This window comes from Streptomyces sp. SID12501 (assembly GCF_010550245.1).
Lineage (GTDB): Bacteria > Actinomycetota > Actinomycetes > Streptomycetales > Streptomycetaceae > Streptomyces.
This window is the reverse complement of record NZ_JAAGLU010000040.1, coordinates 56,464-103,390: the sequence shown is the minus strand read 5'-3', so window position 1 is coordinate 103,390 and position 46,927 is coordinate 56,464. Positions and strand designations below refer to the sequence as shown.

The following is a 46,927-nucleotide window of genomic DNA, read 5'->3' as shown; positions in this document are numbered from 1 at the left end:
GTGCTCGACCTCGCGCACACCTTGGAGGACCTTCTCCCGGGTGAGCAGGTTGATCCGGCCCAGCTCGTCGTCCTCGCCCCAGTCGCCCCAGGTCGAGCCCGGCGGACGCTGCTTCCAACGCTTCGTCGTCATGGTCACTCCGCTTCCTGGCGCCAGTCCTCGTCGACGGCCTGCCACCTGCATGCTACGTATTCTGTACCGACCGGTCAATGAAATCTTCGGGCGCGCTCGGCCGGCCCACCACGGAGAAGCGCGACGGTACGAACGTGCGGCGCGGCGGATGGTGTAGCGGGCTACACCAGGCATTCGGGAGAAGGGTCCCTCGTGGCGGCGCTCGAGCGACGGGATCGTGGTCGGCAGAGATCACGACCCATCCGCCCCCGCCGAAGGAATGTCCGTGAAGACGCTGCTCGCCGCCGTGAAGTCGTTCATCACCAATCTGCTGCTGTGGTCGTTCTTCCTGGGCGGCCTCACCGCGAGCACCGCGTCCGGCGCCTTCCTCGACGGCACGGAGAAGGACGTGGCCACCTACGCCGGCATCGCCGTCTCACTGCTGGCGGGCTCACGCATCGCCAGGAAGCCGAAGATCAAGGCCTTCCTGTCGAAGCCCTCCACGCTCTGGTTCCTGTTCCTGTTCAACGGCGGTGTGGCCGCGTTCTGCTACTTCACGATGGACGGCGTGAAGGGGATCGCGACCGCCGTCGGTATGGGCCTGGTCTCCCTGGGCGCGGCGGGCGGCCTCGTCTCGAGCCGCAAGGAGCGGACGGCTCCCGCACTCGTGGAGCAGCAGCCCTGGGCCTGACCGCCCGAGCACCGAAATCCTCATCAACCCATGAAGTGAAGGGACCCTTTCCATGCCCTCGATCCGCCGTCGTGGCCGTCGTACCGCCACCATCGCCACCGCCGTCGCCGCCGTCACCCTGACCGCCGGACTCCTGACCGGCTGCGAGGACCTCGACAACTCCCTCGGCTGCCTGAGCAACGCCGACTCGATCTCGGACAGCATCAAGGCGATCCACGAGGCCGGCTGGGACGCGGTGAAGGACCCGTCGAAGACCGACGACTCCATCGACACCATCGACAAGAACCTCGACAAGATCAACAAAGAGACGGACGACAAGAAGGTCGACAAGGCGGTCGACGATCTGGACAAGGCGATAGACGACTACAACAAGTCGATCCTGAACGGCGACACGAGCCCGGACTCCAGCAAGATCGACGCAGCCGCCGACCGTCTGAAGGACGTCTGCACGTCGTGACGGCCGTCACGGTGCCACGGCCGTGAGGAAACACGAACGGGGCCCTGCCGTACACCGGCAGGGCCCCGTTCACTCAGTAACGCTTACCGATCCTCAGCCCTCGCCGGGCGTCAGCCGCAACGAGATGCTGTTGATGCAGTACCGCTGGTCGGTCGGGGTCGCATAGCCCTCCCCCTCGAACACGTGCCCGAGGTGCGATCCGCACCGGGCGCACCGCACCTCGGTCCGCACCATGCCGAGCGTGCGGTCCGAGATCAGCTCCACCGCGTCGGTGTCCTTCGGGTCGAAGAAGGACGGCCAGCCGCAGTGCGACTCGAACTTCGTGTCCGAGGTGAAGAGTTCGGCGTCACAGGCCCGGCAGGAGTAGACGCCCTTCGTCCTGGTGCCCGTGTACTCACCCACGAAGGCGGGTTCCGTGCCGGCCTGACGCAGGACCGTGTACTCGGCCGGCGTCAGCTCCGCGCGCCACTGCTCGTCCGGCTTTTCGACGTCGTACGACATGAAGCTCAGCCCCTTACTGCGAAAAGTCACCGCGAAAGTCACCGTGAAGGCACTGCGGAACCGCGAACGTCACCGTGCCAGACGGTCCAGGATCCGCGGGCCCAGGTCCGTGACATCACCCGCGCCCATGGTGAGAACGAGATCACCGGGCTTCGCCATTCCCGCGACGGTCCCGGGCACCTCTTCCTTGTCGGACACGGCCGTCACATCGGCGCCCGCGGCCCGCGCGGCGTCGATGATCAGCGCGCTGGTGACGCCGGGGACCGGGTCCTCGCGGGCCGGGTAGATGTCGAGGACGACCGACGCGTCCGCGAGCGCCAGCGACTCGCCCATCTCCCTGCCCAGCTCCTGGGTACGGGAGAAGAGGTGCGGCTGGAAGACCACCAGGATGCGCGCATCGCCGACCGCCGCCCGCATCGCCTCCAGGTCCGCCGTCATCTCGGTCGGGTGGTGCGCGTACGAGTCGATGACCTGGACGCCCGCCGCCTCGCCCTTCAGCTGGAGCCGCCGCTTCACCCCCGTGTACGCCGCCAGGGCGGGGGCCAGCTCGTCGGCGGGCACGCCCAGCGCGACGCCCGCGGCCAGCGCGGCCACCGCGTTGTGCGCGTAGTGCCGGCCGGGAACCGACACCGTGAAGGTGAGCTCCTCGCCGCCCAGCAGGACGGTGACCTCGCTCTTCAGCCCCTGCGGTACGACGGACAGCACCCGCACGTCCGCGTCCGCCGACTCCCCGTACGTCACCACTCGCACGGAGTCCGGCAGGCGCCGCGTCAGCTCGCGGGCGCCTTCCTGGTCGGCGGAGACCACCAGCGTCCCGCCGGGCACGATCCGGCCGACGAACGTCTCGAAGGACTCGTAGATCTCGTCCATGGAGGCGTAGTTGGCGTGGTGGTCGAGTTCGACGTTGAGGACGATCGCGACCTCGGGCGCGTACTTGTGGAAGCTGCGGTCCGATTCGTCCGCCTCGGCCACGAAGATCTCGCCGCCGCCGTGCAGGGCGTTCGAGCCGGGCGCGTCCAGGTCGCCGCCGATCGCGTACGAGGGGTTCAGCCCGAGCTCGCTCAGCGACACCGCCAGCATCGACGTCGTGGTCGTCTTGCCGTGCGTGCCCGCGACCGCGATCGGCCGCAGGCCGTCCATCAGCCGGGCGAGCGCGTCCGAACGGTGGACCACCGGAATCCCCAGCTCCGCCGCCCGGGCCAGCTCCGGGTTGTCCGCGCGGATCGCGGAGGAGACCACGACGCAGGTGGCGTCGTCGGCGAGATGTCCGGCCGCGTGCCCGATGTGCACGGTCGCGCCCAACGCCCGCAGTGCCGCGGCGGTCTCGGACTCCTTGGCATCGCTGCCGGCCACCACCGCCCCGCGCTGCGCCAGGATCTTCGCGATCCCCGACATCCCGGCGCCGCCAATGCCGATGAAGTGCGGTCGGTCCATGGCGCTAGGAAGGCCGGGTGCCATGTGCTGTTCTCCCCAAGATCCGGTACAGAAGACGAGCCCCCAGCCTATTCCCTGCGAAGGGGGCACCTTATGGCCGACGCTCAGCTCATCGGCCTAGGGGCGCGGGGAACTGCGCGACCAGCCACAGCGGACCCGCAGCCGCCAGCCCAGCCCCTACGGCGTCACGCCTTGCTGTGCGAGAACAGCTTCAGAACCGGCACCCCCACCTTGTGCCGGGCCCGAGAAGCCCAGTCCCGGTGGAAGAACTCCTCCACGTAGTGGGGATCGGTCAGCACGATGACCTCGTCCGCCTCGATCTCGTCCACCAGCCCCCGCAACGCATCGAGCGGATGGTCCTCGACGATCCGCCCCTCCGCCTCATGCCCAGCCACCTGCAGCGCCGCCAGCGACACCTCGAGCGCCCGCTCCCCCAGCGCCGCCGCGTCCTCCCCCTCCGGGGTGTCCCGCTCGTGCGCCGCCTCGTCGAGCTCGCCCAGGGCGATGTCGTCGATGGCCCGCAACAGCCGGTCGGCCTGGTCGCCCCGGGGCTGGAGCAGCACGTGGAAGGCCACGTCCTCGTCGCCGTGCAAGGTGGTGACGAACTCCACGTCGGCGGACGTCAGGGCCTTCTCGATCATCAGTACGCTTGTGAACACGACAGGCGCCCTTCTCCTCCGTGGGCCGTTCGTAGGCCCCTGCTGAAACCATCCTGCCCCGTGATCGCACGGGGACTGCGAAATTTAGTGTGCCCAGCGAAAGACAAACGGAACGACAGGTTCCGGATCGTGTCGGGACGAGCGGGACCCCGAGTGTCAGGAGCGGTGATAGCGGCTGAACAGGAAGCCGGCCTCCTCCAGCAAGGACACCAGTTCGAAGTGACGGGGAACCGGCACCGAGGGCCCGCCCGAGATCCGCTGGGCGTCCCCCACAGCGAGCATCGGGGAGATCGTCAGACACAGCTCGTCGAGAACGTCGGCCGCCACCAGTTGCCCCAGCAGCCGCGGCCCGCCCTCGGCCAGCAGCCGGGTGTGCCCGAGGCCGGCGAGGGCCTGTACGGCGCGTGCCGGGTCCACGCCCATGCCGTCACCGGCGACGACGACCTGGGCGCCCGCCTTCTCCGCTGCCGCGACCCGGTCGGGGGCCGCGGCGGCGCCCGTGAGGATCAAGGTGGGGACCAGGGGCGAGGTGAACAGCGGGAGCGAGTAGTCCAGCTCCAGGCTCGCGCTGACGATCGCGACCGCCGCCGCCTTCGTCTGTCCGGCCGCCTGCCGGGCCGCGGCGAACTCCGCACGCGCGCGTACCGGGCGGTACCCCTCCTGGCGTACCGTTTCCGCACCGACGAGGACCACGTCCGCCAGTTGCCTCAGGGTGCCGAAGATGCGCATGTCGGAGGCGGACGAGATGGGCTGGGAACGTCCGTCGTGCTGGGCGGCGCCGTCGAGCGTGGACACCATGTTGGCGCGCAGCCAGGTTTCCCGGCGCCCGTTCGCCCGCTCGGGGTAGGCGTAGGCGGCGGCCAGCTCCTCCAGGCTCCACTCACGGTCGCCCGCCCCGGCACCGGGCGGACCACCGGCATCCACGGCCCCTCCCGGAGCCTCGGCCACTGTCTCTTCGGTCACAGGGAACAGGCGTCGCATGCCTGGCAGTCTGGCACGGCCCTTAGCATGGTGAACCGTGCCTACCATCCCCGCCTCGCCCGGATTCGGTCCGATAGCCGACACGGCCCCGCTGTCCCTGTGCGTCCGTGAGCCGCACGTCCCCGCGGACCGGCTGGTCGCCGAGATGGTGCCGCCGCCCCGGTTCGACTCGGTGCGCTTCGACACGTACATCCCGGACCCGAACCAGCCCAGCCAGACCGAGGCCGTGCGCGTCCTCGACGGCTTCGCGGGCGGGCTCGGCGGGGCGCACGCCGTGGGAGGCGGCCGACGGGGCTTCTTCGGGTTCGGGAAGGTCAGGGCGTCCAAGGTGCCGGCCGGTCCCCGTGGCGTCTACCTCGACGGCGGTTACGGCGTCGGCAAGACCCACCTCCTCGCCTCCCTCTGGCACGCCACCCCGGCCGAGCCCGCGCTCAAGGCGTTCGGCACCTTCGTGGAGCTGACGAACCTGGTCGGCGCCCTCGGCTTCCAGAAGACCGTCCAGACCCTGTCCGGCCACCGGCTGCTCTGCATCGACGAGTTCGAGCTGGACGACCCGGGCGACACCGTCCTCGTCTCGACCCTGCTCGGCAAGCTCGTCGACGCGGGCGTCGCGCTCGCCGCCACCTCGAACACCCTGCCGGGCAAGCTCGGTGAGGGCCGGTTCGCGTCGGCCGACTTCCTGCGCGAGATCCAGGGTCTGTCCGCCCACTTCCGCGCGCTGCGCATCGACGGCGAGGACTACCGCCACCGGGGGCTTCCCCAGGCCCCGGCGCCGTACTCCGAGGAGCAGGTGACCAAGGCGGCGTACGCCACCGAGGGCACGTCGCTCGACGGCTTCCCGCAGCTCCTCGACCACCTCGCCCGTGTGCACCCCAGCCGGTACGGCGCCCTCACCGACGGCCTGAAGGCCGTGTGCCTCACCGATGTGCGGCCGGTTCCGGACCAGTCGACGGCGCTGCGGCTCGTCGTGCTCGCCGACCGGCTGTACGACCGCGAGGTGCCGGTGCTCGCCTCCGGCCTGCCCTTCGACCAGTTGTTCAGCGAGGAGATGCTGAACGGCGGCTACCGCAAGAAGTACTTCCGCGCGATCTCCCGCCTGACCGCGCTGGCCCGCGACGCCAGGGGCCTCGTGGAACCCTCCTGAGGTCCTGCCCCGCGGACCATGTGAACCACCGCGGGTCAACGATCAGTTCGCGTCATCCCACCCGCGCTTTTCAGGCTCTCTTCAGCCTGAAACGCTAAGTTAACCCAGCAAACAACTTCGCAGGGTTAACGTGCCTCTTGACCCGCCGTTGACCAATCATTGACGCGTACAAGAGATCGCGAACTGCCTGGAGGGGGCGCATGTTCCGAGGTGCAACGTCCCGGACCGTGTTTTCTCTCCTCGCCGCCGCTCTACTGGCCCTCCAACTCTTCGCTCCCACCGCGTCCTTCGCATCCGCGCACACAGCCCGTCATGCCGAGGCCAAGACCGAGCCCAGAAACAAACCCAGGGCGGCGGACCAGCGCGACGAGTACGTCACCTGTGGTGACGGCGGCCGTCATCACGACCCGAGCCTGCCTCTGCGCACCCGGGACCGGCATCGCCTCGCCGATTCGGGTCCCCAGGTGCCCGAGCGACCGCTCCTCACGGTGGACCCCACGGCTCCGCACGAACCGGAAACACGCGTCACGGCCCGCCGTCAGGCGCCCAGATCACTGACCGCGCACACCCCAGCCGCGCTCCAGGTGTTCCGCTGCTGACAGCAGGGACGTCCCCCCACGTTCTGTCATCACGTCCGACTGTCATGTACGTCCGACGCGCCGTCGAGGCGCGCCAGGAGGAGTCACCACATGCAGCCCCTCATCGAGAACGCCCGCACCTTCGGCTCGCGCCCGGAGGAGTTCGCCAAGCTCGCCGAAGGCCAGTCCCCCCAGGTCCTGTTCATCACCTGCTCCGATTCCAGGGTCGTCCCGGCCCTGATCACGGGTGCCAGGCCGGGTGAGCTCTTCGAGCTGCGCACCGCGGGCAACATCGTCCCCCCGTACGCCTCCGCCCGCCCCACCGGTGAGGCCGCCACCATCGAGTACGCCGTGGAGGTCCTCGGCGTCGGCGACATCGTCGTCTGCGGCCACTCGCACTGCGGTGCCGTCGGCGCCCTGGTGCGCGGCGACGACCTCACCGCCGTACCCGCCGTACGCGACTGGCTCGCGCACGCCGCCGACGCCCCCTCGGCCACAGCCACGAACCCGTCCGACACCGGTGACCCGACGGTCGCCTCCGCCGTCCAGAACCACGTCCTGGCACAGCTGCTGCGGCTGCGCTCCTATCCGTGCGTGGAGCAACGCCTGGCGGAGGGCCGACTGCGGTTGCGCGGCTGGTACTACGAGGTGCACACCGGGTCCGTACGCGAACACCGCGCCGCCACCGACGCGTTCGAAGCGCTGTGAGGGCCGCCATGTCCATACGTACCAAGGTCCCCCATCTGCGGCAGGACTTCGCCGCCTCGCTCGTCGTCTTCCTGGTCGCCCTGCCGCTGTGCGTGGGCGTCGCGGTCGCCTCCGGTGTGCCTGCCGAACTCGGCCTGATCACGGGCATCGTGGGCGGCATCGTCACCGGATTTCTGCCGGGCAGCAGCCTCCAGGTGTCGGGGCCCGCCGCCGGCCTCACCGTCCTGGTCTTCGAAGCCGTACGGGAACACGGGCTGCCCGCGCTCGGGGTGATCGTGCTCGCCGCCGGTCTGCTCCAACTCGCCATGGGCGCCCTGAAGCTGGGGCGCTGGTTCCGGGCCATATCGGTGTCCGTCGTCGAGGGCATGCTGGCCGGAATCGGGCTCGTGATCATCGCCGGTCAGCTGTACGCGGCGGCCGGGCTGAAGGCGCCGGCCGCCGGGCTCGACAAGATCACCGGGCTGCCCGAGGCCGCCGCGAAGGCCGTGGGGAGCACCGACGCGATGGCCTCGCTGGCGGTCGGCGCGGGCACGGTCGCCGTGATCGTGCTGTGGCAGCGGCTGCCCAGGAAGGTGCGGGCGGTGCCGGGCGCGCTCGCCGCGGTGGTCCTGGCGACCGTCGTCACCCTCGTTTTCAGTCTGCCGGTGGCGACCGTCGAGGTGAAGGGCCTGCTGGACGCCGTCCAGCTGCCCGGGCTCGGCTCCTTCGGCGAACTGGCGAGCCTGAGCGTGATCGGTACGGTCGTGGCGTTCACGCTGATCGCGTCCGCCGAGAGCCTGTTCAGCGCCGCCGCCGTGGACCGGCTGCACGACGGGCCGCGAACCCGGTACGACAAGGAGCTGATGGCGCAGGGCGCCGGTAACACCGTGTGCGGGCTGCTGGGCGCGCTGCCGATGACCGCGGTGATCGTGCGCAGCTCGGCGAACGTCCAGGCGGGGGCGCGGACGAAGGCGTCCCGGGTGCTGCACGGCGTATGGCTGCTGCTGTTCGCGGCGCTGTTGCCCGGCGCGCTGGCGCTCATCCCGCTGCCCGCGCTGGCGGGCATCCTCGTCCACGCCGGCTGGAAGCTCATTCCGGTGCGCGGGGTCGTCTCGCTCTGGCGCGAGCACCGGGGCGAGGCGCTGATCCTGGTGGTCACGGCCCTGGCGATCGTGTCCGTGAACATGTTCGAGGGAGTGCTGATCGGTCTCGCCCTGTCGGTGGGCAAGACCGCCTGGGAGGCCTCGCACATCAAGCTGGAGGTCGTCGACAAGGGCGCCGGGCCCGTCCAGGCGTATCTGTCGGGCAACGCGACCTTCCTGCGGCTGCCGAAGATCCTCGACAGTTTGGAGGCGCTGCCCCAGGACCGGCCGATAGAGCTGGACCTGTCGGGCCTGCACCATCTGGACCACGCCTGCCGCACGGCCCTGGAGAGCTGGGCGGAGCGGCACAGCGCGGACGGGACGGAACCCGTGAAGATGATGACGACCGCGCCGTAACCTCCGCGGCTCTCGCCTTGCGAGGCCGCCCGGTCCGGGGCTCGACCCGAGCCCCGGACCGGGCATATCGTTTGTTAAGGGTGCCGATCGGCACGTACGGGACGGCTGCGAGAGGTCGTCGTCATGCTTCAGGAACTACTGACCGCGGGCATCGCCACCGGGGCCGCCGGGCTCGTCTACGTCGGGGCGGCGGCACGGGTCGTCAAGCAGTACGAACGCGGGGTCGTCTTCCGGCTCGGCCGCCTCGCCGGAGACGCACGGCTGCCGGGTTTCACGCTGATCGTCCCGTTCGTGGACCGGCTGTGCAAGGTCAACATGCAGATCGTCACGCTGCCGATCCCGGCCCAGGAGGGCATCACCCGGGACAACGTGACCGTGCGCGTGGACGCGGTCGTCTACTTCAAGGTGGTCGACGCGGCGAACGCGATCATCCAGGTCGAGGACTACCGGTTCGCGGTCTCGCAGATGGCGCAGACCTCGCTGCGCTCGATCATCGGCAAGAGCGACCTGGACGACCTCCTGTCCAACCGGGAGCAGCTCAACCAGGGGCTGGAGCTGATGATCGACAGCCCGGCGATCGGCTGGGGTGTGCAGATCGACCGGGTCGAGATCAAGGACGTCTCCCTGCCGGACACGATGAAGCGCTCGATGGCCCGCCAGGCCGAGGCCGACCGTGAACGCCGGGCCCGCATCATCAACGCGGACGCCGAACTGCAGGCCTCGAAGAAGCTCGCGGAGGCCGCCGCGGTGATGTCCGAGCAGCCCGCCGCACTCCAACTCCGCCTGCTCCAGACGGTGGTGGCGGTCGCGGCGGAGAAGAACTCCACGCTCGTCCTGCCCTTCCCGGTGGAGCTGCTCCGCTTCCTGGAACGGGCGCAGGTTCAGCAGCCGCCGCCAGGCGGGTCACCCGGATGAGGCGCGCTCCGCGCATGGTTCCCGAGGCCCGTACGGCGTGATACACACGGCAAGGTCACAGTCCTGTCCGCCAACAGGAAGGTTGCCCCCATGTCCGCATTCGGCACGCCCGAACTCGACGGCCCCTCAGCAGACGCTCACCCCAGGGCAGTTGACGACACCTCCGCATCCCGACGCCAGGTCCTCGCGCGCACCGGCGCCCTGGGGGCCGGTATCGCCTTCACCGGAGCCCTCTCCGAACTCTTCGCCGGTACCGCCGCCGCCCAGGAGCCGGGTCACTCCGGCTACGGCCCTCTGATCCCCGACCCGAAGGGCCTGCTCGACCTGCCGAAAGGTTTCCGCTACCGGGTCCTGTCCCGTGAGGGCGACCCCCTCCCCTCCGGCGAGGGCCCTGTCCCCTCCAACCACGACGGTATGGCGGCCTTCGCGGGCCGACACGGCCGCGTCCACCTGGTCCGCAACCACGAGAACCGGGTCACCGCCAAAATCCCGGTCCCGACGGTCAGGGGCCTCACCTATGACCCGATGGGCAAGGGCGGCTGTACGTCGCTCACCCTCGACCGGGACGGCGACGTCCTCACGGAACGGGTCACCATCGCCGGTACTGCCGTCAACTGCGCGGGCGGGCCCACGCCTTGGGGCACCTGGCTGACCTGCGAGGAGACCGAGGACAAGGCCGGCACCAACGGCTACACCAAGGACCACGGCTTCATCTTCGAGGTCGACGGGGCCGACCCGCACCGCACCGGCGCCGTCCCGCTCACCGCGATGGGCCGCTTCCAGCACGAGGCGATCGCCGTCGACCCGAAGAACGGCATCGTCTACGAGACCGAGGACGCCTTCCTCAAACCCTTCGGCCTCTTCTACCGCTTCCTGCCCAAGAGGCCGCTGGGCGGAGTGGGTTCACTGCGCGCGGGCGGGCGGCTCCAGGCGATGCGCGTGCCGGGCGTACCCGACCTCTCCTCGATCCAGGAACCGGGTGCCACCTTCGACGGCGTCGAGTGGGTGGACGTACCGGACCCGCTGGCCGCTCAAACCCCCGTCCGGCTCCAGGACTTCGGGCCGAAGGGCATCACGCACGCGCAGAAGCTGGAGGGCTGCTACTGGGGTGGGCGGAGCGTGTACTTCGTGTCGTCGTTCGCCCACGCGAGCGACGGCTCGGCGGCGACCCACTTCGGCCAGATCTGGCGCTACGACCCCACCGCGCGCCGCCTCACCCTGGTCATCGTGTTCGGCCCGGACACGGACGTCCAGCTGCCCGGCGAGTCACCGGACAACATCTGTCTCGCCCCGAGCGGCGGCCTGATGGTGTGCGAGGACGGGAACGGCGCCCAGCACGTGTACGGCGTGACGCGCCGGGGCGAGGTGTACGCGATGGCCCGAAACGCACAGGACATCGGCACCCCGGAAACCCCCGAGTGGGGCGAGTTCGCGGGCGTCACCTTCTCTCCGGACGGCCGGACGATGTACGTCAACTGCTACACACCCGGGACGACATTCGCGGTACGGGGCCCGTGGAAGCGGTAACGGGCGCCCCCTGAACCAGGACATGGCGGGCAGGCTCTAACCTGTCCGCCATGAACGCATCGGGGGACCTGGTCGACGGGCGGTTCGAGCTGCTGGAGCGGCTCGGCAGTGGCGGAATGGGCACAGTGTGGCGGGCCCGCGACTCCGTGCTGCACCGTGAGGTCGCGCTGAAGGCGGTACGGCCCGACGCGGCGGCGACCGATGCCGTACGGGAGCGGGTGATGCGCGAGGCGCGGGCGCTCGCCCGGCTCAGCCACCCGCATGTGGTCACCGTCCATCAGATCATCGACGCCGACCCGCATCCCTGGATCGTCATGGAGCTGGTGCCCGGCGTCTCGCTCGACAAGCGCCTGGAATCGGGCCCGCTGACGCCGGTGGAGGCGGCGCGGATCGGCAGCCAGGTGCTGGACGCGCTGCGCGCGGCGCACGCGGCGGGCGTCCAGCACCGGGACGTGAAACCGGCGAACATCCTCCTGCGGCCGGACGGGAGCGCGGTCCTCACCGACTTCGGGATCGCGGCGCTCCAGGGCGCGACGGCTCTGACGATGACCGGCGAACTCGTCGGATCCCCCGAGTACATCGCCCCGGAACGCATCCGCGGCCCCTCCGACGACCCCGCCTCCGACCTGTGGTCCCTGGGGGTCGTGCTGTACGTGTGCGTGGAGGGCGTGAGCCCCCTGCGCCGCGAGACCTCGCTCGCGACGCTGGCCGCGGTCCTGGAGTCGGAGGTCCCGCCGCCGTCCCGCTCCGGCCCGCTGACCCCCGTACTCGACGCTCTGCTCGAACGGGACCCGGCGGCACGTCCCGACACGGGCCGGCTGGCGGCGATGCTGGAGCAGGTGGTGGCGGGCGGGACAGCGAGGTCCGTTCAGCGGACGCTGACGGCCCTCCAACCCATGGGTCACGGTGCGGAGTCCGGGGGGACACCACCGAACTCCGCACCCATGGCGGCGCACGCGGAGCGGCGCAAGCCGGGACAGGGGGCCCTGCCCTCGCCGTACCGCCGTAAGCGGGTCGCCGTGTCCGCCGTACTCGCGGTCTGCGTCGCGGTCGCGGCCGTCTTCCTCACGCTGCGCCTCCTCGACGGGAACGACTCGGACGGCGACTCGGGCCCGTCGGCCGGTACGAGAACCTCGCCCGGCCCATCGGCCGCCTCGCCCACCGCGGCCGGCCGCTGGATCGCCCAGCTCCACTCCGAGCCGGTCGGTTCCGGGACCGCCGCCCGGGACGCACGGCTCGCCAGGATCAGGGACTCGGTGCCGGAGGCGGTGTTCGTGCGCAGCGACAAGTACGCGTCCCTGCGCCCGGGTTACTGGGTGATCTACGCCCCCGGCCCGTTCGCGGACGGCCATGCCGCGCTGGCCTTCTGCGGCGAACGCGGCCTGACGACACCGGACACCTGCCTGGGCCGCTACCTGAGCGACGACGCCGCCGACTTCGCGGACCAGTGCCGCCCACCCGCCGCCAACCCCACCGGGCGCTGCACACGAAGCTAGGGCCTGTCCGGCGGGGTCACGGCCAGGTGGGTGACATCCACGCGGCTCGCCCTCGCGGCGACCCACCGAGCGACCCGGGCATTTCTACCTTCGCACGATGATCAGTTTCGTACGACGAGTCGCCACCGGCTGTGTCCTGGGCGCCGCGCTCACCACCCTCGCCGCCTGCGGCAGCGCCCCGGTCCCGCAACGGACCGAGCGGCAGCCTCCCGCGCTCCCGTCCGCCGCCCCCTCCCGGCCGCCCACCCTCGCCCCCGGGCCCGCCGGCCTGACCCCCGTCTTCCGGAACGGCCCGCGCACCCCGGACAAGGCCGTCGCCCTCACCTTCGACGCCGACATGACCGCCGGGCAGGGCGACCGGGCGGCGCGAGGTGAACGGTTCGACAATCCCCGGCTGATCGCCTCGCTGCGGACGCTGAAGGTGCCGGCGACCGTGTTCATGACGGGCCGGTGGGCCGAGGAGTACCCGTCCCAGGCCCGCTCCATCGGACGGGACCCCCTCTTCGAGGTCGCCAACCACTCGTACAGCCACTACGCCTTCACCGAGGACTGCTACGGGCTGCCGACCATCGCCGGCTCGGCCTCCGGCTCCGCTGCCGGGGAACGGATGCGCGCCGACGTCGAGCGGGCCTTCACCGCCTTCCGGGCCGCCGGGGTGCCCCGCGCCATGCCCTACTTCCGCTTCCCCGGCGGGTGTTACGACCGGCGGGCGCTGCGCGCCCTGAGCACGGCCGGAGTCACCGCCGTGCAGTGGGACGTGGTCAGCGGGGACGCCTTCGCGACGGACGCCGATGCCGTGGCGCGGGAGGTGCTGGACGGCGTCCGGCCCGGGTCGGTCGTCGTCATGCACTGCACGCGCAGCGCCGCCCCGGCGACCGAGCGGGCCCTCCGCGCGATCGTGCCCGCGCTGCGCGGGCGCGGCTTCCGGTTCGTGAAGGTGTCCGAGCTGATCGGGGCCACGGGTGGACGACGGTGACCGGCTTACGCTGACGCCATGAGCGACGAGCACAAGAACACGCACACGCACACGCACACGCACGAGAGTGCAGCCGGTGGACCGCCGTACGCGGAGTGCGTGCTGTGCCGGGAGCCGACCGAGTACCCGGCGTCGCAGAAGGGCATCACGCTCTGCCCCGTCTGCGAATGGCAGGAGGCTCAGCGCAACGCCTGCTCAGGGTGAGCGGCGTGAGGTGAGCGCGCAGGCCGCGGCGGTCGCCGCCGCCGTGAGCAGGGCTGCCGCGGCCAGTGGCAGCAGCGGCACCGGGATCATGCCCGATCGCGAGCCGGTCACCAGGGACGTGATCGCCGACTTGGCCGGGGAGCCGGTCACCACCATCGCCAGCAGCGCGCCGAGCATCATCGCGGGCACCGCCCGGCCGGGCGAGCGCAGCAGCGGCCAGGTCGTGAGCGCACCGACGGCCGTGCCGAGCAGGGCACACACCAGGGCGGCGAGCAGCCCGGCGGCACCGGCCGGGAGCGGCTCCACCCGGACCTGGTGGTCGGCGCTCGCCGGGTCGCTGATCAGGGTCACCACGACGGTCGCGGCCGTACCGAGCGCCGCCGCGGCGGCCAGTGCCACCAGCAGACAGGCGAGGTGTGCCCGTCCGGGGCCGACGGCCGCGGCCACGGCGGCGCGGGCGGCGGGCGGCTCGTTGCCCGCGCAGATCCGCACCAGCCAGGCGGCCACCGGCAGGACGGCCGCCGCGGCATACCCGAGCGAGTCGAGCACCGGCTGCCCGCCCTGCACCCCGACGCCCAGGAACACCGCGTACAGGATGAACGGCGGCAGCCAGCGCTGCGAACGCATGAGCAGGGCTGCCTGGTAGCGCAGGAGGGCGTTCATCGGCGGCTCTCGTCGGTGGCGAGCGGTGCGGGTACGGCGGTGCCGCCGGGCGTTCCGGTCGTGACGGGGTTTCCGGCCGTTTCCGGTTCCACGCTCACCACGTGCCAGGGCGGGCGGGCCGTGAGCAGGGCGCGCAGGACGACGTCCGAGTGGGTCCCGGGGACGGTGAGCCGGTGGCCGCCCGGCGTCGCGGTCTCCGCGCTCGACGTCGTCCACCTCAGCGCCTCGGCCGGGGGCCGCGCGCCCGGCGGACCCTGGGCCTCGACGACCAGGTGCGGGCCGACGGATTCCGGCGAACCGGCTTGTACCGTAAGGAGGTTGAGGGCGCCGTCGATCACGGTGTACGTCGCGTCGGACGCCCCCGCCAGGCGGCCCGGGTCATGATCGACGAACACCACCGAGGCGCCGGACGCGGTGAGTTCGGCGCCGACCCGCTCCAACTCGCCCCGGGCCTCGGTGTCGAGGCCCGTCCACGCCTCGTCGAGGACGAGCAGCTCCGGGTCGGCGAGCAGTGCCTGCGCGACCGCGACCTTCTGGCTGCTGCCCTTCGACAGCTCCGCCATGGGCGTCCGGGCGTACGCGGCGGCGCCGAGCCGCTCCAGCCACTCGTCGGCGGCGCGGGCGGCGGCCGTACGGGACAGTCCGTGCACGGCGCCGAGATGCGTGAGGTAGCCGTGCGCGGTGAAGGGGAGCGCCGCCGGGAAGCGCTCGGGCACGTACGCGGTGCGCGGGCGGCCGGTGAGGGTGCCCTCCGTGGGGGCGTCGATGCCGGCGAGCACGCGCAGGAGGGTGGACTTGCCGGTGCCGTTGGCGCCCTCGATGCGGGTGAGGGTGCCGGGCGCCAAGGCCAGGTCCACGCCCCGCAGGACCCAGGGGCCGCGCAGTCCGTAGCGGCGGCCCACACCGTCCAGTCGAAGCTCACGTCGCACGCCGCCCCCGCCCTCTCCCCCGGAAGAACCGATCTTCCGCCTGGCAGACTGAAGGACGTGACCAATGACCCGGCCGTTCCCGGCGACAGCCCTTTCCGCTCCGAACGATCACCTCGTGACGAGGCCCCCCAGTTCGTCCTCCCCCTCGTCGCCCGGATCGAGAAGGCCGAGCCGCCCGCTCGTACGGACGCGTTGGAGACCGCCGCCCGCGCCGTTCTTGTGATCCTCGGGGACGAGCGGTCGGCCGGGGACGGGGAATGGGCCGAGGTCATGCGGGACTGGCAGGACGCCCGGATCCGCAAGGTCGTGCGGCGGGCCCGGGGTGCCGAGTGGCGCCGGGCCGAGGCGCTGCCCGGCATCACGGTCACCGGCAAGTCGGCCGAGGTACGGGTCTTCCCGCCCGTTCCGCTGGACGGCTGGCCCAAGGACCTGGCCCGGCTCCAGGTGTCCGGCACCGACCTGGAGGACCCGGAGCCGCCGCTCGGCCCCGACCCGGCGGTGCCCGTCCTCTGGCTCAACCCCGAGCTGGACATGTCGGCGGGCAAGGCGATGGCCCAGACGGGACACGGTGCCCAGCTGGCGTGGTGGGAGCTGTCGGACGAGGCTCGCGCGCTCTGGCGGGACGCGGGCTTCCCGCTCACCGTCCGCACGGCGGAGCCGGACAACTGGCGCGAACTGACCTCCGGCGGACTCCCATTGGTCCGGGATGCCGGTTTCACGGAGATCGCGCCCGGTTCGGCGACGGTGGTCGCGGACCATCGCCCCCTGGGTCGCACAGGATTCAAACATCTTCGTTGAACATCCCCGGGATGCCGCCCGTACTTTCTGTCGCTGGCCAAGCAACACCTGTCCAACGACCAGTTGGTTCCCCCCGGAGGCTCCTTTGCCGCGCTTCAACCACTCGGCCCTCGTCATCGCGGCCCTGACGACGACCATCGCCGCGCTCTCGTTTCCGGTGTGGTCCTACGCCGACCGCTCAGGCACCGGCGTGTCGAACACGGCCGCCGGCACGGTGAACACCCAGTGGGGGCCGCTGACCGCCTCCGACCGCAGCCTGATCGTGCGCGTCCGGCTGGCCGGGCTGTGGGAAGCGCCCGCCGGGGAGAAGGCGATGGCGAAGTCCAGCAGCGCCACCGTCAAGGCGGCGGCGGACCACCTGCTGGTGGGCCACAGCGACCTGGACGAGCGGGTGCGGAAGGTCGCCGCCCAGCTCAACGTCGAGCTGCCCAACCAGCCGAACGAGGCTCAGCAGGGCTTCCTGGCCCAGATGGACGCCGCCCAGGGCAAGGAGTTCGACCGGGTCTGGTCGAGCCTCCTGCGGAAGGCACACGGGACGATCTTCCCGGACGTCGCGACGATCCGTAACCAGACCCAGAACTCGCTGGTGCGTCAACTGGCGACGGACACCAACCAGACCGTGCTCGACCACATCACGATGCTGGAGAAGACCGGCGCGGTCGACTTCGACGCCATCGCCAACGGCACGATCTGACTCGTGTACACGTGACGGCGGCCCGGGCCCGCTCGGTGTCCTGACCGCCTCTCACGTACGTCCCTCACCAGCCACGTATCAGTCCCCAACGACCAGTTGGGTTCCCCCGGGAGGCTCCCTTGCCCCGCATGAACGGCTCGTTCCTCGTCGGCCTCGCCATCGCAGGCACCATCGGCGCGGTCGCGTACCCCGTGTTCTACTCGTACCCGCATCGCAACGACGCCACGACGGCCGCCGCGATCACCGGAGACACGGTGAACACCCAGTGGGGGCCGCTGACCCCCTTGGACCGCGAACTCATCGTGCGCGTCCGGCTGGCCGGACTGTGGGAAATGCCCGCGGGACAGCAGGCGATGACGAAGTCCAGCAATCCCGCCGTCAGGGAGGCGGCCCAGCACCTGATCACGGGCCACGCCGACCTCGACAAGCGGGCACGGAGCATCTCCCAGCAGCTCGGTGTCCCGATCCCCAACCAGCCGAACGCACAGCAGCAGGGCTTCCTGGACCAGATGACGGCGGCCTCGCCCGCGGACTACGACAAGGTCTGGGCGAACCTCCTGCGACAGGCACACGGCAACATCCTCCCGGTCGTCGCGACGGTGCGGAACCTCAGCCGCAACACGCTCGTGCGTCAGCTGGCCTCGGACACCAACCAGACGGTGCTCGACCACATCACGATCCTGGAGAAGACCGGCCAGATCGACTTCCAGAAGATCGCCGAGAAGGCCGCCGGGCCCAGCGCCAGTCCGACCGGTCCGCCGCCGCCGTCCCCCGGAGTGGTGCCGCCCATCGCGCCCGCGGTGGAGCCGAGCAACTCCCAGGTGTCCTCGAAGCCGTCGCCGGGGGCACCCGGCACGATCAACACCAACCGGCCGGAGGCCCCGGACCCCAACAAGATCGCCCAGGGCCAGTAGTCGGACGGGAACGGGCGGGCGCAAGCTCAAATGTTGCTCTGAAAGTCGCCCGGGAGAGGTTCGACCCCGGGAACCCGGGCCATCACTCCGTGGACCGAGAAGGTCGGAGAAGGGGACGGACCATGAAGCGACCGGAGCGAGTGGAGCGGCTGGGTACGGGCATCGGGTGGCGGCCGGAGATCGCGGACGCCGTGGAGGCCATGCCGGGAATCGACTGGGTCGAGGCCGTGGCCGAAAACCTCTGCCCGGGGCATCTTCCCGAGTCGCTGCTGCGGCTGCGCGAGCGCGGCGTGACCGTCGTTCCGCATGGTGTCTCCCTGGGCCTCGGCGGCGCGGACCGGCCCGCCGAGGACCGGCTCACCGCGCTCGCCGAGCGGGCCGAGGCGCTGGGCTCACCCCTGGTCACCGAGCACATCGCGTTCGTCCGGGCCGGCGGTCCGCTGACCGCGTCCCCGCTGCTGGAGGCCGGGCACCTGCTGCCCGTGCCCCGCACCCGGGACGCGCTCGACGTGCTGTGCGAGAACGTCCGCATCGCGCAGGCGGCACTGCCGGTGCCGCTCGCCGTCGAGAACATCGCCGCGCTCCTCGCCTGGCCCGGCGAGGAGCTCACGGAGGGCCAGTTCCTGTACGAACTGGCCGACCGGACCGGCGTACGCCTCCTCATCGATGTCGCCAACCTGTACACGAACCACGTCAACCGGGGCGAGGACCCGGCGAAGGCCCTGGCCGAGCTGCCCGTCGAGGCCATCGCGTACGTCCATGTCGCGGGCGGCTTCGAACGGGACGGCGTCTGGCACGACAGTCACGCCCACCCGGTCCCGCCCCAGGTCCTCGGCATCCTCACGGACCTCGCCTCCCGGGTCACCCCGCCCGGCGTCCTGCTGGAGCGGGACGACAACTTCCCCGAGGCGGGCGAGCTGGAGCGGGAGCTGGACGCGATCCGCGGGGCACTGAAGGCGGCTGTGCCCTCGGAGTCGGCCACCGCGAAGGCGACGACAGCCGCACCCATGACCGAGGCCGACCAGGCACCACCCGACTCCGCCCCCGCCCGCCAGCGCCTCGCCCTCGCACAGGCCGCGCTGCTCTCCGCGCTCGTCGCGGGGACGCCCGCGCCGGAGGGGTTCGACCGGGTACGGCTCGGGGTGCAGTCGCGGGCTCTCGGGGCGAAGCGGGCCGATGTCGTGGCGAAGGTCGCGCCGGAGCTGCCGGAGATCCTCGGCACCGCATACCGGCCCGCCTTCCTCGCGTACGCGCACGGGCACCCGATGTCCGACGGTTACCGGCACGACGCGCTGGACTTCGCCGCGCACCTGCTGCTCGGCGGGCAGCCCGGGGAGGCGGAGAGCCGGCGGCGGCTGCGCGAATGGTGGCTGGACCGCTCGGGTCCGGCCCCGCGCTCCCAGCGCCCCACGGCCCGGCTGGCCCGCGCCACCCGACGGGTACTCCTGCGCCGCTGACGCACGGGGGCTCCGAGCGACGAACGTCACTCCCCCCGCGTACGCCGTCCCACCTGCCGCCGCCGGGCGGGCACCTCCACCTCAACCCGCGCAAACTGTGCGGGGGTTAACAGTGCCGCCCATTACACGACACTTCGCCGTCCGGTTTGTTGGCACTTCACATGGTATACACCGGACTCGCGCTCCCTCATCCGGCGTCCGCGCCCTCCACCAGGGCCGTCTCCTCTCGTACCGCAGCCGGCGTAGGGCCCGCAGTACGATGCGAACTCCGTGCCCGAAGCGCATTAGCGTGCGGTGCCGCAAGCAGGAGGCACCATGCGATTCATCCACCGTCCCGGTCTCGGCGGCACCGGGCTCATCGTCGCCGGTCTGGCGACGACCCTCGTGGCACTGGTCTTCCCGGTCTGGTCGTACACCGACCGTTCCGGGACCGGTGTGGACGTGCTCAACGCGCAGACCGTGTCGACACGGTTCGGCCCGCTGTCGGCGCTCGACCGCGAGTTCCTCACCAAGGTCCGGCTGGCGGGGCTGTGGGAACTGCCCGCCGGCCAGCAGGCCCAGGAACGCGGCACCACCGAGGCCGTACGGATCGCCGGCCGGCATCTGATCGAGGGGCACACGTTCCTCGACGGGCGGGTCCGGGACGTGGCCTCGCGGCTCGGGTTCGAACTGCCCAACCAGCCGAGCGAGCAGCAGCGCGGGTGGCTCAGCACCATGGACGCGGCCCACGGCGAGGACTTCGACCGTGAGTTCGCCAACCTGCTGCGGATGGCGCACGGCAAGGTGTTCTCCGTCGTCGCGCAGGTCCGCGCGAGCACCCGAAACTCCCTGGTCCGTGCCCTCGCCGACGACGCGAACAGGACCGTCCTCGACCACATCCAGGTCCTGGAGGCCACGGGGTACGTCGACTTCGACGCCCTCGCCCAGGGCATGGCCGCCGCGAGCACCCCGCCACTCACCAACTCCCCGGCCCCGCCCGGCCCGACGACCGCCCCCGTGTCCGCCGTGCCGGTGACACCCTCGCCGGCCGCGACCTATCCGCTGCCGCCTCCGGCGACCAGCCCGCCGCCGAGGCCGGCGGAGCCCACCCGGACACCCTGAACAGGCCCGGATTCCGCCACCGCGCATACGTCGCGTACCGGCCATACCTCGTCCATATCCTGAAAGCCCATGGCGTTCCGGGCACCCTTCGCATAGAACAACGGCATGTTCTGGTCCTTCCTCCTGCTGCTGGCCTGGATCGCCGCCGGTACGGCGTGCCTCCGGCTGTGTCTGGCCGCCGTGCACGCGGCTGCCGTCGATCCGGACGCGGGCCCCGGCGGACGCGGGCATGACCTGACGCTGTACGAGGCCGCGTTCCTGTCCGGCGGACCGGCGCGGGTCGCCGATCTCACGCTGGTGTCGATGGCCCGCCAACGGCGGCTGCTGCTCGCCCACACCGGCTGGGCGACCGTCGTGGACCCGAGCGGGCGCGACGAGATGGAACGGTCGGTGATAGGCGCCATCGGGCCGGAGGGTCAGTCGCGCATCGCTCCGGTACGGACGGCCGCGGCCGGCACGGAGGCCGTACGGAGGCTCGCGGACCGGCTCGTCGCGGCGGGCCTGGCCGTGCCCGAGGGCACCAGGCGCGGGATCGCGTTCGCGGTCCGTCAGGCGCGGGCAGCCGCGCTGGCCGTCGTCGTGCTGGGCGCGGTGGCCCTGCTGATGCCGGGGCGGGGTGCCGTGCCGCGCGACCTGGTCGCCCTCTGGTTCGCGCTCCCCCTCGTCCTCACCCTGAGCTGCCTCGCCATCGCGCGGATCGAGGTCCACCCGTACTCGCGCTGGGCGTCACCGGCCGGACAACGGCTGCTCACCACCCTGACCCGCCGGACCAGGACCGCCGACATCCACAGCTCCGGCGACGAACGCACGTACCTCACCTCCGTCGCCGTACTCGGGGTCCGCGCGGTCGACGAGCCCGATCTGCGCGCCGCCTTCGCGCACCGGGAGCCGTAGGGCCGGTCCGGCGGATCATGGCGGACACCCCGGCGCCCCGGGGGTGTGCGGGGGCGCATAGGAGTGCTCGCGGCGACACCGGGCGGGCGGTGCTTGCCTTCGCCGACCGGCGCCCGAAACATCCCTTCTGTTGCCACCGAAGGGATACGCGATGCGAGCTGCCGCCCTCTACTCTGCTGCCGGGTCCTTGCTGCTGACCACTCTGGCCGCCGCCCCGGCGGACAGCGCCCCGGGCCGGTCCGGCCTACCGGGAGGTCCCGGCTCGGCCGAGTTCCGGGGTTCCGTGCTGGCCGCCGCGCGCGCCGGGGCGGCCGGTATCCGCTTCGGGAAGTGCGCGGAGGCGGAGGAACTGCCGGACAGTGTGCGCTGCGGCACCGTCACCGTGCCGCTCGACTACGCGCACCCCGACGGCAAGCAGATCAAGCTCACCGTCAGCCGCACGGAGGCGACCGGCAAGGACCCGCGCGACCCCGAGCACAAGGTGGAGCGCCAGGGCGCCCTCGTCTACAACCCGGGCGGCCCCGGCGCGTCCGGCATGTTCTTCCCGATGATCGGCGTCATCCCGGAGTGGAAGCGCATCGCAGGGGCGTACGACCTGGTCGGATACGCCCCGCGCGGGGTGGCCCGGTCGGCGCCGCTGTCCTGCAAGGACCCGAAGCACTTCTTCAAGGGACCCACACCGGCACCGCTGCATCCCTCGGAGTCGTACAAGAGGGAGCGGATCGCCGAGGCGAAGGCGTACGCGCGCGGGTGCGCCGAACGCTCGGGCGACGCGCTGCGCCACTACCACTCCCTCAACAACGCCCGTGACCTGGACGTTCTGCGCGCCGCGCTCGGCGAGGACCGGCTGACGTTCATGGGCGCCTCGTACGGCACGTACTTCGGGGCGCTGTACGCGACGCTGTTCCCCTCGCACGTACGGCGGATGGTGTTCGACTCGGTGGTGAACCCGGACCCGGCCGGGATCTGGTACCGCAGCAACCTCGACCAGTCGGCCGCGTTCGAGAACCGCTGGGCGGACTTCCGGGCGTGGGTGGCCCGGCACGACGACGTGTACGGGCTCGGCGCCACGCCGGAGGCGGTGCGGCGGAGTTACGACAGGGCGGCGGCCCGGCTCGCCGCCGAGCCGGCCGACGGGAAGGTGGGACCGGGACAGTTGCAGGGCGCGTTCCTGCAGGCCGGGTACTACGACGACTACTGGCCGCACCGCGCCCACGCCCTGGCCGCCTACCTCAAGGGTGATCCGCAGCCGCTGATCGACCAGGCGGCGCCGGTGACGGAGGCGGCCGTCGAGGCGGAGAACGGCAACGCGGTCTACACGGCCGTCGAGTGCAACGACGCGCCCTGGCCGACGAGTTGGCGGGTCTGGGACCGGGACAACACTCGGCTCGCGCGCACGGCGCCCTTCGAGACCTGGGACAACGCGTGGATGAACCTGCCGTGCGCCTACTGGCCGGCGCCCCGGCAGACGCCCCTCGACGTGCGGACCGGGCCGGGCGAGCTGCCACCGGTGCTGATCCTGGCGGCCGAGCGGGACGCGGCGACACCGTACGCGGGCGCGCTCGAACTGCGGCGCCGACTGCCCGGCTCGGCCCTGGTGACCGAGCGGGGCGCGGGCACGCACGGCATCGCGGGCGGCCCGAACCGGTGCGTCAACGCCCACCTGGACGCGTATCTGCTGACGGGCCGCCTGCCGGGGCGGAGCGCGGACTGCGCCCCGCACGCCGAACCGCGACCCGCGGCCCCGGGCGGCCGTTCCGGCAAGGGAAAGGCAGCCTGAAGCATCCGGGAGCCGCCGTGAGGAGACCGCCGATCAGCTCGCCGGTCTCCTCACGGCAGCCCGTGCCGCATCTCCCGGGGGACGAACCCCGGCACCCCGGCCGCCCGGAGAGCACCGCCTCCGGTCAGGCGAGCCCTTCGATCAGTTCGGCAACCGCCTTGCGGCGCCCGGTGTAGAACGGGACCTCTTCGCGGACGTGCATACGGGCCTCGGAGGCGCGGAGGTGGCGCATGAGGTCGACGATGCGGTACAGCTCGTCGGCCTCGAAGGCCAGCAGCCACTCGTAGTCGCCGAGGGAGAACGAGGCGACCGTGTTGGCGCGCACGTCCGGGTAGCCGCGGGCCATCTTGCCGTGGTCGGCGAGCATCCGGCGACGGTCCTCGTCGGGCAGCAGGTACCAGTCGTACGAGCGCACGAACGGGTAGACGCTGATGTAGTTCCGGGGCGTCTCGTCGGCCAGGAAGGCGGGGATGTGCGAGCGGTTGAACTCGGCGGGACGGTGCAGCGCCATGTTCGACCACACCGGTTCCAGGGCGCGGCCCAGCCTGGTGCGGCGGAAGAGGTTGTACGCCTCCTGGAGCTGGTCGGCGGTCTCGGCGTGCCACCAGATCATCAGGTCGGCGTCGGCGCGCAGCCCCGAGACGTCGTACGTGCCGCGGACGGTCACGTCCTTCGCGGCGAGCTGGTCGAAGAGCTCCTGGACCTCGTCGGCGTAGCCCGTGCGGTCCTCGGGCAGGACGTCCTTCAGCTTGAAGACGGACCACAGGGTGTAGCGGATGGCCTCGTTGAGGTCCTTGGCCAGCTTGCCCTTGTTCGGGATGCGGGCCGCGTCGGTGGTGGGGGCGTCGTCACTCATGCGCCTATTCTCCCGCTCCGCCGGGCGCGCTTCGCACCGGGTCGGCATCGAGCGGCTCCGGCGGCTGAACGGGCCGAAGCGGTCCGAGCGCGTCGACGGCCGCGTACGCGCTCGCGATGCAGGCCGGGATGCCGACCCCGTCGTACGCCGCGCCGCACACGGCGAGACCCGGGAGCTTGGCGATGTGTTCGCGGATGCGGTCCACGCGCGCGTGGTGGCCGACGGGGTACTGGGGCAGGCCGTCGTCCCAGCGGGTGACGCGGGTCTCGACGGGGGCCGCCGTGAGTCCGGTCGCCTCCTTGAGGTCGTGGCGTGAGACCTCGACCAGGTCGGCGTCGGGGCGCTGGAGGATCTCCGTCTCCGCGTACCGCCCCACGGAGGTCCGCAGGACGAGCAGGTCCGGGTTCTCGTCGGCGATCCAGCCCCACTTCTGGGAGGCGAACGTCGACGCCTTGATGGTGCGTCCGTCGACGGGCGGCACCAGGAAGCCGCTGCCCTCGGGGAGGCTGCCGTCGGCGCAGCGGTAGGCCAGGGTGATCAGGGCCATCGAGGCGTACTCCACGCCCGCGAGTTCGGCGGCGGCGGCCGGTGCCTCGGCGCGGAGCAGACCGGCAGCCACCGGGGTCGGTACGGCGACGACGACCCCGTCGGCGTCGAGCACCCGCTCCCCGGCGACGACCCGCCACGCCGCCGGCGTCCTGGCCGTCCGGCGAAGCTCGGTCACGGGTGCCCCTGTGACGATCTCGCCGCCCCTCGCGCGCACCGACTCCGCGACGGCGAGCGGCAGTTGGCCCACGCCTCCCTGGATGCCCATGAAGACCGGACCGCCCTGCTGGGGAGCAGCGGCCATCCGGGCCTGGATGCCGCGCACGCCCTCCGTCAGGGACGCGTGCTTCTTCGCCACCTCGAAGAGCTGGGGTACGGCCGAGCGCATCGAGATGCGGTACGCGTCGCCCGCGTACACCCCGCCCAGCAGCGGCTCGACCAGCCGGTCGACGACCTCGCGGCCGAGGCGCGCGGCGACGAACTCCCCCACCGCCACGTCGTCCCCGACCTCCGTGCGCGGCAGGTCGGCGTCGCGCCCGATACGGGCCAGTCCCTCGTCCGACAGGACACCGGCCAGGACCGAGGCGCTGCCGGGAACGCCCATGACGTGCCCCTTGGGAAAGGGGCGCAGGGCGCCCCGGGTCCAGATCGAGGCCGTCGAGGTGGCGGGCGGCCGGAGCAGGTCGCCGAGGCCCACCTCACGTGCCAGCGCGACGGCTTCGGGCCTCCGCGCAAGCATCGACTCGGCGCCGAGATCGACCCGCGCGCCCGCGATCTCGCCGGGCAACAGCTTGCCGCCGACGCGTTCCGACGCCTCCAGGACCGTGACTCTCACACCCCGGTCCAGCAGCCGGTGGGCGGCGGCCAGACCCGCGATCCCGCCCCCGATGACGACGACATGCCCGGCACCCGCACGGGCCTCCACTGCGCTCATGCCACCAGCCTCTCAGACCCCACTGACACTCCCGTCGGCGCACGCCTCGCCCCCGGTGTCCTGCACGAGTCCCGACCGTGACCTCATCGGGACCGTAACCGGCCAACGTCCCGGCCCCTTCAGGCGTCGAAGGAGCGTCAGTCGTGCACCACGACATCGCAAGACATTCCAAACAGTACAAAAATTCCAAAACGTTCCGACGACAGCCCTCGGGGGGATCCGCAAGATGAACACCCTGCGCACAACCCATGCACGACACCATGTACGTCCTGTTCAGGCCCTGGCGGGCATCCTCCTCGCCGCGGCCCTCGCGCTCACCGGCTGCGGCGCCGGCGCCAACGACATCGGCACGACCAGCGACTCGGGAGGCTCCGCGAAGAAGGCCGACTCGGGCGCCCTGGAGGACCAGGCCGGGTCCTACAGCAAGCCGGGCGCCCAGGCCAGTGCGGCGCCCCAGACGGCGGTCGGCCCGCACATCATCCGCACCGTGTCCGTCTCCGTGCAGGTCAAGGACGTGTCGAAGGCCTTGGCCAAGGTCCGCACCGCCACGGCGAACGCGGGCGGTTTCGTCGGCAGCGAGACGACGACCCTGGACGAGGAGGAGGGCGGCGAGAACACCGACGTCGTCCTGCGGGTGCCCGTCGCCGAGTACGAACAGGTCCTCAAGGCCCTGGAGGGCACCGGCAAGCTCCTGCACCGGGAGGCGGAGGCGAAGGACGTCACCGAGCAGGTCGTCGACGTGGAGAGCCGCATCACCACGCAGCGCGCCAGTGTGAACCGCATCCGCGAGCTGATGGACAAGGCCACCAAGCTCTCCGACGTGGTCACGCTGGAGGGCGAGTTGAGTCGCCGTCAGGCCGACCTGGAGTCACTGCTCGCCCGCCAGGCCTCCCTCAAGGACCGCACCTCCCTGGCCACGATCAACCTCTCCCTGTCCGAGACCCCGCCCAAGGAGTCCGACGAGAACGACGACCCGGGCGTCCTGGACGCCCTCTCCGGCGGCTGGAGCGCGTTCGTGTCGATGCTGCGCTGGATCGTGGTGGCCCTCGCCGCGGTACTGCCGTTCGCGGCTGTGGCGGCCCTGCTGGTGTTCGCGTGGCTGCGCCTCACCCGCAACCGCCGACTGCGCCCCGCACCGGCGACAGCCACGGGCCCCGCACCGGCGGCCTCCCTGCCGACGGCTCCCCCGGCACAGCCGAACGGCCCGGACCAGGACTGAAACGAAGGGTCCCCGTAGCGTGTTCGCATGAGCATGAGTGATGGCGATGCCGATGGCCGTACGAGCGACACGAAGCGTGGGACCGAGCGTCTGGTGGTGATCGGCGGCGACGCGGCGGGCATGTCCGCCGCGTCGCAGGCACGCCGGCTCAGGAAACCCGGCGAACTGGAGATCGTGGCGTTCGAACGCGGCAACTTCACCTCCTACTCGGCGTGCGGCATCCCCTACTGGGTGAGCGGCGACGTCCCGGACCGGGACATGCTGATCGCCCGCTCGGCCGAGGAGCACCGGGCCCGCGACATCGACCTGCGCATGCGTACCGAGGTCGTGGAGATCGACGTTCCGGGCGGCCGGGTACGCGCCCGTGACCTGGAAACGGGCGCCGAGTCATGGACGTCGTACGACAAACTGGTGATCGCCACGGGCGCCCGTCCGATCCGCCCCTCACTGCCGGGTGTCGACGCCCCCGGGGTACACGGCGTACAGACCCTGGACGACGGCCAGGCACTCCTGGACTCCCTGGCCACCACCAGGGGCCGCCGCGCGGTCGTGGTCGGCGCGGGCTACATCGGCGTGGAGATGGCCGAGGCGCTCATCAAGCGCGGCTACGAGGTGACGGTCGTCAACCGAAGCAGGGAACCGATGTCCACGCTCGACCCGGACATGGGCAGCCTGGTGCACGAGGCGATGGAGGGCCTGGGCATCACCATGGTGAACGACGCCGAGGTCACCAAGCTGCTCACCGGCGACGACGGCCGGGTCCGCGCTGTGGCCACCGAGGACGCCGAGTACCCGGCGGACGTGGTCGTGCTCGGCATCGGCGTCCGCCCCGAGACGACGCTCGCACAGGCGGCGGGACTGCCCGTGGGCGACCACGGCGGCCTTCTCACCGACCTGGCGATGCGGGTGCGCGGGCAAGGGAACATCTGGGCCGGCGGCGACTGTGTCGAGGTCCTGGACCTCGTCTCCGGCCAGGAACGGCACATCGCCCTCGGCACGCACGCCAACAAGCACGGCCAGGTCATCGGCGCGAACGCGGGCGGCGGCTACGCCACCTTCCCCGGCGTGGTCGGCACCGCCGTGAGCAAGGTGTGCGACCTGGAGATCGCCCGCACCGGCCTGCTGGAAAAGGACGCGCGCCGGGCGGGCTTCCGGTTCGTATCGGTCACCATCGAGTCGACGAACAGCGCGGGCTACTTCCCAGGCGCAGCCCTGATGACGGTGAAAATGCTCGCCGAACACCGCACGGGCCGTCTCCTCGGCGTCCAGATCGTCGGCCGCGAGGGCGCGGCGAAGCGGGTGGACATCGCCGCGGTGGCCCTCACGGCATCCATGACGGTCGAACAGATGACAGCCCTGGACCTGGGCTACGCCCCACCGTTCTCCCCGGTCTGGGACCCGATATTGGTAGCAGCCAGGAAGGCAAGCACGGCGATCCGCAAGGGTGCCTTCTAGCTACGCAGAGGGTGCCTTCCGAACAGGCGCACGAGGAACCCACCCAGGGGCGCGGGGAACTGCGCGACAAGCCACAACGGACCCGCACCCGGTGTCAAACCGCACCCCCTGCGGCGCTACGCCGTCCCGTTGATCCGGTCGATAGCCTGCCGAGCCTGCTCCGCCGGCGGCCGGGACGGCAACGCGGACACGGACGCCGACGCCGAAACAGACGGCGCCTGCTGCTGAGCCTGTGCCGGCTTCGCGTGGGCGCCGAGCCCACTGGACCGCAGCCGATGGCTCACCGCCTCGTCGAGCGACACCGGCCGCTGCATCTGCGTGGCCAGCCGTCCCGCCTCCTGGCCGAGCCGGGCCACGTCCTCCCATGGCAGGTGGACCACCAGCGCGATTTCGGCCTCGCCGTTCGGCAGAGCCTGCACCGACTGCATCGGAGGAGTAACTCGGTCGTTCATCGCCTGTTCCTCACGTCGTCCCCGCGACCGCCTTCGTCGTGCCGCGGACGTTGAGGACAGATACGGACACACGGACAGTCGCGTTCACCGATTCGCGAGACGCATCGCGGGCAGTAATTCCTTGTGGTCATCCCCGTCCATGACGTGAACCCCGCAAGCCGCACCCCCTGGGTCACGTACGCGCTGATCGCCGCCAACGTCCTCGTGTTCCTCTCCATGCCCGGCACAGTGGGCTCGGTGACGGGCGAGAGCGGCCTGGCACAGTTGTGCCATCTCCAGGCCTTCCTGGACCAATATGCCGCCGTACCACAGGAGTTGATCCACCATCAGCTGCCGCGCCTGGTGCCGACGGGCGACGTCGGGATCGGCGCCGGAGGCCCCGGCTGTGTGGTCGGCCCTCCGGGCTACGACAAGTCCCCCGCGCTCTCCGTGTTCACGGCGATGTTCCTGCACGGCGGCTGGCTGCATCTGCTGGGCAACATGCTGTTCCTGCTGATCTTCGGAAACAACATCGAGGACCGCCTCGGACATGTGCGGTACGCGCTCTTCTACGTCGCATGCGGCTACGCGGCGTCGTACGGCTTCGCGCTCGTCAACGCCGACTCGGGCGACCCCCTGATCGGCGCCTCAGGGGCGATCGCCGGTGTCCTGGGCGCCTATCTGGTGCTGTTCCCGAAGGTCAGGGTCTGGGTCCTGGTGCCCTTCCTGGTCTTCCTGCCGCTGCGGCTGCCCGCCTGGATGGTGCTGGGCTTCTGGTTCGTGCTGCAGGCGGTGTACTCGTCGGGCGAGGGCGTCACCGGGGCCGGCACCGTGGCGTACGCCGCCCATGTCGTCGGCTTCCTCGCGGGCATGCTGCTCGCCTGGCCGCTCAGGGCAGGCACCCCGCCGCCGCCCGAGCCGGGCCGCCTGCTGTGGGGCAGGCAGGCACGGCATACGTGGTGACGGGCGCCACCCCCGACTCGGCGAATCAGCGGGCGGTGTTCGTGTGGACGTACTCCACGAGGCGGGTCAGGGCGTCCGGGGGCGTGTTCGGCATGACGCCGTGGCCGAGGTTGAAGATGTGTCCCTCCAGGCCCTTCGCGGAGTCGAGGACCTCGCGGGTCTTGGCCTCGACGGCCTCCGTGGAGGCGAACAGGACCGTCGGGTCGAGGTTGCCCTGGAGCGCCTTTCCGGGGCCGATGCGACGGGCGGCCTCGTCGAGCGGGACGCGATAGTCGACGCCCATGACGTCCACACCGGCCTCGCTCATGGGGGCGAGCAGCTCGCCGGTGCCGACGCCGAAGTGGATTCGCGGCACGCCGTACCCCTCGACGGCCTTGAAGACCTTCCGGGAGGCCGGGAGGACCGAGCGGCGGTAGTCGGCCGGGGCGAGGGCGCCGGCCCAAGAGTCGAACAGCTGGACGGCGCTGGCGCCCGCCTCGATCTGGACCTTGAGGAAGGCCGCCGTGATCGCGGCGAGGCGGTCGAGGAGGTCGGCCCAGAGCTGCGGGTCGCCGTACATGATCGCCTTGGCGTTCTCGTACGTCCGCGACGGGCCGCCCTCGACGAGATAGCTCGCGAGGGTGAAGGGCGCGCCGGCGAAGCCGATGAGCGGGGTGGAGCCGAGCTCACGGGTGAGCAGGCCGATGGCCTCGGTGACGTACGGGACGTCCTCGGGGGTGAGGTCGCGGAGCTGGGCGAGGTCCGCGCGGGTACGGATCGGCTTCTCGACGACCGGGCCGACGCCGGGCTTGATGTCGAGGTCGATGCCGATGGCCTTGAGGGGGACGACGATGTCGCTGAAGTAGATCGCCGCGTCCACTTCGTGCCGGCGCACCGGCTGGAGGGTGATCTCGGCGACCAGCTCGGGCCGGGTGCAGGACTCCAGCATGGGGATGCCCGCGCGGACCTTGTGGTACTCGGGCAGGGAGCGCCCGGCCTGGCGCATGAACCACACGGGCGTGTGCGGCACCGGCTCGCGTCTGCACGCCTTCAGGAAGGCGGAATCCTGCACGGCGTCGTTCTTGACGGCGGCAGACGTCGCTGTCGGCTGCTGGCCCGCGGGGCTCTGGTTCGCGCTCACGACCAGAAGTCTCGCACGCCCCACCGACAGTCCCGCGAACAGCCCTGCCGACGGCTCTCACCGGACTGTGGCCCGTCCCACGGGTGTCCCTCCCCGCACAGAGGCTCCGTTCCCCTTAATCTTCCCCGCATGGCTGCGGCTCAAGGACGACTGTCGGACGGCGCTGGTGGAATGGACGACGCGAAGGGGGGAGACCGGGATGCGGTGGAGACGGCTCCGTTGCCCTTCCGGGCCGCTGTCGACGCGTTGCGGACCGCGCGGCTGAGGCCGCAGATCGAGATCGAACCGACGCGGGCGCCCCAGCGCCTGGCTCCGTACGCGTACGCACTGGAGGCGGCGGTGGTCGACGGCGAGGAGGATCTGGCCGACGGCCGGCTCGTCCTGCTGCACGACCCGGCCGGGCACGACGCCTGGCAGGGCTCCTTCCGGCTGGTGACGCTGGTGCGCGCCGAGCTGGAGCCGGAGATGGCCGCCGACCCGCTGCTGCCCGACGTGTGCTGGTCATGGCTCACCGGGGCGCTGCAGGCGCGCGGGCTGTCGTACGGCGAGGCCAGCGGCACGGTCACGCGCGCGAGTTCGCACTACTTCGGCGGGATGTCGGAGCGGCCGCCCGCCTCCCAGATCGAGATCCGTGCCTCCTGGACGCCCCGTGAGGGCCTCGGCGGTGCCCCGGACACCGCGTCCCACCTCGCCTCCTGGTGCGACCTGCTCGCCCAGATCGCGGGCCTGCCACCGGCCGGCCCCGGGGACGCGTCGGTGGTGACGCTGCCCCAGCGTCGGGGGCCCCAGTCCCGCTGACCCACCCTGAGCACCCGCTGACCCACTGAACGGCCTTGCGGTCCCCGTACGGGGACCGCAAGGCCGTTCCTCTGCGCCCCCTCCATGCACCCTCTCCCTCCCGGTATCGGCACGCCGTCTTTAGTAGCTCTTTGTCGATACGGCCACTTTCGGCCGCGTATCGACGCAGAGCGAAACCGTTCGGTCTTCGGATGATCGATCGCGTGTCCGAATTGCACGGATTGTTACTCACCAGATCGTGATCTTTCTCTAAAGGAGCACAGGTTTGATGCCGAAGACCTCTGTGACCTTGAAAGCACGGTCGATCCGGTTTCACCCCCAGGACCGGATCCGTTCCGCACTCCAGGAGGCCTGGTGTCCGTTCTTCTTGAGCAGCCCGCAAGCCTGGTCGCCTACCGCCCGAACAAGCCGACCGCCATGGTGGTCGTGGCCGACCCCCGCGTCCGCTCCACCGTCACCCGCCATCTGTGGGCGCTCGGTGTGCGCGATGTGATCGAGGCCTCGTCCATCGCGGAGGCTCGTCCCCGCATCGGCAACCCCCGCGACATCTGCGTCGCCGACGTCCACCTGCCCGACGGCAGCGGGCTCACCCTGCTGTCCGAGACCCGTGCCGCGGGCTGGCCCAACGGCCTGGCCCTGTCCGCCGCCGACGACATCGGAGCCGTGCGCAACGCCCTCGCGGGCGGCGTGAAGGGCTACGTCGTCACCGGCACCCGCAACAACATCGGGCTTCCCAACCGACCGGGCGGCGCCCCCATCGGCGCCGGCGCCCGTATGCACCGCCGTCCCCCGGGCGCCCCGAGCCACCCGGGCGGCTACCGCGAGCTGTCCGGCCGCGAGGTCGAGGTCCTGCGACTGGTCGCCGAGGGCCAGTCGAACAAGGCGATCGGCGTCTCCATGGGCCTGTCCGCGCTGACCGTCAAGAGCCACCTCGCCCGTATCGCCCGCAAGCTGGGCACGGGTGACCGTGCCGGGATGGTGGCGGTGGCCCTGCGGACCGGAATCATCCACTGACACCGATCCTGATCCCGACCTGATCACCGGCCTTGATCACTGATCCTGATCACTGACGAACGACCATCGGCGACCGGCCACTGACGACCGCTTCGCCCCCACTCCTGACCGAGATGACCGACAGAATTCACTGACACGTGTGACACGTGACCGGTTTACGACCCCAAGGCGCCCGCCGACGGAACGTTCCGTCGGCGGGCGCCGTCCATACACAGATACCCTTGACAGGTGACCGAAGCCCAAGAGACCGCAGCAGACAGCTCACTGCGAACCACCGGAGGCGCTCCTCCGGACGACAACGGATCTTCTGAGGCTCAGGCGCCGATCCCGCTCCTCGAACCCCGTGACGGGATTCCGCCCGTCGTCGCCGACGAGAACTCGCTCGCCGAGGTCATCGCCGCGTTCGCCGCGGGCACCGGCCCGGTCGCCGTCGACGCCGAACGCGCGTCCGGTTACCGCTACGGACAGCGCGCCTATCTGGTGCAGTTGCGTCGTGAGGGCGCCGGCACCGCACTCATCGACCCCGTCGCCTGCCCCGACCTGTCGGGCCTCGGTGAGGCGCTCAGCGGCGTGGAATGGGTGCTGCACGCCGCCACCCAGGACCTGCCCTGTCTCCGCGAGATAGGTATGGTCCCCACTCGCCTGTTCGACACCGAACTGGCCGGACGGCTGGCCGGGTTCCCCCGGGTCGGCCTGGGCGCGATGGTCGAGGGTGTCCTGGGCTTCGTACTCGAGAAGGGCCACTCCGCGGTCGACTGGTCGACCCGGCCGCTGCCCGAGCCCTGGCTGCGGTACGCGGCACTTGACGTCGAACTCCTGGTCGACCTGCGGGACGCGCTGGAGAAGGAGCTGGACCGGCAGGGCAAGCTGGAGTGGGCCCGCGAGGAGTTCGACGCCATCGCTTCGGCGCCGCCGCCTGAGCCCCGCAAGGACCCCTGGCGGCGTACGTCCGGAATGCACAAGGTGCGTCGGCGCCGGCAGCTGGCCGTCGTACGGGAGCTGTGGGAGACCCGGGACGGGATCGCGCAGCGCCGTGACGTGTCTCCGGGCAAGGTGCTGTCGGACGCGGCCATCGTCGAGGCCGCGCTCGCCCTGCCGGTCAACGTCCACGCACTGGCCGGGCTGACCGGCTTCGGGCATCGGATGGGGCGGCGGCAGCTGGAGCAGTGGCAGGCGGCGGTGGACAGCGTGAAGGAACTCACCGACGCGCAGCTGCCCCAGCCGGGGCAGCCCGTGATCGGGCCTCCGCCGCCGCGCGCCTGGGCCGACAAGGATCCGGTGGCCGCGGCCCGGTTGTCCGCCGCGCGGGCCGGGGTTTCCGCCCTGGCCGAGCAGCTGAACATGCCTCAGGAGAATCTGATCACCCCGGACACGGTGAGAAGGGTCTGCTGGGAGCCGCCCACTCCTGTGGACGCAGGGGCCGTGGCGATCGCCCTCGCGGGGTACGGGGCCAGGACCTGGCAGGTGGAGCAGGTGACACCGGTTCTGGTCGAGGCACTCTCCGCCGAGGCACCATAGACACAGTGCGGGATCACCTGGTCGCTCCCTTCATGAAGCCGTTGTAGATGAACCTCTGCAACGACAGAAAAGCGATCAGTGTCGGCAGGATGACCAGGACCGCACCGGCCGAGATGGTCTCCCAGTGGGCCGCGAAGGGTCCCTTGAAGCGGAAAAGGGACGTCGAAATCACGCCAAGATCTTCGGACGGCATGTAGAGGAAGGGGATGTAGAAGTCGTTGTAGACGGTGATCCCCTTCACGATCACCACCGTGGCGATCGCCGGCCTGAGCAGCGGGAAGATGATCTTCCGGTAGATCGTGAAGGCGTTGGCTCCGTCGAGGCGTGCCGACTCGTCCAGGGAGATCGGGATCGACCGGACGAACTGCAGGAAGATGTAGATCGACACGATGTCCGTGCCCATGTAGAGCACGATGGGCGCCCAGAGGGTGTCGAACATGCCGAAGCTGTTGACGATCTGGAACGTCGCCACCTGCGTGGTGACGCCGGGGACCAGGGTCGCCACCAGGAACAGGGCGATCACCAGTTTCCGGAAGCGGAACGTGAAGCGGTCGATCGCGTACGCCGTCATCGAGCCGATGAGGACGGTTCCCGTGACGGCGAACAACAGGATGAAGGCCGTGTTGGCGAACGCGGCCAGCATCTCGCCGTCCTGGAACGCCGTCACGTAGTTGGTGAAGTTCAGGAGGTCGCCCGGCAGCGAGAGCGCCCCGCTGTCGTCCGCCATCTCCTGCTCGGACTTGAGCGAGGTCAGCACGATCACGGCCAGCGGCAGCAGGACGACGACGACCGCGAGGACCAGGGACAGGTACACGAACGTACGGGCAACCGCTCGGCGCGTCATACGAGATCCACCCTGTCGTCCGGAACGAGCCACCGCTGTACCCAGGTCGCGGCGAGCACGATCAGCAGCAGTACGACGGCCGCCGCCGAGGCGAGCCCCGTCTTGTTGAACTGGAACGCCAGCTTCACCGTCTGGATCACGAAGGTCTCGGTGCCGGTCGCCCCGCCGGTCATGATGTACGGGATCTCGAAGACCGACAGCGAGCCCGAGATCGAAAGGATCACGGTCAGGCTCAGCACCGGTTTGATGCCCGGCGCGATGATGTACCGGAACTGGTGCCAGCGGTTCGCCCCGTCGAGTTCCGCCGCCTCGTACAACTCCCCCGGGATGGACTGGATCGCGCCCAGGAACAGCACGAAGTTCAGGCCCGTGTAGCGCCAGACCGAGACGCCGGCGAGCGAGATGTTCGCCGAGGCCGGCGTGCCCAGCCAGGCGTGGCCGGTGTGGACGCCGAACACGCCCAGCACCGAGTCGAGGGTGCCGCCGTCCTGGAAGAAGTAGAGGAACACGAAGCCGATCGCTACCCCGTTGATCAGGTACGGGAAGAACAGCACGCCCTTGAAGAAGTTCCGGAAACGGACGTTGAAGCTGAGGATCGTCGCGAAGTAGAGCGCGGCGACGATCTGGAGCGCGGAGGCGGCGAGGTAGTAGCCGCTGACGAAGAAGACCTCGAACAGCTCGGGGCGGGTGAGGAGTTCGGTGTAGTTCTCGGCGCCCGTGTAGTGCAGTTCGGGGCTGACGCCGTCCCAGTCGGTGAAGCTGTACGCGACCATGTTGACGATCGGCGCGTAGGTGAAGGTCAGGAGCAGCGCGAGCGGGGCGATCAGGAACAGCCAGGGGGTCACCCCCCGCCACAGGCGTGCCCTGCGCGGGGGTGACGGCGGGCCCGGGGTGCCGGTGGCGGGCGGGGGCGGCGGTTCCTTCCGTCGCGCCGCCCTTCGCCCCGTCAGGCCGGCCTCGGTCGTGTCCGTCACTGCGTCCCCACGGACTGCTGGGCGTCGGTCCAGCGCTTGCCGAGGTCCCCGAGGAAGTCGTCGAGGCTGCCCTTGCGGGCGCCGCGGGCCAGGTCGACGAGATCCTGGCGGTAGTCCGGGGCGTAGAGACCGACCTCCGACTCGGTGTCGATGAGCTTGAGCTGCGCGCCCGCGGTGTCGTCGACCTCGATGAACTTCACCCCCGCCTCTTCGTACGGCTGAAGCACCTCGGGCAGCGGAGCGTCCTTCAGCGGGGAGATGGCCAGGTTGTCGTCCGCGTAACCGGACTTGTCGGTGAACCAGTCGATCCAGGCCCGGGCCGCCTCCTTGTGCTTGCTGTGGACGTTGACGGCCTGGTTGTAGTCGGGGCCGACAACGGCGCAGAACTCTCCGCCGACCTGGGCCGGGAAGGGCATGAAGCCGATGTCGGCGGGGTCGACGCCGGCCTTCTTCGCGGCGTCCTGGAACTGGACGATCGCCCAGGTGCCGAGCCACTGCGTGGCGATCTCGCCCTTCGCCATCCGGGGCTTGGACGCCTCCCAGTTGGTGGTCGTCGGGTCCTTCTCGGCGAGCCCGTCGTGCACGATGTCGTACAGCAGGGTGTCGCCGACGCGCAGGTCCGCACCCTTGGCCCATGGGTCGCTCTCGACCAGCTTCGTCGTCGCCCCGGTGTCGCAGCCGACCGAGCCGTTGACGGACGTCCATGACGTGAGCGGCCACTGGGCGGCGAAGTTGGTGTAGTACGGGTCCGCGTCCGTCTTCGACTTGATCGCCTTCAGGGCGGTGATGAACTCGGCGGGGGTGGTGGGCCAGTCGGTGATCCCGGCCTCCTGCCAGATCCTCTTGTTGTAGAGGAACCCGGGAGCCACTCCTACCGGACTCTGGCCGTAGACCTTGCCGCCGACGGTGGTGAAGTCGGTGAAGCGGTACTTCTTGGCGCGCTCCGCCCGGGTGCCGAGCGAGGCGAAGAACTTCGGGTAGTCGCTCTTCTTGATCACGGCGGGGATCAGCAGGACATCGCCGTAGTTCTCCGTGTTCATCCGGATCTTGACTTCGGCCTCGTAGTTGGTGAGGCCCTCGAACTCGACCTTCACCTTCGGGTACGTCTTCCGGAAGTCGTCGGCGTACTTCTTCAACGTTCCGTCCTGCAGGAGATCGGTCCGCACGGTCAGGACCTTGATGGTGCCGGTCACTCTTGACGGATCGTCAGGCGCTTTGGCGTCGGCGCCCTTTGACGTTCCTCCGGTTCCGGTGCACGCGGAGAGCAACAGGCCGGCGGTGAGGAGTGCGGGAATCATGCGGCGGTTCATGTGCGTCAGCTCCGTTCGGGACGGACGAGCACTACTGGGATGGCTGATTCGGCACTCTGACACCACTTACTGAACCGGTACAGTCCCTATTCCGCCAAGGGTGCCACCATATTTTCCGCGCCTGACCCCCGCGGGAATGGAACGGTTTAGGAGTGCGCATGCTGGAGGCCACACCACTCACCGAGGGCTGGACCGTGCGGTACGAGGCGGGCGAACTGCCGGCCGGCGTCCCCGGGTGTGTGCACACCGACCTGCTGGCGGCCGGAGTGATCCCGGACCCCTTCATCGGCCGGAACGAGGCGGAGGTCGCGTGGGTGGGGCGCCGCGAGTGGATGTACGAGACACAGCTCGCGGCCCCCTCTGCGCATGAGCGGACCGATCTCGTCTTCGACGGGCTCGACACCGCAGCCGAGATCCGGCTCGACGGTCAACTCCTGGGCCGGGTAAGGAACATGCACCGCTCCTACCGCTTCGACGTGACTGGTACGAGCGGGCGGCTGTCCGTGCTGTTCGCGTCTGCCTACGCCGAGGCCGAGGCCGTGCGGGAGCGGCTGGGTGAGCGGCCCGGTGCCTATGCCGAGCCCTACCAGTACATCCGGAAGATGGCCTGCTCCTTCGGCTGGGACTGGGGGCCGACCCTCGTCACCGCCGGGATCTGGCGGCCGGTACGCCTGGAGTACTGGTCGACGGCCCGGATCGCCCGGGTGCGCCCCGAGGTGACGGTCGACGAACACGGCCTGGGGCACGTGAAGTTGGCGGTCGACGTAGAGCGCACCAGAGTCGGGGCCGGGCTGACGCTGGAGGCCCGGGTGAGCGGTGGCGGACTTTCCGGTGGCGGTGAGGTACTGGCGCGCGGCGAGGTCGACGGGACCAGCGGAGTCGTACGGCTGGAAGTGCCCGACGTGGAGCTGTGGTGGCCTCGGGGTTACGGGCAACAAGCGCTCTACGAAGTTGAGTTGACGCTCCTCCATGGCGATGTCCCGCTGGACGGCTGGCAGCGGCGGGTCGGGTTCCGGACCGTCCGGCTCGACACGTCCTCCGACGCGCACGGGACCGGGTTCACCCTGGTCGTCAACGGGGAGCGGCTGTTCGCGCGGGGCGTCAACTGGATCCCGGACGACGTGTTCCCGTCCCGGATCACCCCGGAGCGGTACCGGGAACGGCTCGCACAGGCGGCAGGCGCCGGTGTGGACCTGGTCCGTGTGTGGGGCGGCGGGATCTACGAGAGCGAGGACTTCTACGACGTCTGCGACGAGTTGGGGCTGCTGGTCTGGCAGGACTTCCCCTTCGCGTGCGCCGCCTATCCCGAGGAGCAGCCGCTGCGCGGCGAGGTCGAGGCGGAGGCCCGGGAGAACGTCGTACGGCTGATGCCGCATCCCTCGCTCGTGCTGTGGAACGGGAACAACGAGAACCTGTGGGGCTTCAGGGACTGGGAGTGGGAGCGGCGGCTCGCCGGGGAGTCGTGGGGCGAGGGGTACTACCTGGGTGTACTGCCGCGCATCGTGGCCGAGTTGGACCCCACGCGGCCCTACACGGCGGGCAGTCCCTGGTCCGGGTCCTGGCAGCGGCATCCGAATGATCCGGCGCACGGTACGCACCACTCGTGGGAGGTGTGGAACCGGGAGGACTACGCCGACTACCGGCTCGAAGTCCCGCGTTTCGTGGCCGAGTTCGGGTGGCAGGCACCGGCGGCGTACGCCACGATGCGGCGCGCGCTGCCCGACGAGACACTCGCCTCGGACTCTCCCGGCATGCTGCATCACCAGAAGGCCGACGACGGGAACGGCAAGCTGGAGCGCGGGCTCGCCCGGCATTTCCCCTTGCCGGAGGGGGACTTCGACCGGTGGCACTACCTCACCCAGGTCAACCAGGCCCGTGCCGTCGCCGCCGGGATCGAGCACTGGCGTGCGCACTGGCCGGTGTGCGCGGGGACGATCGTCTGGCAGCTCAACGACTGCTGGCCGGTGACGTCCTGGGCGGCGGTCGACGGGGACGGGCGCGAGAAGCCGCTCTACCACGAGCTGCGACGGCTGTACGCGGACCGGCTGCTCAGCCTTCAAGTCCGGGGGGAGGAAGTGGTGTTGGCCGTCGTCAACCAGGCGGCGGAGAAGTGGGCGGGGACGGTTGAACTGCGGCGGGTGTCCGTGGACGGAAGCATGGTCGGTGAGTCGGTGCGGGTCGGGTTCGTGGCGGAGCGGCGGGCGGTCGCCGAGGTGCGGGTGCCGGGGGAACTCGTGCCGGTGGGGGCCAAGGAGTTCCTGGTCGCGGATGTCGACGCCGGTGCGGAGGGGGGCGGCGGGTCCGACGGGTCCAGCGGGGAGAGGCTGCGGGCGCTCTATTTTCCCGTGCCGGACCGTGAAGTCCCTTACCCCCGGCCTGAGTTCGACGTGAGTGTCACTCCGGGGGCGGTCACGGTGACGGCTCGTACCCTCGTACGGGATCTGCTGTTGCAGGCGGACCGGCTGGACCCGGGAGCGCGGGCCGATCGCGGGCTGGTGACCCTGTTGCCCGGGGAACGGGTGACCATCGGGGTGCGTGGCTGGGAGACTCCGGATGCCGAGACCGCCCGATCGGCCCTGTACTGCGTGGAGCCCGCCAGATGACGGCATTGCCGACCCCCCGCGTCACCATCAAGGACGTCGCCGCACGCGCCGGCGTGTCCAAGGGGGCCGTGTCCCTCGCCTTCAACCACAAGCCGGGGCTCGCCGAGGCGACCCGGGACCGGATCTTCACCGCCGCCCGTGAGCTGGGCTGGGAGCCGAACCTCACCGCGCGGTCGCTGGCCGGGGCCCGGGTGGACGTGGTGGGGCTGGCGATCTGCCGGCCGGCCCGGCTGCTCGGGCTCGAACCGTTCTACATGGACTTCATCTCGGGCGTGGAGAGCGTCCTGACCGAGCATGCGTGCTCGCTGCTGCTCAGGCTCGTACGGAACCTGGAGGAGGAGGTCGGGCTCCAGGAGTCCTGGTGGAGGGGGCGGCTCATCGGCGGGGCGATCCTGGTGGACCTCCGGGCGGACGATCCCCGGGTACCGGCCGTCGAACGGCTCGGGATGCCGGCGGTCGCGGTCGGGCATCCGTCGTTCACCGGCGGCCTCACCTCGGTGTGGACCGACGACGCCACGGCCGTGACGGAGGCGGTTCGGTATCTCGCGGCGCTCGGGCATCGGCGGATCGCCCGGGTGGGGGGTGCGGCGGCTCTCGGGCACACGAACATCCGTACGGCGGCTTTCGACGAGGCCGCGCGGGGGCTCGACCTGGCCGGGGCGTGGCAGGTCTCGACCGACTACTCCGGCGACGCGGGGGCCCGGGCCACCCGGTCGCTGCTGTCCGCCGCGCCGGCGGACCGGCCCACGGCGATCCTGTACGACAACGACATCATGGCGGTGGCGGGCCTGTCCGTGGCCGCCGAGATGGGGCTGAGCGTGCCGGCCGACGTGTCGCTGCTGGCCTGGGACGACTCGCAGCTGTGCCGGTTGACCCGGCCCACGTTGTCGGCGATGAGCCACGATGTGCACGGGTTCGGGGCGGACGTCGCCCGGACACTGTTCGAGGTGATCGCCGGAGGGGGCGGCGGGTCGCATCCGGTGGCTACGCCCGTGCTCACTCCGCGGGGTTCCACCGCGCCGCCCAGGGGGTTCCCGCACTCCTGATGTAACCGGCGGTAACATGTGAGCCGTGTGACGTTCGCCGCTCCGCCCCTCAGGGGTGGGCAGCACAGTTACTCACAAGTAGCATGGGGCCTGAGCGCCCGCTCAGCGGTTGCGTTTCGCAGCAGTGCCGTCCCGCACCTTTGGAGGAGAGCCATCGTGCCTCGTACCGTCAGGGATGTCGTCTTCGTCGACGGCGTCCGCACCCCGTTCGGCAAGGCGGGCCCGAAGGGCATCTACCACGAGACCCGCGCCGACGACCTCGTCGTGAAGGCGATCCGGGAGCTGCTGCGCCGCAACCCGGGTCTCGACCCGAAGAAGATCGACGAGGTCGCCATCGCCGCGACCACCCAGATCGGCGACCAGGGTCTGACCCTGGGCCGCACGGCGGGCATCCTCGCCGGGCTGCCGCAGTCCGTCCCGGGTTACTCCATCGACCGGATGTGCGCGGGCGCGCTGACCGCCGTCACCGCCACCGCCGGCTCGATCGCCTTCGGCGCGTACGACGTCGTCATCGCCGGTGGCGTCGAGCACATGGGCCGTCACCCCATGGGCGAGGGCGTCGACCCGAACCCGCGGTTCGTGAGCGAGAAGCTCGTCGACGAGTCGGCCCTGTTCATGGGCATGACCGCCGAGAACCTGCACGACCGCTACCCGCACATCACCAAGCTGCGCGCCGACGAGTACGCCGTGCGCTCGCAGGAGAAGGCCGCCAAGGCGTACGCCAACGGCAAGATCCAGCAGGACCTGGTGCCCATCTCCGTACGGAACACCAACGCGGAGGTCGGCGAGACGGGCTTCGGCCTGGTCACCACCGACGAGCCGATGCGGCCGGGGACCACCCTGGAGAACCTGAGCGGGCTGAAGACGCCGTTCCGTGTGCACGGGCGGGTCACCGCGGGTAACGCGGCCGGTCTGAACGACGGCGCCACCGCGTCGATCATCGCGTCCGAGGACTTCGCGCGCGAGAACGACCTGCCCGTCAAGATGCGCCTCGTCTCGTACGCCTTCGTCGGCGTCGAGCCCGAGGTCATGGGCTACGGGCCGATCCCGGCGACCGAGAAGGCCCTCGCCAAGGCCGGCCTCGGCATCGGTGACATCGGTCTGTTCGAGGTCAACGAGGCCTTCGCCGTCCAGGTCCTGGCCTTCCTCGACCACTACGGCATCGCGGACGACGACGCGCGCGTGAACCAGTACGGCGGTGCCATCGCCTTCGGTCACCCGCTCGCCTCGTCGGGTGTACGGCTGATGACACAGCTCGCTCGCCAGTTCGAGGAGCAGCCCGAGGTCCGTTACGGCCTCACCACCATGTGCGTCGGCTTCGGCATGGGCGCCACCGTCATCTGGGAGAACCCGCACCACAAGGACGCCGGAGGCGACAAGTGAGCACCACCGAACTCCTCAAGGGCGCGGCCGAGCTGTTCCCCGACGAGGTCGTCACGTCGGCGCACGTACGCCACCTCGACCTGCCGTTCAACTCGGGCCGATTCGCGCTGATCACCCTCGACAACGGCTTCGACCACACCAAGCCGACCACCTTCGGCCCGGCCTCGCTGGCGAACCTGAGCATCGCCATCGACCAGGTCGAGAAGGAGGCGTCGGCCGGCGAGATCGTCGGTGTCGGCATCACCGGCAAGCCGTTCATCTTCGCGGTCGGCGCGGACCTCAAGGGCGTAGAGCTCCTGAAGAACCACTCCGACGCGCTCGCCATCGGCAAGGGCGGCCACGAGGTCTTCAAGCGGCTGGCCCAGATCGGCGTCCCGACCTTCGGCTACTACAACGGTGCCGCCATGGGCGGTGGCGTCGAGGTCGGTCTGCACTGCTCGTACCGGACCGTCTCCGCGTCCCTGCCGGCCTTCTCGCTGCCCGAGGTCTTCCTCGGTCTGGTTCCCGGCTGGGGCGGTTGCACGCTGCTGCCGAACCTGATCGGTGCGGACAAGGCCGTCACGGTGATCATCGAGAACTCGCTCAACCAGAACAAGCAGCTCAAGGGCGGTCAGGTCTACGACCTGGGGATCGCCGACGCGCTCTTCGAGGGCGCGGACTTCCTGGAGCAGTCGCTGCTGTGGACGGCCGCCGTCCTCAAGGGCGAGATCGCCGTCGAGCGCCCGGCGATCGACCGTGGCGAGGCCTGGGACCAGGCCGTCGCGCGCGGCCGGTCCGTCGCCGACAGCAAGGTGCACGGGGCAGCCCCGGCCGCCTACCGCGCGCTGGACATCATCGCGGGGGCCAAGGACGGCGACCTGCAGAAGGGGTACGACGCCGAGGACGTGGCGCTCGCCGACCTGATCATGGGTGGCGAACTGCGCTCCGGCATCTACGCCTTCAACCTGGTCCAGAAGCGCGGCAAGCGTCCGGCCGGTGCGCCGGACAAGTCGCTCGCGCGTCCGGTCACCAAGGTCGGCGTCGTGGGCGCGGGCCTGATGGCCTCGCAGCTCGCGCTGCTCTTCCTGCGCCGCCTCGAAGTGCCGGTCGTGCTGACCGACATCGACCAGGAGCGCGTCGACAAGGGTGTGGGCTACGTCCACGGCGAGATCGACAAGCTGCTGCTCAAGGGCCGCGTCAACCAGGACAAGGCCAACCGCCTCAAGGCCCTGGTCACCGGCGTCCTGGACAAGGCGGAGGGCTTCTCCGACGCCGACTTCATCATCGAGGCCGTCTTCGAGGAGATCGGCGTCAAGCAGCAGGTGTTCGCGGAGGTCGAGGCGGTCGCCCCGGCACACGCGATCCTCGCGACGAACACGTCGTCCCTGTCGGTGACGGAGATGGCGTCGAAGCTGAAGAACCCCGAGCGGGTCGTGGGCTTCCACTTCTTCAACCCGGTCGCGATCCTGCCGCTCCTGGAGATCGTGCGCGGCGAGCAGACCGACGACGTCTCGCTGGCGACGGCCTTCGGTGTCGCCAAGAAGCTGAAGAAGACCGCGGTACTCGTGAAGGACGCTCCGGCGTTCGTCGTGAACCGGATCCTTACCCGCTTCATGGGCGAGATCCAGAACGTGATCGACGAGGGTACGTCGGTCGAGGTCGCGGAGAAGGCGGTGGAGCCGCTGGGTCTGCCGATGTCGCCGCTGGTGCTGCTGGAGCTGGTCGGGCCGGCGATCGGTCTGCACGTCTCGGAGACGTTGAACCGGGCGTTCCCGGACCGCTTCACCGTCTCGCCGAACCTCGCCGCCGTCGTCAAGGCGGGCAAGCGTGGCTTCTACGTGTACGACAGCGGCAAGCCCGAGTTGGACCCCGAGGTCGCCGCGCTGCTGAAGCAGGGTGACGTCGCGCTGAGCGAGGAGCAGGTGCGGGACCGGGTTCTCGACGCGGTCGCCCAGGAGATCGGGCTCATGCTCGACGAGGGTGTCGTGGCCGAGGCCCAGGACATCGACCTGTGCCTGATCACCGGCGCGGGGTGGCCCTTCCACCTGGGCGGGGTCACGCCGTACCTGGACCGTGAGGGTGTCTCCGAGCGGGTGAACGGGAAGCGGTTCCTGGAGGCTGGGGTGGCTTCCGTACCGGTGTAGCTGTAGCTGTAGCTGTGATCGCCGAGTGCCCTGTACGCCGTGGTGGTGGCGTGCGGGGCATTCGGTTTCACCAGCGCCGGCCCGCATTCCCAACGGGATGGGACGGGTAGGGGCGGCGGGGGCGAAGAAGCACCGTCACACCGTTTCCCACGCCTCCAGCGCCAGCCCCGCCTCCCGCTTTCGCCGAGCGGCCCTCAGTTCTCCGCCGCCGGGCACCACCGTCGCCGCGACCACCCTGCCGTTCGCGTCCTCCGTCAGCGACACCCTCGCGTCCAGGGGGAGTTGGGGGCCCGACTCGGTCCACCACGCCCCCGCCGACTCCTGCTCCGTCGGATACGCGGCGAACGCCACCCGCCCGCTCGCCGAGCGCTGCGCGAGCAACGTGCAGTCGACCTCGTCCAGCGTGCAGCGGATCACCGACACCGGGCCGGGACCGGCGCCCGGGAGCAGTTCGACCGGCTCGCTGCCCGGCCGCCACGCGCACACCGTGTCCGCCTCGTCCGTGTAGAACAACGTCACGTGGTCGTCGGACGTGACCAACGCCCGCAGGCTGCCCTGACGGGCCGTCGCCTTCAGCGGGCTCTCGTCGAGTTCCGGGATCCAGCCGGGGCCGCCCTGCGTCCAGCGCAGGATGCCGTGGGGCGAGTTGCCGTACAGCTCGACGCGTCCGGAGGCACGCGTGACGGCCGTCAACTGCTCCTCCACGTCCTCGCCCTTGAGGTCGCGCCAGGGTCCCCAGCCGCCGCGCTCCTTCTGGCCGCGCATGCTGACCCCGCCCACGGCGTTCCGTACGAAGACATGGGCGCGGCCCTCCGCGTCGACGGCGACCGCCGGTACGCCGGTCCGGTCGCCCTTCTGGTTCGGGTGGCCGAGGGGTGTCCAGTCGAGGGCGGCGAGGGAAGGACGGAAGTGCGTCGTGTGGACGAGTCCGGCCTCGCCCTTCACCGTGGGCCGCCAGGTCGCCAGGTGGGCGTACTCGTCGGCGCCTTGGCCGACGCCGAGCGTGGGATGCACGCGCTGGTCGCCGCCGATGCGCCGGGGCGGGAGCCAGGGCCCGCCGGGCCGGGACTCCGCGCGGCAGACGATCCCGTCTCCCACGGCGTCGTACGCGCTCAGCCGACCGTCGCGACCCCGTATGAGCCAGTCGCCGTTGACCGACTCGGGACGCCCCGCGGCCGTGGTAGGGGAAGGAGGAACAATGGGCACTGGACTACTTTAGTGTGCTCTTACCTTTGCCGCGCCCCCCGGCCCCCTCATCCGGTACCCCTGATTCCGGTCCCGCGTGCGACCCTGATCCGCATGGATGTCCCTCTGCTCGTGATCGTCGACGCGGCGAACGTCGTCGGCTCGGTACCCGACGGCTGGTGGCGGGACCGGCGCGGGGCGGCGGAACGGCTGCGGGACCGGCTGGTGGCGTACGCGGAGAGCGGTTTGCCGGGGCGGGCGGGGCCCGTGGAGATCGTCCTGGTGGTCGAGGGCGCGGCCCGTGGGGTCGAGTCGGTGCCGGGCGTACGGGTGGAGTCGGCGCCCGGCAGCGGGGACGACCGGATGGTCGAGCTGGTCGCCGAGTTCGCGGACCGGGACTGTCTTGTCGTCACCGCCGACCGTGAACTGCGGCGCAGGGTAGCCGAGTTGGGTGCCGAGGTCACCGGGCCCCGTACGGTACGAGGCAGTTAGCCCGCCGCACGGGGCCCGATGGTCAACTTCGCCGACTTTTCAGGTCAGTTGGTGTCGGCCGTCGCCTTCTGCTCCTTCTGCTCCTGTCCGAGGCGGCTGTGGGAGCGGCCGTACAGGAAGTACACGAGGAAGCCGATCGCCATCCAGACGCCGAACCTGAGCCAGGTCTCGGCGGGCAGGTTCAGCATCAGCCAGAACGAGGCGAGCACCGACAGGATCGGGATGAACGGCACCCACGGGGTCCGGAAGGCCCGGGGCAGGTCGGGGCGGGACCTGCGGAGGATGACCACGCCGATCGCGACGACCACGAAGGCGAACAGCGTCCCGATGTTGACCAGTTCGGCGAGTTCGCTCAGCGGGGTGAAGCCGGCGACGATCGCGATGATCACGCCCAGCAGGATCGTCGGCCGGTGCGGGGTCCTGAAGCGCGGGTGGACGTGGGAGAAGAAGCGGGGCAGCAGGCCGTCGCGGCTCATCGCGAAGAAGACCCGGGTCTGGCCGAGGAGAAGGATCATGCAGACCGTCGTCAGGCCGACGGCGGCGCCGAAGCTGATGAAGCCCGCGAACCACGGGTGCCCGGTCGCCTTGAAGGCGTCGGCGAGCGGTGCGGTCACCGACAGCTCGGTGTAGTGCTGCATACCGGTCACCACGATCGACACCGCGACGTACAGGGTGGTGCAGATGACGAGGGAGCCGAGGATGCCCCGGGGCATGTCCCGTTGCGGGTTCCTGGTCTCCTCGGCGGCCGTGGCCACCACGTCGAAGCCGATGAAGGCGAAGAAGACCACGGAGGCGGCCGTGAAGACGCCCATCACGCCGAAGTTCGAGGGCGCCCAGCCGAACATCAGCTGGATGAGCGGCGATTGGAGGCCGTCGCCGGCCGGCACCTCCTGCGCCTTCGGGATGAACGGGCGGTAGTTGTCGCTCTTGACGAAGAAGGCGCCCGCGATGATCACGACGAGAACGACGGTCACCTTGACGGCGACGACGATCGTGGTGACGCGCGCGGAGAGCTTCGTGCCG

The 46,927-nt window shown here is 70.7% G+C and carries 44 protein-coding genes (1 of these 44 cut by a window edge); 29 read left to right on the top strand and 15 right to left on the bottom strand.

What is annotated here, in order from left to right; genetic code table 11:
* Window positions 1-397: 397 nt before the first annotated feature.
* Both G3I71_RS36925 and G3I71_RS36920 read left to right on the top strand, forming a co-directional pair.
* Window positions 398-802 carry a hypothetical protein gene (locus G3I71_RS36925; RefSeq protein ID WP_164321828.1) on the top strand — a complete coding sequence of 135 codons (405 nt, stop codon included), beginning with the start codon at window positions 398-400 and terminating at the stop codon, window positions 800-802.
* A gap of 52 nt (window positions 803-854) precedes the next feature.
* Entirely contained in the window at window positions 855-1,259 is a 405-nt protein-coding gene (locus tag G3I71_RS36920) for a hypothetical protein (RefSeq protein WP_164321826.1), read from the top strand.
* A gap of 93 nt (window positions 1,260-1,352) precedes the next feature.
* Here the strand turns inward: G3I71_RS36920 and msrB are convergent, their stop codons facing one another.
* From msrB to G3I71_RS36900, 4 genes are all read right to left on the bottom strand, one after another.
* A complete protein-coding gene (gene msrB, locus G3I71_RS36915) occupies window positions 1,353-1,760 on the bottom strand; it encodes a peptide-methionine (R)-S-oxide reductase MsrB (RefSeq protein ID WP_164321847.1) in 408 nt (135 codons plus the stop codon).
* Between the two features lie 69 nt (window positions 1,761-1,829).
* Window positions 1,830-3,218 (bottom strand): UDP-N-acetylmuramate--L-alanine ligase, encoded by a 1,389-nt coding sequence (gene murC / locus G3I71_RS36910; RefSeq protein WP_164321824.1) that lies wholly within the window; start codon window positions 3,216-3,218, stop codon window positions 1,830-1,832.
* Between the two features lie 161 nt (window positions 3,219-3,379).
* Window positions 3,380-3,853 (bottom strand): indole-3-glycerol phosphate synthase, encoded by a 474-nt coding sequence (locus G3I71_RS36905; protein WP_164321822.1) that lies wholly within the window; start codon window positions 3,851-3,853, stop codon window positions 3,380-3,382.
* A 156-nt stretch (window positions 3,854-4,009) separates the two neighbouring features.
* Entirely contained in the window at window positions 4,010-4,834 is an 825-nt protein-coding gene (locus tag G3I71_RS36900; RefSeq protein ID WP_164321820.1) for a pyrimidine reductase family protein, read from the bottom strand.
* 37 nt (window positions 4,835-4,871) lie between these two features.
* Between G3I71_RS36900 and zapE the strand changes: the two genes are divergently transcribed.
* From zapE to G3I71_RS36855, 9 genes are all read left to right on the top strand, one after another.
* A complete protein-coding gene (zapE, locus tag G3I71_RS36895; RefSeq protein ID WP_164321818.1) occupies window positions 4,872-5,978 on the top strand; it encodes a cell division protein ZapE in 1,107 nt (368 codons plus the stop codon).
* Between the two features lie 227 nt (window positions 5,979-6,205).
* The gene (locus tag G3I71_RS36890; protein ID WP_343243174.1) at window positions 6,206-6,577 is read left to right on the top strand and encodes a hypothetical protein; all 372 of its coding nucleotides are present in this window, start codon (window positions 6,206-6,208) and stop codon (window positions 6,575-6,577) included.
* A 90-nt stretch (window positions 6,578-6,667) separates the two neighbouring features.
* Window positions 6,668-7,264, top strand: coding sequence for a carbonic anhydrase (locus G3I71_RS36885; protein ID WP_164321814.1), 597 nt, complete (start codon window positions 6,668-6,670; stop codon window positions 7,262-7,264).
* An 8-nt stretch (window positions 7,265-7,272) separates the two neighbouring features.
* Window positions 7,273-8,742 carry a SulP family inorganic anion transporter gene (locus G3I71_RS36880; RefSeq protein ID WP_164321812.1) on the top strand — a complete coding sequence of 490 codons (1,470 nt, stop codon included), beginning with the start codon at window positions 7,273-7,275 and terminating at the stop codon, window positions 8,740-8,742.
* A 123-nt stretch (window positions 8,743-8,865) separates the two neighbouring features.
* Window positions 8,866-9,657 (top strand): slipin family protein, encoded by a 792-nt coding sequence (locus tag G3I71_RS36875; protein ID WP_164321810.1) that lies wholly within the window; start codon window positions 8,866-8,868, stop codon window positions 9,655-9,657.
* Between the two features lie 90 nt (window positions 9,658-9,747).
* Complete coding sequence (locus G3I71_RS36870; protein ID WP_239149559.1) at window positions 9,748-11,184, top strand: alkaline phosphatase PhoX; 1,437 nt, start codon at window positions 9,748-9,750, stop codon at window positions 11,182-11,184.
* A 50-nt stretch (window positions 11,185-11,234) separates the two neighbouring features.
* Entirely contained in the window at window positions 11,235-12,680 is a 1,446-nt protein-coding gene (locus G3I71_RS36865) for a serine/threonine-protein kinase (RefSeq protein ID WP_164321808.1), read from the top strand.
* Between the two features lie 97 nt (window positions 12,681-12,777).
* Complete coding sequence (locus G3I71_RS36860; RefSeq protein WP_164321806.1) at window positions 12,778-13,656, top strand: polysaccharide deacetylase family protein; 879 nt, start codon at window positions 12,778-12,780, stop codon at window positions 13,654-13,656.
* Between the two features lie 18 nt (window positions 13,657-13,674).
* The gene (locus tag G3I71_RS36855) at window positions 13,675-13,860 is read left to right on the top strand and encodes a hypothetical protein (protein WP_164321804.1); all 186 of its coding nucleotides are present in this window, start codon (window positions 13,675-13,677) and stop codon (window positions 13,858-13,860) included.
* Here G3I71_RS36855 and G3I71_RS36850 read toward each other — a convergent pair.
* Together G3I71_RS36850 and G3I71_RS36845 are read right to left on the bottom strand one after the other, a co-directional pair.
* Window positions 13,852-14,523, bottom strand: coding sequence for an ABC transporter (locus G3I71_RS36850; protein ID WP_164321802.1), 672 nt, complete (start codon window positions 14,521-14,523; stop codon window positions 13,852-13,854). The two genes, G3I71_RS36855 and G3I71_RS36850, sit on opposite strands and share 9 nt — an antisense overlap.
* On the bottom strand, window positions 14,520-15,452 hold the full coding sequence (locus G3I71_RS36845; protein ID WP_164321799.1) for an ATP-binding cassette domain-containing protein: 933 nt from the start codon (window positions 15,450-15,452) through the stop codon (window positions 14,520-14,522). Before G3I71_RS36845 ends, G3I71_RS36850 begins: the two co-directional genes overlap by 4 nt.
* Before the next feature lie 57 nt (window positions 15,453-15,509).
* Here G3I71_RS36845 and G3I71_RS36840 point away from each other — a divergent pair, with 57 nt between their 5' ends.
* From G3I71_RS36840 to G3I71_RS36810, 7 genes are all read left to right on the top strand, one after another.
* Window positions 15,510-16,250 carry an aminoacyl-tRNA hydrolase gene (locus tag G3I71_RS36840; RefSeq protein WP_164321797.1) on the top strand — a complete coding sequence of 247 codons (741 nt, stop codon included), beginning with the start codon at window positions 15,510-15,512 and terminating at the stop codon, window positions 16,248-16,250.
* Between the two features lie 85 nt (window positions 16,251-16,335).
* Window positions 16,336-16,944 (top strand): DUF4142 domain-containing protein, encoded by a 609-nt coding sequence (locus G3I71_RS36835; protein ID WP_164321795.1) that lies wholly within the window; start codon window positions 16,336-16,338, stop codon window positions 16,942-16,944.
* A gap of 119 nt (window positions 16,945-17,063) precedes the next feature.
* Window positions 17,064-17,858: a DUF4142 domain-containing protein gene (locus G3I71_RS36830; RefSeq protein WP_164321793.1), complete on the top strand. Its 795-nt coding sequence runs from the start codon at window positions 17,064-17,066 to the stop codon at window positions 17,856-17,858.
* A gap of 122 nt (window positions 17,859-17,980) precedes the next feature.
* Window positions 17,981-19,315, top strand: coding sequence for a DUF692 domain-containing protein (locus G3I71_RS36825; protein ID WP_164321791.1), 1,335 nt, complete (start codon window positions 17,981-17,983; stop codon window positions 19,313-19,315).
* Window positions 19,316-19,630: 315 nt separating this feature from the next.
* Complete coding sequence (locus G3I71_RS36820) at window positions 19,631-20,416, top strand: DUF4142 domain-containing protein (protein WP_164321790.1); 786 nt, start codon at window positions 19,631-19,633, stop codon at window positions 20,414-20,416.
* Between the two features lie 105 nt (window positions 20,417-20,521).
* Complete coding sequence (locus tag G3I71_RS36815; protein ID WP_164321788.1) at window positions 20,522-21,310, top strand: TIGR04222 domain-containing membrane protein; 789 nt, start codon at window positions 20,522-20,524, stop codon at window positions 21,308-21,310.
* Between the two features lie 151 nt (window positions 21,311-21,461).
* The gene (locus tag G3I71_RS36810) at window positions 21,462-23,090 is read left to right on the top strand and encodes an alpha/beta hydrolase (RefSeq protein ID WP_164321786.1); all 1,629 of its coding nucleotides are present in this window, start codon (window positions 21,462-21,464) and stop codon (window positions 23,088-23,090) included.
* A gap of 124 nt (window positions 23,091-23,214) precedes the next feature.
* Here the strand turns inward: G3I71_RS36810 and hemQ are convergent, their stop codons facing one another.
* Window positions 23,215-23,946 (bottom strand): hydrogen peroxide-dependent heme synthase, encoded by a 732-nt coding sequence (gene hemQ, locus G3I71_RS36805; RefSeq protein WP_164321785.1) that lies wholly within the window; start codon window positions 23,944-23,946, stop codon window positions 23,215-23,217.
* 4 nt (window positions 23,947-23,950) lie between these two features.
* Window positions 23,951-25,426, bottom strand: coding sequence for a protoporphyrinogen oxidase (gene hemG, locus G3I71_RS36800; RefSeq protein WP_164321783.1), 1,476 nt, complete (start codon window positions 25,424-25,426; stop codon window positions 23,951-23,953).
* 226 nt (window positions 25,427-25,652) lie between these two features.
* On the opposite strand from hemG, the gene G3I71_RS36795 reads away from it, so the two are divergent.
* Window positions 25,653-26,645 carry a DUF4349 domain-containing protein gene (locus G3I71_RS36795; RefSeq protein ID WP_164321781.1) on the top strand — a complete coding sequence of 331 codons (993 nt, stop codon included), beginning with the start codon at window positions 25,653-25,655 and terminating at the stop codon, window positions 26,643-26,645.
* A 27-nt stretch (window positions 26,646-26,672) separates the two neighbouring features.
* Entirely contained in the window at window positions 26,673-28,100 is a 1,428-nt protein-coding gene (locus tag G3I71_RS36790) for an FAD-dependent oxidoreductase (protein ID WP_164321779.1), read from the top strand.
* Between the two features lie 116 nt (window positions 28,101-28,216).
* Here the strand turns inward: G3I71_RS36790 and G3I71_RS36785 are convergent, their stop codons facing one another.
* On the bottom strand, window positions 28,217-28,552 hold the full coding sequence (locus tag G3I71_RS36785) for a hypothetical protein (RefSeq protein ID WP_164321777.1): 336 nt from the start codon (window positions 28,550-28,552) through the stop codon (window positions 28,217-28,219).
* Between the two features lie 123 nt (window positions 28,553-28,675).
* On the opposite strand from G3I71_RS36785, the gene G3I71_RS36780 reads away from it, so the two are divergent.
* On the top strand, window positions 28,676-29,494 hold the full coding sequence (locus G3I71_RS36780; RefSeq protein ID WP_164321775.1) for a rhomboid family intramembrane serine protease: 819 nt from the start codon (window positions 28,676-28,678) through the stop codon (window positions 29,492-29,494).
* Between the two features lie 25 nt (window positions 29,495-29,519).
* Here G3I71_RS36780 and hemE read toward each other — a convergent pair whose 3' ends face one another.
* On the bottom strand, window positions 29,520-30,614 hold the full coding sequence (gene hemE / locus G3I71_RS36775) for a uroporphyrinogen decarboxylase (protein ID WP_164321774.1): 1,095 nt from the start codon (window positions 30,612-30,614) through the stop codon (window positions 29,520-29,522).
* Between the two features lie 171 nt (window positions 30,615-30,785).
* On the opposite strand from hemE, the gene G3I71_RS36770 reads away from it, so the two are divergent.
* From G3I71_RS36770 to G3I71_RS36760, 3 genes are all read left to right on the top strand, one after another.
* Complete coding sequence (locus tag G3I71_RS36770) at window positions 30,786-31,412, top strand: DUF3000 domain-containing protein (RefSeq protein ID WP_203732326.1); 627 nt, start codon at window positions 30,786-30,788, stop codon at window positions 31,410-31,412.
* Between the two features lie 354 nt (window positions 31,413-31,766).
* Entirely contained in the window at window positions 31,767-32,426 is a 660-nt protein-coding gene (locus G3I71_RS36765) for a response regulator transcription factor (RefSeq protein ID WP_164321772.1), read from the top strand.
* A 228-nt stretch (window positions 32,427-32,654) separates the two neighbouring features.
* On the top strand, window positions 32,655-33,944 hold the full coding sequence (locus tag G3I71_RS36760) for a ribonuclease D (RefSeq protein WP_164321771.1): 1,290 nt from the start codon (window positions 32,655-32,657) through the stop codon (window positions 33,942-33,944).
* Between the two features lie 13 nt (window positions 33,945-33,957).
* Here G3I71_RS36760 and G3I71_RS36755 read toward each other — a convergent pair whose 3' ends face one another.
* The 3 genes from G3I71_RS36755 to G3I71_RS36745 form a co-directional block, all read right to left on the bottom strand.
* Entirely contained in the window at window positions 33,958-34,788 is an 831-nt protein-coding gene (locus G3I71_RS36755; protein WP_164321770.1) for a carbohydrate ABC transporter permease, read from the bottom strand.
* Complete coding sequence (locus G3I71_RS36750; protein ID WP_239149565.1) at window positions 34,785-35,645, bottom strand: carbohydrate ABC transporter permease; 861 nt, start codon at window positions 35,643-35,645, stop codon at window positions 34,785-34,787. The genes G3I71_RS36755 and G3I71_RS36750 overlap by 4 nt, the downstream gene beginning before the upstream one ends.
* Before the next feature lie 113 nt (window positions 35,646-35,758).
* Complete coding sequence (locus G3I71_RS36745) at window positions 35,759-37,072, bottom strand: ABC transporter substrate-binding protein (RefSeq protein ID WP_164321769.1); 1,314 nt, start codon at window positions 37,070-37,072, stop codon at window positions 35,759-35,761.
* 158 nt (window positions 37,073-37,230) lie between these two features.
* Here G3I71_RS36745 and G3I71_RS36740 point away from each other — a divergent pair, with 158 nt between their 5' ends.
* The 4 genes from G3I71_RS36740 (at window position 37,231) to G3I71_RS36725 (ending at window position 44,227) form a co-directional block, all read left to right on the top strand.
* Window positions 37,231-39,675, top strand: a complete 2,445-nt coding sequence (locus G3I71_RS36740) for a glycoside hydrolase family 2 protein (RefSeq protein ID WP_164321768.1) — start codon at window positions 37,231-37,233, stop codon at window positions 39,673-39,675.
* Entirely contained in the window at window positions 39,672-40,721 is a 1,050-nt protein-coding gene (locus G3I71_RS36735) for a LacI family DNA-binding transcriptional regulator (protein ID WP_164321767.1), read from the top strand. Before G3I71_RS36740 ends, G3I71_RS36735 begins: the two co-directional genes overlap by 4 nt.
* Window positions 40,722-40,877: 156 nt before the next feature.
* Window positions 40,878-42,104, top strand: a complete 1,227-nt coding sequence (locus G3I71_RS36730; protein ID WP_164321766.1) for an acetyl-CoA C-acyltransferase — start codon at window positions 40,878-40,880, stop codon at window positions 42,102-42,104.
* Entirely contained in the window at window positions 42,101-44,227 is a 2,127-nt protein-coding gene (locus G3I71_RS36725; protein WP_164321765.1) for a 3-hydroxyacyl-CoA dehydrogenase NAD-binding domain-containing protein, read from the top strand. The genes G3I71_RS36730 and G3I71_RS36725 overlap by 4 nt, the downstream gene beginning before the upstream one ends.
* 135 nt (window positions 44,228-44,362) lie before the next feature.
* On the opposite strand, the gene G3I71_RS36720 is transcribed toward G3I71_RS36725, so the two are convergent.
* Window positions 44,363-45,433, bottom strand: coding sequence for a hypothetical protein (locus G3I71_RS36720; protein ID WP_164321764.1), 1,071 nt, complete (start codon window positions 45,431-45,433; stop codon window positions 44,363-44,365).
* Between the two features lie 93 nt (window positions 45,434-45,526).
* Between G3I71_RS36720 and G3I71_RS36715 the strand changes: the two genes are divergently transcribed.
* On the top strand, window positions 45,527-45,904 hold the full coding sequence (locus G3I71_RS36715) for an NYN domain-containing protein (RefSeq protein WP_164321763.1): 378 nt from the start codon (window positions 45,527-45,529) through the stop codon (window positions 45,902-45,904).
* Between the two features lie 44 nt (window positions 45,905-45,948).
* Here the strand turns inward: G3I71_RS36715 and G3I71_RS36710 are convergent, their stop codons facing one another.
* A protein-coding gene (locus G3I71_RS36710; RefSeq protein WP_164321762.1) for an amino acid permease crosses the window boundary here: on the bottom strand, window positions 45,949-46,927 show its 3' portion. 527 nt of this gene lie beyond the right edge of the window; the window shows 979 of its 1,506 coding nt (coding positions 528-1,506); its start codon lies off the right edge, out of view; its stop codon occupies window positions 45,949-45,951.

Excerpts from the sequence above, each read along its gene's own strand:
- G3I71_RS36865 (WP_164321808.1), top strand. The coding sequence starts at position 11,235 with ATGAACGCATCGGGGGACCTGGTCGACGGGCGGTTCGAGCTGCTGGAG.
- hemG (WP_164321783.1), bottom strand. The coding sequence starts at position 25,426 with ATGAGCGCAGTGGAGGCCCGTGCGGGTGCCGGGCATGTCGTCGTCATC.
- G3I71_RS36920 (WP_164321826.1), top strand. The coding sequence starts at position 855 with ATGCCCTCGATCCGCCGTCGTGGCCGTCGTACCGCCACCATCGCCACC.
- G3I71_RS36795 (WP_164321781.1), top strand. The coding sequence starts at position 25,653 with ATGAACACCCTGCGCACAACCCATGCACGACACCATGTACGTCCTGTT.
- G3I71_RS36715 (WP_164321763.1), top strand. The coding sequence starts at position 45,527 with ATGGATGTCCCTCTGCTCGTGATCGTCGACGCGGCGAACGTCGTCGGC.
- G3I71_RS36860 (WP_164321806.1), top strand. The coding sequence starts at position 12,778 with ATGATCAGTTTCGTACGACGAGTCGCCACCGGCTGTGTCCTGGGCGCC.
- G3I71_RS36770 (WP_203732326.1), top strand. The coding sequence starts at position 30,786 with ATGGACGACGCGAAGGGGGGAGACCGGGATGCGGTGGAGACGGCTCCG.
- G3I71_RS36880 (WP_164321812.1), top strand. The coding sequence starts at position 7,273 with ATGTCCATACGTACCAAGGTCCCCCATCTGCGGCAGGACTTCGCCGCC.
- G3I71_RS36885 (WP_164321814.1), top strand. The coding sequence starts at position 6,668 with ATGCAGCCCCTCATCGAGAACGCCCGCACCTTCGGCTCGCGCCCGGAG.
- hemQ (WP_164321785.1), bottom strand. The coding sequence starts at position 23,946 with ATGAGTGACGACGCCCCCACCACCGACGCGGCCCGCATCCCGAACAAG.
- G3I71_RS36850 (WP_164321802.1), bottom strand. The coding sequence starts at position 14,523 with ATGAACGCCCTCCTGCGCTACCAGGCAGCCCTGCTCATGCGTTCGCAG.
- G3I71_RS36740 (WP_164321768.1), top strand. The coding sequence starts at position 37,231 with ATGCTGGAGGCCACACCACTCACCGAGGGCTGGACCGTGCGGTACGAG.
- G3I71_RS36815 (WP_164321788.1), top strand. The coding sequence starts at position 20,522 with ATGTTCTGGTCCTTCCTCCTGCTGCTGGCCTGGATCGCCGCCGGTACG.
- murC (WP_164321824.1), bottom strand. The coding sequence starts at position 3,218 with ATGGCACCCGGCCTTCCTAGCGCCATGGACCGACCGCACTTCATCGGC.
- G3I71_RS36855 (WP_164321804.1), top strand. The coding sequence starts at position 13,675 with ATGAGCGACGAGCACAAGAACACGCACACGCACACGCACACGCACGAG.
- G3I71_RS36870 (WP_239149559.1), top strand. The coding sequence starts at position 9,748 with ATGTCCGCATTCGGCACGCCCGAACTCGACGGCCCCTCAGCAGACGCT.
- msrB (WP_164321847.1), bottom strand. The coding sequence starts at position 1,760 with ATGTCGTACGACGTCGAAAAGCCGGACGAGCAGTGGCGCGCGGAGCTG.
- G3I71_RS36785 (WP_164321777.1), bottom strand. The coding sequence starts at position 28,552 with ATGAACGACCGAGTTACTCCTCCGATGCAGTCGGTGCAGGCTCTGCCG.
- G3I71_RS36875 (WP_164321810.1), top strand. The coding sequence starts at position 8,866 with ATGCTTCAGGAACTACTGACCGCGGGCATCGCCACCGGGGCCGCCGGG.
- G3I71_RS36745 (WP_164321769.1), bottom strand. The coding sequence starts at position 37,072 with ATGAACCGCCGCATGATTCCCGCACTCCTCACCGCCGGCCTGTTGCTC.
- G3I71_RS36810 (WP_164321786.1), top strand. The coding sequence starts at position 21,462 with ATGCGAGCTGCCGCCCTCTACTCTGCTGCCGGGTCCTTGCTGCTGACC.
- G3I71_RS36735 (WP_164321767.1), top strand. The coding sequence starts at position 39,672 with ATGACGGCATTGCCGACCCCCCGCGTCACCATCAAGGACGTCGCCGCA.
- G3I71_RS36825 (WP_164321791.1), top strand. The coding sequence starts at position 17,981 with ATGAAGCGACCGGAGCGAGTGGAGCGGCTGGGTACGGGCATCGGGTGG.
- G3I71_RS36900 (WP_164321820.1), bottom strand. The coding sequence starts at position 4,834 with ATGCGACGCCTGTTCCCTGTGACCGAAGAGACAGTGGCCGAGGCTCCG.
- G3I71_RS36820 (WP_164321790.1), top strand. The coding sequence starts at position 19,631 with ATGCGATTCATCCACCGTCCCGGTCTCGGCGGCACCGGGCTCATCGTC.
- G3I71_RS36790 (WP_164321779.1), top strand. The coding sequence starts at position 26,673 with ATGAGCATGAGTGATGGCGATGCCGATGGCCGTACGAGCGACACGAAG.
- G3I71_RS36755 (WP_164321770.1), bottom strand. The coding sequence starts at position 34,788 with ATGACGCGCCGAGCGGTTGCCCGTACGTTCGTGTACCTGTCCCTGGTC.